This window comes from Synechococcus sp. MIT S9504, assembly GCF_047497135.1.
Lineage (GTDB): Bacteria > Cyanobacteriota > Cyanobacteriia > PCC-6307 > Cyanobiaceae > Synechococcus_C.
On record NZ_CP138942.1, the window covers coordinates 664871 to 715317 of the forward strand.

General features: G+C 54.5%; 76 protein-coding genes and 1 pseudogene (2 of these 77 running past the window's edge). 37 read left to right on the plus strand and 40 right to left on the minus strand.

Annotated elements, in window-relative coordinates; genetic code table 11:
* Positions 1 to 75, minus strand: partial view of a DUF1499 domain-containing protein gene (locus SIB58_RS03730; protein WP_066908191.1) — the beginning only. The gene continues 339 nt to the left of window position 1, outside the view; 75 of the gene's 414 nt are visible here — the first part of the coding sequence; its start codon is at positions 73 to 75; its stop codon lies off the left edge, out of view.
* Between the two features lie 113 nt (positions 76 to 188).
* On the opposite strand from SIB58_RS03730, the gene SIB58_RS03735 reads away from it, so the two are divergent.
* A complete protein-coding gene (locus SIB58_RS03735; RefSeq protein ID WP_156486640.1) occupies positions 189 to 539 on the plus strand; it encodes a hypothetical protein in 351 nt (116 codons plus the stop codon).
* A 29-nt stretch (positions 540 to 568) separates the two neighbouring features.
* On the opposite strand, the gene SIB58_RS03740 is transcribed toward SIB58_RS03735, so the two are convergent.
* Positions 569 to 1603 (minus strand): bestrophin family ion channel, encoded by a 1035-nt coding sequence (locus SIB58_RS03740; RefSeq protein WP_231857090.1) that lies wholly within the window; start codon positions 1601 to 1603, stop codon positions 569 to 571.
* A gap of 29 nt (positions 1604 to 1632) precedes the next feature.
* On the opposite strand from SIB58_RS03740, the gene SIB58_RS03745 reads away from it, so the two are divergent.
* Positions 1633 to 1902, plus strand: coding sequence for a cupin domain-containing protein (locus SIB58_RS03745; RefSeq protein WP_066908185.1), 270 nt, complete (start codon positions 1633 to 1635; stop codon positions 1900 to 1902).
* A gap of 32 nt (positions 1903 to 1934) precedes the next feature.
* On the opposite strand, the gene SIB58_RS03750 is transcribed toward SIB58_RS03745, so the two are convergent.
* Positions 1935 to 2183, minus strand: coding sequence for a DUF1651 domain-containing protein (locus SIB58_RS03750; protein ID WP_066908182.1), 249 nt, complete (start codon positions 2181 to 2183; stop codon positions 1935 to 1937).
* A 243-nt stretch (positions 2184 to 2426) separates the two neighbouring features.
* On the opposite strand from SIB58_RS03750, the gene SIB58_RS03755 reads away from it, so the two are divergent.
* Positions 2427 to 2597 (plus strand): hypothetical protein, encoded by a 171-nt coding sequence (locus SIB58_RS03755; protein ID WP_156486639.1) that lies wholly within the window; start codon positions 2427 to 2429, stop codon positions 2595 to 2597.
* 100 nt (positions 2598 to 2697) lie between these two features.
* On the opposite strand, the gene SIB58_RS03760 is transcribed toward SIB58_RS03755, so the two are convergent.
* Both SIB58_RS03760 and SIB58_RS03765 read right to left on the minus strand, forming a co-directional pair.
* Positions 2698 to 2865: a hypothetical protein gene (locus SIB58_RS03760; RefSeq protein WP_197461547.1), complete on the minus strand. Its 168-nt coding sequence runs from the start codon at positions 2863 to 2865 to the stop codon at positions 2698 to 2700.
* A gap of 719 nt (positions 2866 to 3584) precedes the next feature.
* Positions 3585 to 3920, minus strand: coding sequence for a hypothetical protein (locus SIB58_RS03765; protein ID WP_156486638.1), 336 nt, complete (start codon positions 3918 to 3920; stop codon positions 3585 to 3587).
* 103 nt (positions 3921 to 4023) lie between these two features.
* Here SIB58_RS03765 and SIB58_RS03770 point away from each other — a divergent pair, with 103 nt between their 5' ends.
* Both SIB58_RS03770 and SIB58_RS03775 read left to right on the plus strand, forming a co-directional pair.
* The gene (locus SIB58_RS03770) at positions 4024 to 4758 is read left to right on the plus strand and encodes a peroxiredoxin-like family protein (protein WP_066908448.1); all 735 of its coding nucleotides are present in this window, start codon (positions 4024 to 4026) and stop codon (positions 4756 to 4758) included.
* 13 nt (positions 4759 to 4771) lie between these two features.
* Entirely contained in the window at positions 4772 to 5332 is a 561-nt protein-coding gene (locus tag SIB58_RS03775; protein ID WP_231857089.1) for a pyridoxamine 5'-phosphate oxidase family protein, read from the plus strand.
* Here SIB58_RS03775 and SIB58_RS03780 read toward each other — a convergent pair.
* Both SIB58_RS03780 and SIB58_RS03785 read right to left on the minus strand, forming a co-directional pair.
* Positions 5259 to 5786: a hypothetical protein gene (locus SIB58_RS03780; protein WP_066908165.1), complete on the minus strand. Its 528-nt coding sequence runs from the start codon at positions 5784 to 5786 to the stop codon at positions 5259 to 5261. The two genes, SIB58_RS03775 and SIB58_RS03780, sit on opposite strands and share 74 nt — an antisense overlap.
* A gap of 204 nt (positions 5787 to 5990) precedes the next feature.
* Positions 5991 to 8465, minus strand: coding sequence for a S8 family serine peptidase (locus SIB58_RS03785; RefSeq protein ID WP_067326316.1), 2475 nt, complete (start codon positions 8463 to 8465; stop codon positions 5991 to 5993).
* Positions 8466 to 8653: 188 nt separating this feature from the next.
* On the opposite strand from SIB58_RS03785, the gene SIB58_RS03790 reads away from it, so the two are divergent.
* From SIB58_RS03790 to SIB58_RS03800, 3 genes are all read left to right on the plus strand, one after another.
* A complete protein-coding gene (locus tag SIB58_RS03790) occupies positions 8654 to 9913 on the plus strand; it encodes a glutathione S-transferase (protein ID WP_067326313.1) in 1260 nt (419 codons plus the stop codon).
* A gap of 443 nt (positions 9914 to 10356) precedes the next feature.
* Complete coding sequence (locus SIB58_RS03795) at positions 10357 to 10692, plus strand: hypothetical protein (protein ID WP_067326310.1); 336 nt, start codon at positions 10357 to 10359, stop codon at positions 10690 to 10692.
* A 757-nt stretch (positions 10693 to 11449) separates the two neighbouring features.
* Entirely contained in the window at positions 11450 to 11749 is a 300-nt protein-coding gene (locus SIB58_RS03800; protein WP_067326307.1) for a DUF2811 domain-containing protein, read from the plus strand.
* Between the two features lie 216 nt (positions 11750 to 11965).
* Here SIB58_RS03800 and SIB58_RS03805 read toward each other — a convergent pair whose 3' ends face one another.
* From SIB58_RS03805 to SIB58_RS03815, 3 genes and pseudogenes are all read right to left on the minus strand, one after another.
* Positions 11966 to 12580, minus strand: coding sequence for a hypothetical protein (locus SIB58_RS03805; RefSeq protein WP_414494699.1), 615 nt, complete (start codon positions 12578 to 12580; stop codon positions 11966 to 11968).
* Between the two features lie 18 nt (positions 12581 to 12598).
* Positions 12599 to 12718 (minus strand): annotated as a pseudogene (locus SIB58_RS03810) (lipase/acyltransferase domain-containing protein); the annotation flags it as partial.
* 50 nt (positions 12719 to 12768) lie between these two features.
* Positions 12769 to 13089 (minus strand): hypothetical protein, encoded by a 321-nt coding sequence (locus SIB58_RS03815; protein WP_156486637.1) that lies wholly within the window; start codon positions 13087 to 13089, stop codon positions 12769 to 12771.
* Between the two features lie 746 nt (positions 13090 to 13835).
* Here SIB58_RS03815 and SIB58_RS03820 point away from each other — a divergent pair.
* A complete protein-coding gene (locus tag SIB58_RS03820; RefSeq protein WP_067326358.1) occupies positions 13836 to 14690 on the plus strand; it encodes an NAD(P)-dependent oxidoreductase in 855 nt (284 codons plus the stop codon).
* A gap of 20 nt (positions 14691 to 14710) precedes the next feature.
* Here SIB58_RS03820 and SIB58_RS03825 read toward each other — a convergent pair whose 3' ends face one another.
* The gene (locus tag SIB58_RS03825) at positions 14711 to 14926 is read right to left on the minus strand and encodes a chlorophyll a/b-binding protein (RefSeq protein WP_067326296.1); all 216 of its coding nucleotides are present in this window, start codon (positions 14924 to 14926) and stop codon (positions 14711 to 14713) included.
* 72 nt (positions 14927 to 14998) lie between these two features.
* Between SIB58_RS03825 and SIB58_RS03830 the strand changes: the two genes are divergently transcribed.
* Together SIB58_RS03830 and SIB58_RS03835 are read left to right on the plus strand one after the other, a co-directional pair.
* Positions 14999 to 15433, plus strand: coding sequence for a nuclear transport factor 2 family protein (locus SIB58_RS03830; RefSeq protein ID WP_067326295.1), 435 nt, complete (start codon positions 14999 to 15001; stop codon positions 15431 to 15433).
* A 242-nt stretch (positions 15434 to 15675) separates the two neighbouring features.
* Positions 15676 to 16197 (plus strand): DoxX family protein, encoded by a 522-nt coding sequence (locus tag SIB58_RS03835; protein ID WP_066908139.1) that lies wholly within the window; start codon positions 15676 to 15678, stop codon positions 16195 to 16197.
* 17 nt (positions 16198 to 16214) lie between these two features.
* On the opposite strand, the gene SIB58_RS03840 is transcribed toward SIB58_RS03835, so the two are convergent.
* A complete protein-coding gene (locus SIB58_RS03840) occupies positions 16215 to 16370 on the minus strand; it encodes a hypothetical protein (RefSeq protein ID WP_197461129.1) in 156 nt (51 codons plus the stop codon).
* Positions 16371 to 16417: 47 nt separating this feature from the next.
* On the opposite strand from SIB58_RS03840, the gene SIB58_RS03845 reads away from it, so the two are divergent.
* Both SIB58_RS03845 and SIB58_RS03850 read left to right on the plus strand, forming a co-directional pair.
* Entirely contained in the window at positions 16418 to 16600 is a 183-nt protein-coding gene (locus tag SIB58_RS03845) for a hypothetical protein (protein ID WP_066908136.1), read from the plus strand.
* 15 nt (positions 16601 to 16615) lie between these two features.
* Complete coding sequence (locus SIB58_RS03850) at positions 16616 to 17257, plus strand: SOS response-associated peptidase (protein WP_067326292.1); 642 nt, start codon at positions 16616 to 16618, stop codon at positions 17255 to 17257.
* 268 nt (positions 17258 to 17525) lie between these two features.
* Here the strand turns inward: SIB58_RS03850 and SIB58_RS03855 are convergent, their stop codons facing one another.
* Positions 17526 to 17708 (minus strand): hypothetical protein, encoded by a 183-nt coding sequence (locus tag SIB58_RS03855; RefSeq protein WP_067326289.1) that lies wholly within the window; start codon positions 17706 to 17708, stop codon positions 17526 to 17528.
* A 15-nt stretch (positions 17709 to 17723) separates the two neighbouring features.
* Here SIB58_RS03855 and SIB58_RS03860 point away from each other — a divergent pair, with 15 nt between their 5' ends.
* From SIB58_RS03860 to SIB58_RS03870, 3 genes are all read left to right on the plus strand, one after another.
* Positions 17724 to 17960, plus strand: a complete 237-nt coding sequence (locus SIB58_RS03860; RefSeq protein WP_066908127.1) for a hypothetical protein — start codon at positions 17724 to 17726, stop codon at positions 17958 to 17960.
* Entirely contained in the window at positions 17957 to 18181 is a 225-nt protein-coding gene (locus SIB58_RS03865; protein ID WP_066908124.1) for a hypothetical protein, read from the plus strand. Before SIB58_RS03860 ends, SIB58_RS03865 begins: the two co-directional genes overlap by 4 nt.
* Positions 18182 to 19203: 1022 nt before the next feature.
* Complete coding sequence (locus SIB58_RS03870) at positions 19204 to 19986, plus strand: SagB family peptide dehydrogenase (protein WP_414494892.1); 783 nt, start codon at positions 19204 to 19206, stop codon at positions 19984 to 19986.
* An 81-nt stretch (positions 19987 to 20067) separates the two neighbouring features.
* Here SIB58_RS03870 and SIB58_RS03875 read toward each other — a convergent pair whose 3' ends face one another.
* Together SIB58_RS03875 and SIB58_RS03880 are read right to left on the minus strand one after the other, a co-directional pair.
* Entirely contained in the window at positions 20068 to 20238 is a 171-nt protein-coding gene (locus SIB58_RS03875; protein WP_156486636.1) for a hypothetical protein, read from the minus strand.
* Positions 20238 to 20747, minus strand: a complete 510-nt coding sequence (locus SIB58_RS03880) for a hypothetical protein (protein ID WP_066908118.1) — start codon at positions 20745 to 20747, stop codon at positions 20238 to 20240. Before SIB58_RS03880 ends, SIB58_RS03875 begins: the two co-directional genes overlap by 1 nt.
* 111 nt (positions 20748 to 20858) lie before the next feature.
* On the opposite strand from SIB58_RS03880, the gene SIB58_RS03885 reads away from it, so the two are divergent.
* The 4 genes from SIB58_RS03885 to SIB58_RS03900 all read left to right on the plus strand — a co-directional run bounded on the left by SIB58_RS03885 (position 20859) and on the right by SIB58_RS03900 (position 22482).
* Complete coding sequence (locus tag SIB58_RS03885; protein WP_186539904.1) at positions 20859 to 21665, plus strand: prohibitin family protein; 807 nt, start codon at positions 20859 to 20861, stop codon at positions 21663 to 21665.
* A gap of 91 nt (positions 21666 to 21756) precedes the next feature.
* Complete coding sequence (locus tag SIB58_RS03890) at positions 21757 to 21933, plus strand: hypothetical protein (protein ID WP_186539905.1); 177 nt, start codon at positions 21757 to 21759, stop codon at positions 21931 to 21933.
* A gap of 49 nt (positions 21934 to 21982) precedes the next feature.
* Complete coding sequence (locus SIB58_RS03895; RefSeq protein WP_414494700.1) at positions 21983 to 22207, plus strand: hypothetical protein; 225 nt, start codon at positions 21983 to 21985, stop codon at positions 22205 to 22207.
* 116 nt (positions 22208 to 22323) lie between these two features.
* Positions 22324 to 22482, plus strand: coding sequence for a hypothetical protein (locus SIB58_RS03900; RefSeq protein WP_197461128.1), 159 nt, complete (start codon positions 22324 to 22326; stop codon positions 22480 to 22482).
* Here SIB58_RS03900 and SIB58_RS03905 read toward each other — a convergent pair.
* The gene (locus SIB58_RS03905; RefSeq protein WP_066908112.1) at positions 22473 to 22850 is read right to left on the minus strand and encodes a DCC1-like thiol-disulfide oxidoreductase family protein; all 378 of its coding nucleotides are present in this window, start codon (positions 22848 to 22850) and stop codon (positions 22473 to 22475) included. The two genes, SIB58_RS03900 and SIB58_RS03905, sit on opposite strands and share 10 nt — an antisense overlap.
* Positions 22851 to 22991: 141 nt before the next feature.
* On the opposite strand from SIB58_RS03905, the gene SIB58_RS03910 reads away from it, so the two are divergent.
* Together SIB58_RS03910 and SIB58_RS03915 are read left to right on the plus strand one after the other, a co-directional pair.
* A complete protein-coding gene (locus tag SIB58_RS03910; RefSeq protein ID WP_066908109.1) occupies positions 22992 to 23294 on the plus strand; it encodes a TIGR03894 family protein in 303 nt (100 codons plus the stop codon).
* A gap of 189 nt (positions 23295 to 23483) precedes the next feature.
* Complete coding sequence (locus tag SIB58_RS03915) at positions 23484 to 23792, plus strand: hypothetical protein (RefSeq protein WP_186539907.1); 309 nt, start codon at positions 23484 to 23486, stop codon at positions 23790 to 23792.
* A gap of 424 nt (positions 23793 to 24216) precedes the next feature.
* Here SIB58_RS03915 and SIB58_RS03920 read toward each other — a convergent pair whose 3' ends face one another.
* The 6 genes from SIB58_RS03920 to SIB58_RS03945 all read right to left on the minus strand — a co-directional run bounded on the left by SIB58_RS03920 (position 24217) and on the right by SIB58_RS03945 (position 28316).
* A complete protein-coding gene (locus SIB58_RS03920) occupies positions 24217 to 24468 on the minus strand; it encodes a Nif11-like leader peptide family RiPP precursor (RefSeq protein WP_067326279.1) in 252 nt (83 codons plus the stop codon).
* 321 nt (positions 24469 to 24789) lie between these two features.
* Positions 24790 to 24969, minus strand: a complete 180-nt coding sequence (locus SIB58_RS03925; RefSeq protein WP_231857101.1) for a Nif11-like leader peptide family RiPP precursor — start codon at positions 24967 to 24969, stop codon at positions 24790 to 24792.
* Positions 24970 to 25192: 223 nt separating this feature from the next.
* Positions 25193 to 25441, minus strand: coding sequence for a Nif11-like leader peptide family natural product precursor (locus SIB58_RS03930; RefSeq protein WP_074162592.1), 249 nt, complete (start codon positions 25439 to 25441; stop codon positions 25193 to 25195).
* Between the two features lie 4 nt (positions 25442 to 25445).
* The gene (locus SIB58_RS03935) at positions 25446 to 25829 is read right to left on the minus strand and encodes a Nif11-like leader peptide family natural product precursor (RefSeq protein ID WP_082823349.1); all 384 of its coding nucleotides are present in this window, start codon (positions 25827 to 25829) and stop codon (positions 25446 to 25448) included.
* Positions 25830 to 25853: 24 nt separating this feature from the next.
* Entirely contained in the window at positions 25854 to 26039 is a 186-nt protein-coding gene (locus SIB58_RS03940) for a hypothetical protein (RefSeq protein WP_156486634.1), read from the minus strand.
* 825 nt (positions 26040 to 26864) lie between these two features.
* Entirely contained in the window at positions 26865 to 28316 is a 1452-nt protein-coding gene (locus tag SIB58_RS03945) for a glycosyl hydrolase family 57 (RefSeq protein ID WP_067326273.1), read from the minus strand.
* Between the two features lie 685 nt (positions 28317 to 29001).
* Between SIB58_RS03945 and SIB58_RS03950 the strand changes: the two genes are divergently transcribed.
* Both SIB58_RS03950 and SIB58_RS03955 read left to right on the plus strand, forming a co-directional pair.
* Positions 29002 to 29292 carry a hypothetical protein gene (locus tag SIB58_RS03950; RefSeq protein WP_156486633.1) on the plus strand — a complete coding sequence of 97 codons (291 nt, stop codon included), beginning with the start codon at positions 29002 to 29004 and terminating at the stop codon, positions 29290 to 29292.
* An 8-nt stretch (positions 29293 to 29300) separates the two neighbouring features.
* Positions 29301 to 29531 (plus strand): hypothetical protein, encoded by a 231-nt coding sequence (locus SIB58_RS03955; RefSeq protein ID WP_156486632.1) that lies wholly within the window; start codon positions 29301 to 29303, stop codon positions 29529 to 29531.
* 44 nt (positions 29532 to 29575) lie between these two features.
* Here SIB58_RS03955 and SIB58_RS03960 read toward each other — a convergent pair whose 3' ends face one another.
* The gene (locus tag SIB58_RS03960; RefSeq protein WP_066908090.1) at positions 29576 to 29776 is read right to left on the minus strand and encodes a hypothetical protein; all 201 of its coding nucleotides are present in this window, start codon (positions 29774 to 29776) and stop codon (positions 29576 to 29578) included.
* Between the two features lie 273 nt (positions 29777 to 30049).
* A complete protein-coding gene (locus SIB58_RS03965) occupies positions 30050 to 30208 on the minus strand; it encodes a hypothetical protein (protein ID WP_186539914.1) in 159 nt (52 codons plus the stop codon).
* 137 nt (positions 30209 to 30345) lie between these two features.
* Between SIB58_RS03965 and SIB58_RS03970 the strand changes: the two genes are divergently transcribed.
* The 4 genes from SIB58_RS03970 to SIB58_RS03985 all read left to right on the plus strand — a co-directional run bounded on the left by SIB58_RS03970 (position 30346) and on the right by SIB58_RS03985 (position 32866).
* A complete protein-coding gene (locus SIB58_RS03970; RefSeq protein ID WP_066908087.1) occupies positions 30346 to 30600 on the plus strand; it encodes a hypothetical protein in 255 nt (84 codons plus the stop codon).
* Between the two features lie 65 nt (positions 30601 to 30665).
* Positions 30666 to 31562 carry an N-acetylmuramoyl-L-alanine amidase-like domain-containing protein gene (locus tag SIB58_RS03975; RefSeq protein ID WP_067326264.1) on the plus strand — a complete coding sequence of 299 codons (897 nt, stop codon included), beginning with the start codon at positions 30666 to 30668 and terminating at the stop codon, positions 31560 to 31562.
* Between the two features lie 233 nt (positions 31563 to 31795).
* Positions 31796 to 32620, plus strand: a complete 825-nt coding sequence (locus tag SIB58_RS03980; RefSeq protein WP_067326355.1) for an N-acetylmuramoyl-L-alanine amidase — start codon at positions 31796 to 31798, stop codon at positions 32618 to 32620.
* A 69-nt stretch (positions 32621 to 32689) separates the two neighbouring features.
* Positions 32690 to 32866, plus strand: coding sequence for a hypothetical protein (locus SIB58_RS03985; RefSeq protein ID WP_186539917.1), 177 nt, complete (start codon positions 32690 to 32692; stop codon positions 32864 to 32866).
* Positions 32867 to 32889: 23 nt separating this feature from the next.
* On the opposite strand, the gene SIB58_RS03990 is transcribed toward SIB58_RS03985, so the two are convergent.
* Positions 32890 to 33726, minus strand: coding sequence for a PhzF family phenazine biosynthesis protein (locus SIB58_RS03990; protein WP_066908077.1), 837 nt, complete (start codon positions 33724 to 33726; stop codon positions 32890 to 32892).
* 7 nt (positions 33727 to 33733) lie between these two features.
* Positions 33734 to 34027 (minus strand): hypothetical protein, encoded by a 294-nt coding sequence (locus tag SIB58_RS03995; protein WP_369813431.1) that lies wholly within the window; start codon positions 34025 to 34027, stop codon positions 33734 to 33736.
* 92 nt (positions 34028 to 34119) lie between these two features.
* Here SIB58_RS03995 and SIB58_RS04000 point away from each other — a divergent pair, with 92 nt between their 5' ends.
* Both SIB58_RS04000 and SIB58_RS04005 read left to right on the plus strand, forming a co-directional pair.
* Positions 34120 to 34257: a high light inducible protein gene (locus SIB58_RS04000; protein WP_066908436.1), complete on the plus strand. Its 138-nt coding sequence runs from the start codon at positions 34120 to 34122 to the stop codon at positions 34255 to 34257.
* Positions 34254 to 34415, plus strand: coding sequence for a hypothetical protein (locus SIB58_RS04005; RefSeq protein WP_156486629.1), 162 nt, complete (start codon positions 34254 to 34256; stop codon positions 34413 to 34415). The genes SIB58_RS04000 and SIB58_RS04005 overlap by 4 nt, the downstream gene beginning before the upstream one ends.
* Before the next feature lie 84 nt (positions 34416 to 34499).
* Here the strand turns inward: SIB58_RS04005 and SIB58_RS04010 are convergent, their stop codons facing one another.
* Positions 34500 to 35165, minus strand: coding sequence for an SDR family oxidoreductase (locus SIB58_RS04010; protein ID WP_066908434.1), 666 nt, complete (start codon positions 35163 to 35165; stop codon positions 34500 to 34502).
* Between the two features lie 119 nt (positions 35166 to 35284).
* On the opposite strand from SIB58_RS04010, the gene SIB58_RS04015 reads away from it, so the two are divergent.
* From SIB58_RS04015 to SIB58_RS04025, 3 genes are all read left to right on the plus strand, one after another.
* A complete protein-coding gene (locus tag SIB58_RS04015; RefSeq protein WP_066908072.1) occupies positions 35285 to 36115 on the plus strand; it encodes a J domain-containing protein in 831 nt (276 codons plus the stop codon).
* Positions 36116 to 36227: 112 nt separating this feature from the next.
* Complete coding sequence (locus SIB58_RS04020) at positions 36228 to 36485, plus strand: Nif11-like leader peptide family RiPP precursor (RefSeq protein WP_074159323.1); 258 nt, start codon at positions 36228 to 36230, stop codon at positions 36483 to 36485.
* Between the two features lie 5 nt (positions 36486 to 36490).
* Entirely contained in the window at positions 36491 to 37552 is a 1062-nt protein-coding gene (locus SIB58_RS04025; protein ID WP_067326260.1) for an FAD-dependent oxidoreductase, read from the plus strand.
* A gap of 43 nt (positions 37553 to 37595) precedes the next feature.
* Here SIB58_RS04025 and SIB58_RS04030 read toward each other — a convergent pair whose 3' ends face one another.
* The 3 genes from SIB58_RS04030 to SIB58_RS04040 form a co-directional block, all read right to left on the minus strand.
* Positions 37596 to 37919, minus strand: coding sequence for a hypothetical protein (locus SIB58_RS04030; RefSeq protein ID WP_066908063.1), 324 nt, complete (start codon positions 37917 to 37919; stop codon positions 37596 to 37598).
* A 48-nt stretch (positions 37920 to 37967) separates the two neighbouring features.
* Positions 37968 to 38072, minus strand: a complete 105-nt coding sequence (locus tag SIB58_RS04035) for a DUF4278 domain-containing protein (RefSeq protein WP_156486628.1) — start codon at positions 38070 to 38072, stop codon at positions 37968 to 37970.
* Between the two features lie 151 nt (positions 38073 to 38223).
* Positions 38224 to 38412 (minus strand): hypothetical protein, encoded by a 189-nt coding sequence (locus SIB58_RS04040; RefSeq protein ID WP_066908060.1) that lies wholly within the window; start codon positions 38410 to 38412, stop codon positions 38224 to 38226.
* A 123-nt stretch (positions 38413 to 38535) separates the two neighbouring features.
* Here SIB58_RS04040 and SIB58_RS04045 point away from each other — a divergent pair, with 123 nt between their 5' ends.
* The gene (locus SIB58_RS04045) at positions 38536 to 38739 is read left to right on the plus strand and encodes a hypothetical protein (RefSeq protein ID WP_066908056.1); all 204 of its coding nucleotides are present in this window, start codon (positions 38536 to 38538) and stop codon (positions 38737 to 38739) included.
* A gap of 20 nt (positions 38740 to 38759) precedes the next feature.
* Here SIB58_RS04045 and SIB58_RS04050 read toward each other — a convergent pair whose 3' ends face one another.
* The 4 genes from SIB58_RS04050 to SIB58_RS04065 form a co-directional block, all read right to left on the minus strand.
* Positions 38760 to 40004 (minus strand): DUF4114 domain-containing protein, encoded by a 1245-nt coding sequence (locus SIB58_RS04050; RefSeq protein WP_231884161.1) that lies wholly within the window; start codon positions 40002 to 40004, stop codon positions 38760 to 38762.
* A 458-nt stretch (positions 40005 to 40462) separates the two neighbouring features.
* Complete coding sequence (locus tag SIB58_RS04055) at positions 40463 to 40684, minus strand: hypothetical protein (protein ID WP_231857085.1); 222 nt, start codon at positions 40682 to 40684, stop codon at positions 40463 to 40465.
* Between the two features lie 144 nt (positions 40685 to 40828).
* A complete protein-coding gene (locus SIB58_RS04060; protein ID WP_066908053.1) occupies positions 40829 to 41029 on the minus strand; it encodes a chlorophyll a/b-binding protein in 201 nt (66 codons plus the stop codon).
* An 89-nt stretch (positions 41030 to 41118) separates the two neighbouring features.
* Positions 41119 to 41307: a hypothetical protein gene (locus SIB58_RS04065; protein WP_067326257.1), complete on the minus strand. Its 189-nt coding sequence runs from the start codon at positions 41305 to 41307 to the stop codon at positions 41119 to 41121.
* 26 nt (positions 41308 to 41333) lie between these two features.
* Between SIB58_RS04065 and SIB58_RS04070 the strand changes: the two genes are divergently transcribed.
* Positions 41334 to 41525 carry a hypothetical protein gene (locus SIB58_RS04070; RefSeq protein WP_066908047.1) on the plus strand — a complete coding sequence of 64 codons (192 nt, stop codon included), beginning with the start codon at positions 41334 to 41336 and terminating at the stop codon, positions 41523 to 41525.
* Positions 41526 to 41536: 11 nt separating this feature from the next.
* Positions 41537 to 41917 carry a hypothetical protein gene (locus SIB58_RS04075; RefSeq protein ID WP_197461124.1) on the plus strand — a complete coding sequence of 127 codons (381 nt, stop codon included), beginning with the start codon at positions 41537 to 41539 and terminating at the stop codon, positions 41915 to 41917.
* A gap of 21 nt (positions 41918 to 41938) precedes the next feature.
* Here the strand turns inward: SIB58_RS04075 and SIB58_RS04080 are convergent, their stop codons facing one another.
* Positions 41939 to 42559 (minus strand): DUF3598 family protein, encoded by a 621-nt coding sequence (locus tag SIB58_RS04080; protein WP_067326252.1) that lies wholly within the window; start codon positions 42557 to 42559, stop codon positions 41939 to 41941.
* Between the two features lie 62 nt (positions 42560 to 42621).
* Positions 42622 to 43875, minus strand: a complete 1254-nt coding sequence (locus tag SIB58_RS04085; RefSeq protein WP_067326250.1) for an alpha-hydroxy acid oxidase — start codon at positions 43873 to 43875, stop codon at positions 42622 to 42624.
* Positions 43876 to 45877: 2002 nt separating this feature from the next.
* On the opposite strand from SIB58_RS04085, the gene SIB58_RS04090 reads away from it, so the two are divergent.
* Positions 45878 to 46102: a hypothetical protein gene (locus tag SIB58_RS04090; RefSeq protein ID WP_067326245.1), complete on the plus strand. Its 225-nt coding sequence runs from the start codon at positions 45878 to 45880 to the stop codon at positions 46100 to 46102.
* A 61-nt stretch (positions 46103 to 46163) separates the two neighbouring features.
* On the opposite strand, the gene SIB58_RS04095 is transcribed toward SIB58_RS04090, so the two are convergent.
* The 4 genes from SIB58_RS04095 to SIB58_RS04110 form a co-directional block, all read right to left on the minus strand.
* Positions 46164 to 47066 carry a ribokinase gene (locus SIB58_RS04095; RefSeq protein ID WP_067326242.1) on the minus strand — a complete coding sequence of 301 codons (903 nt, stop codon included), beginning with the start codon at positions 47064 to 47066 and terminating at the stop codon, positions 46164 to 46166.
* A 9-nt stretch (positions 47067 to 47075) separates the two neighbouring features.
* Entirely contained in the window at positions 47076 to 48062 is a 987-nt protein-coding gene (locus SIB58_RS04100; RefSeq protein ID WP_066908028.1) for a GRP family sugar transporter, read from the minus strand.
* A 382-nt stretch (positions 48063 to 48444) separates the two neighbouring features.
* A complete protein-coding gene (locus tag SIB58_RS04105) occupies positions 48445 to 49707 on the minus strand; it encodes a cytochrome P450 (RefSeq protein ID WP_066908025.1) in 1263 nt (420 codons plus the stop codon).
* Positions 49708 to 49733: 26 nt separating this feature from the next.
* Positions 49734 to 50447, minus strand: partial view of a metal ABC transporter permease gene (locus SIB58_RS04110; protein ID WP_066908022.1) — the 3' portion only. Its footprint extends 156 nt past the window's final position; the window shows 714 of its 870 coding nt (coding positions 157–870); its start codon lies beyond the right edge, outside the window — the gene reads right to left on this strand; its stop codon occupies positions 49734 to 49736.

Genomic DNA, 50447 nt, shown 5'->3' on the forward strand with positions numbered 1-50447 from the left:
GGAGGGCATGGGCCCAACAAAATGGAACAGGGCCAGAACGAACGGGATGGTGATCTGAACCACAATGGAAGGCATGCTGATCAATAGCCAAGGCTTTCATTCATCTTATGAGCCCTGAGTGACGAACATTCCCTGATCGAAGTCATGGGCAGTGATCAAGACAGGAGCAGAAACGTTCAGTCGTCGGCTTGTCTCATGCGCAATCCTTTCCTGATCAGAATGTGTCAAGTATCGGGTCACTGTTTCTCTGTGTGGCTATTGCTTGGAAAGCAGTCCTGTTGGTCATGAGAATCCTGAGTGCAATTCTGCTGAGTTTCATAATGTTTGCTTTTGGGTTTGGCGCGATTGCAAATGATTTATCCATCTCTGGCAGCGGAAGAAACAGAGAGGTGACCCTGAACAAGTTGCTGTCAAAAGTTCCGGAAGGGGCGGCAATCACAGATGCGTCCTGCAAAAGGATTGGCATCGCTGGCCTGAATTATCAGTATCGATGTTCCGTGGCCTGGGAATTCAGCAATCAATACCTGGGCGCACAATAACTGCGGTCTTCATCCCTGCACTTTTCTGATCAGGTCCAGCGCACGGGATCATCCGATTTGAGGTGTTGCACGTGATCGGTCGCATGATCGAGCAGGTCGTGGCTGATCGTGAGGCAGATGCTGTCCAGGGGCAGGGAAAAGCTGCTGCAATCTGCGTCAAACGGACCCTCAACATAGGCACCGATCCGTTCCGCCATCAGGAACATCACCACGATCACCACACTTCCAAAACGACTTTGTGAGTCGGGACCCAGGTCGTGGAAATACAACAGCAGCAACAGAACGAATAACCAGTTCAGAAGCCTGACGAAAACCGCGTAAGACGCTGGGAGTGGTGTGTTGCGGATTCGCTCTAGGCCACCAATGGCATCGGTGCAGGCGTTGCCTACTTGCATCAGCTGCAGACGTCCGAATCCATCGGTCAATCCTTGGCGATGCAGATCCCCGATCCATACCCCCCTGAGCTGTCCCAGCTGGCGCAGGTTGGTGGTACTGGGCAACTTCAGATCCTGAAGCAATTGATCCTGCAGCTCCCTCAGGTTTCGCTGCCAGAAGTTGCGCAACTGAAAGTTCAGCTGCCAGACGATGGCAACCTGCAGACGCAGCAACTTGCGTTCCTGGCGTCCGGGCGGCCTGCTGCTGTCGAGATGGGCCCGCAGTGAGTCTGCCCAGTTTCGGCTCACGTTCACAACGCTTCCCCAGAGTTTCCTGGCTTCCCACCAGCGTCCGATTGCCTGGGTGTTGCGAAAGCCCAGAAAAATCGATGCGGCGATGCCCATGATCCGCACCACGCTTTCATTGGCGGTCCAGTTGCGGGGGATCCAGTCCTGATGGACGAGAACAGTGATCAACAGCAGCACCAGCAGGTCGAAGCGCATGCGCCAGAGCAGCTGCAGCAAAACGAGTGCGTAGTCCTGTTTTCGGGTGCTTGGTGGATAGCCGTAGTCGCCAGAGTCGCTCATGGGCTGTTGTTGCAGTGACTCGATCACAGTTGCGATCATCGCTGGCCAATCACGCATTCCATTGCCCAGGCTCGAAGCGTGGGGCCGGCGCCGAGTAATCATGGTTTCCTGATGCCGCGACCGACCCCGCGATGATCTGTGTGACCTCCAACTGCCCGGAGAGTGTGATCCTGGCCCTGGGTGTTCGCGACTGGCCGGTCTGGGCCTGTGAAATCAGCTCTTTCCCCTGGCATTACGACCAGCGGGAAACCTGTCTGCTGCTTGAGGGTGATGTCACGGTGACACCCGAAGACGGAGAGTCGGTTCGATTCGGTGCTGGCGACCTTGTTGAATTTCCAGCAGGGCTGTCATGCACCTGGCAGGTTCATCAACCCGTTCGCAAGCATTACCAATTCGGCTGAGCAAAACGCTGGGTTGCGCGAAAGTTCAGCGCTCAGAATTCAGCGTCAGCGGCCCACTGAGGCCTGCATGGAATCCAACCGACGCGCAGGAGTTCACTCCAGAGCCGTTCAGCAGTGTCCTGGCTCAGATGAACGCGTGTGCTCAGCAATGGTGCTTGGTCTGGAAAAGGTCGCCCTGAATCCACGAACACCCTCGGATCGCGTTCCCAACTTTTTTCGTCGGCATGGAAGCGTTTCGTGTCCTGGGTGCTGGGGTCCTGGATCCAACCATTGCTTGGCATCGTTTCCGTGGGGTGATCAGGGACGCACGCATCCACTCCTCAGCTTTGAACGTTGCGTAGGGGGAGCTCGGAGCCATGGATCCTCTGCTGGTACACCTGTTCTAGTTGCGTGGTGCAGGCGTGTCAACGCATGGCTTGGTCAAGCTCCGTTCTCATCCAGGGGCGTCTCGTTTCGGCTCACGCGTACATTGATGAGCCAGTGAATGGGCTTCAGCCCATCGGGTCCGAGCTGTTGCGCCAACGATGATCTATCTCGCATTCCGTTACGGCAACCTTGAGATGAGCAATCTCACTGTCGTTGTGATTGTTGCCTCGGGGGTGCTGTCGCTGGTGTTCTTTGTTGTGGCTTCTTTGAACACCGACACCAAGGGATTGATTGATTCGGCGGTACAGAAGTTTGATGATGATGATTGAAGTCAGTCCCGTGGATCGCTGAAACTCTGGATCAGGTTTTGAGCCCCTTCCTTCTGAATGGCCTGTCTGAGGTCAGTGTCTTTGATCTATTTGCGGCTGTTCAGACGGGGATTTCAGCCTCAATCTCCCAGCCTTGATCGGTGAGTTCCTTGATCTGCATTGATGCCTCCAGGGAGGGAACCTCAACAAGAAGGAACTCTTGTCCCTGGTGGCAGTAAATCCTGGTCTGACTGATCACGGCGGGGGCTCCCGGGTGACACGTTGCCATCAAACCCGCTTTCGTGTCCTGAGACAAGGGAGATGAGATCCGGTTTCCCATTTGCTCGCATTGGCGAATGGGCTTAGCTTCGAAGGCCCTCGGGGATCTGACGGGGCAGTGATGCGCCGTAAGACGGTCGATCTTGTGATTTGACTGTTTTGCTCGGCGTGTTGATTGCCCTCTCGGTTGAGATTGGATCACTGTGTTTGGGTTGCTGATGCAATTTTTCGTTCTTCAGCCTCAGCTTTAAGGTTGTGGAAGAGGATGCCTTTGCTTGACGCATTGGTGTGTTCGTTGCTACTGCGCAGTCAGTGATGGATCCATCAATGTCACAGGCGCGGGAACTGATCAACGCACACCTTTACCCAGTACTGTTGATCTTTGCTGTGATCTATGGAGCAATTCAGATCTCTCCAATGGCGAACCAAGCGCGCTATTTCAATCACTGTGTTGACGAGGTGATTCGAGAAAGTAATGTGGAGAAAATGTCGTTCTCTGAAAAACGTGCTCTCGCAGTGAGGCTCTGTAATGGGACTTCCCTCTAGTGGATTGTTCCTGATATTGAGCTGAGTCCGCTACAGCATTTGTTTTCGTAAGGATTGGATTGCGAACAGTCTTTCTTTGATTTGACATTCTTGAAAATACGGCTCAATGAGCGACTCAGTGGTTCGTCTTGCTTGCTGGTCAAGCTGAACATTTTCATGGGAGGGTCACGAGTCAATCTCGTGTTATGAGTCAAATTCTCGTTTGAAATAGTTGACGGCGATCTCCTCTGGCTTGAATCCTTCTAGAACCAGTTCAGCCAGTTCGATCAGCCACGTTCGTCGCATCATTTTCTGATGTGGCTGTCCATCAATCGTGCAGGGGAAGACCACGTCATAACCCCGATGGCCGGCAGGGGTCTTCGTCTCCCTGCGTGTGATCCCGTAGCCGGCTTCCTGAAGAATGTTGCGCGACAGCTCGTAGGGCGTGACCTGCCGCTGAGCTGCCAACCTCTGGACCCGTCCCATGGTCAGCCTTGTCTGTGCTGTCTCCACGCTGCACTGACCAGGGCTCGTCGGCAAGCTTCATTCGTCAGAGTGTGGGAGTCATCTCTCACCTGTGGTCGAAACAGAGCATGCTGTCGTTCAGGTCGGACCCCTACAAGGCACTGTTGACAGCCCGTTCATGAAAGCACCAGAAGCACTGTTGGAACGTATTGCAGAGAGTCAAGTCCAGGATCAGGGCTACAAGCGTCTGATTCTGCTGCTGACACAGCTTGGTGACTTTGATTCGATGGAATATGCCCAGGCGTTAGTCCCTGCGCTGCCCAGGCTCGAACAGGCAGGGATTCGCCCCCTCGCCATTGCGATTGGTGATCAGGCAGGGGCAGAGCGCTTCTGCTCGTTTACGGGAATGCCGCCGGAGTTGCTTCAGGTGGAGCCTGATTCCCAGTTGCATCAGGCTCTTGGCCTATCTCCCGGTCTTCAGGCTCCAGGAGGGCCCTGGCCATCGCTTCTACTGATGTGTGCCGGCGTTGGTTCCCCAGGAACTCTGGCTGAGGTGTTGCGTGGCTACACCGGCGACCGTTCAGCGGCTCAACGCTTTGCTGCTGATGAAACCGTGTCGACAGGTGTTCTGCCACCGATTCCTGCCGCTCTGTTCCGGCGGGCAGGCGGCGAGGGTTTCCAGCGCCCATTCGAGCTGGCCACGGTTCGCCTGCGCAACATGAATGAGGTGCTCCGTCACTGGAGCACGTACGTGCCGGATGATCGCTTCATCACGCAGCGTGGCGGTACCTTCCTGCTGGATAGCGACGATTCCCTCCTCTACGTCTACCGCGATCGTGGCATCCTTGGATTTTCGGCAACAATGCAGCGCCCACTCGCATTTCTCGATCCCTGGCTGAATGATGCCGATTGATCAGGAGACTGTGATGAGTCTGCCTCCCTGGCGCGCAGTCGTGCGTGGAGCTCGTCAACGTGAGGGACGATCACCTGGAGCCACCTGGCTGCAGCTGGCCACTGCTGCCTCAGACGGCACGCCCCGCGTGCGCACCCTGGTGTTTCGAGGTTGGAGTGCTGCAGGAGAACTGGAGCTGCTCACCGACGTTCGCAGTGACAAGCCTTCTGAGCTGCTGAGTCAGCCTAGGGTTGAACTCTGCTGGCTGTTCCGCAAGGCCAGAGAGCAGTTTCGACTGCGTGGCACGGCGGTTCTGGTCAGTGCTGAGCAGGAACCGGAGACGTTGCTCGATCATTGGCAACGCCTGTCACCGTCCGGTCGCATGGTCTGGGCCTGGCCGTCTCCCGGTGAACCCTTTCATTCGCAAGGACCCTGGCCTCAAGAGGTTACCGATAACGAGCCGATCTCCGCTCATCTGCTGATCATGCGCATTGCCCTGGATCGTGTGGAGCAGCTCGACCTCAAGCCCCATCCCCACCTTCGCCGTTGCTGGACAGTTCAGGATGGCTGGTCCGAGCAGCGTCTGAATCCCTGAGGATCCACAAGGCCAACCCTCCGCCCCGGCCTCGTGCAACCAACCACCCCTCTGGGCGGCGGCTGATCAGGGCAAAAAACGGCTCCCGACCTTCTTCCGGTGATGGCAATTCACGCTTTAACAGCGTCAAGCGGCCGAGCAGCAGTTCCACCTGCTCAAAGCGGAATTTCAGCAGTGGTTGGCGGCCATTCAGTTCGCCTGGGCCTGTGAACTGGAGGGTGAGACCTGACAGGTTCACGGCGTTGCGCAGTTGAAGTCGATCGCCTGATTCATTTCTGATCTCAAGGCAGGCGCCGATGCGTCGCAGCAGCCAGCCGTTGAGGACACTGGCTTTGGTTTGTCCCTTGGGCCAGATGGTGTTCAGTTGCCAGCACCCCACCAGGTTGCTGGCGGTCAGTCCTGAACCGGCTCGCCGAGCCTGCTTCTCTAGATCTAGTAATGCGCTGTGATCCATGTTCACGGTTCAATCGAGCGGGAGTGATGGTGTTGCTTTGTTCCGAGGATGTCATGACAGACATGTGCTGATCGACTGTTCTTCAGTCGAAGACTGACTTTTGCTGGGCTGAGAGTTTTGATGCATTTCGATCTGCTGCATTTAAAAAAAGGACCACCCCATTGGGGTGGTCCTTGCTGCTGTGTGCGATGGGTTGTGGACCAATCAGGCCAGGAACTGGTCGTTGGTATAAAAACTTGCCAGTTCATAGTTCTCTGCAAGGGCATGAGAACGGCGGACCGCAGCTTCAGCATTGACCATGCCATGGCCAAAAGCATCATCGCGACCTGCAGCTCCTAGATCCATGGCGCTGTGGGTCAACAGATCACGCACGTCGCTGCCTGAGAGGCAAGTGTTTTCAGACCAAACCAAAGCAGCAACACCGGCCACATTTGGGTTGGCACAGGAAGTTCCAGGGAAGTCTGTGATATCGCCGTTTCCATTGACAGCTCTGCTGTCAGTGGGTGCGGAGAGGGTCAGGTCATCACCTTGATTGGAATATCCAGCGATTTGAGTGCCGGTAACATTGGTGATGTTGTCGATCTCATCAGTTGCTGTGAACTGAACAGCGCCGACGCTCGCAATGTTCCCAAAGTCGGTTTGGAAATGTGCAAGATTGTGAGTATTGACACCATCTCTGGACGATTCATTTCCTGCCGCGACTGAAAAGAATCCGTAATCTTCTGTTTCAGCCAGAGATTCCATCATTTGTTCTTCGGTAATCGAGTCTGTGTTTCCACTGGGTCCCCAAAGCCCTTCACCAATCCAATGCGCACCATTCTGAAACACAAGCCGTTCATGAGATTCTCTGTCAGCCTTTGCATCTTCAATTGCTCCGTGAAAGCCTGGATCCCAGACTTGATATGCCCACATTTGGCTCCCGGGAGCGATCCCCGCAATTCCCTGCGAATCGTGACGCGCTCCCATGATGCTCATTGAGTGATGGCCATGATCACGAAAGGCAGTATTGGCTTCAGTATTTTTGCTTGTTTTGTTGACGACATGATCAATTTCATCGTCAATGTCATCAGCATTACCAGCAATATCACCAATGCCAGAATCAAGGGAAACCATCACCACATCACTGGAGCCTCGATTGAATCGCCAGGCACCAGAGACATCCATGGCCTGAAGGTTCCACTGCTCTTTGGTGGAATCACTCATATTGGCGCGGACTCGGATGTCACCGTCTTCGCACGAGATTGTTTCAATGCCCTGCAGATAGAGCTCATCTCCGTTGTTGAGATTGAGAACGTCAAAGACAGTGCCGCCGTAGAATGCTTGTTCACCAAGCGCTGCGCCGCCCGCTGCCGATTGCCCCAGTTGGTTAACAGAGCTACCGTTGAATTCAAGGATGTCGTTTTTGTTGATGCCATCGAGCACTAGTGTGTCTGTGCCGCCACGACCGCGGTAAATTCTGCCGGTGTCGTAGGAATCGCCCCAGCTTATATTGTTGTAAGTGAATGTATTTGCTGTGACGTCACCTCGATAACCACTCCCTACATCAAGGGCATCAATCATCGTGATATTTTCATTAAAGTCTTCGAGATTGATGTTGAGTCCGTTAACGTAATTTGCATCAATGTCGACGTCAATATTCCATATGCTGCGTCGGTCAAGTAAGCTGTCAGATGCTTCCAATTGATCCTTGAGATTCACGTAGAAACTGCTTTGATCAAGGTTAAGAGTGGTGCTGCCAAGATCAACAACTTCGCCAGTGGATGATTTGGTGGCAGAAACTGTCGCCGATACCGAGCCAGGCAAGTTGAAGCTAATGCCCCCCCAGAGATTGATTTCAGGAGCCTGGTTGTTGATAAGGTTGTTGAGGTAGGTCTTGTTGTAGCTGATTTCCAGTGCACCATCTTCAAAGACTTCCTTTTTGGATGCATCGCCTGATGCGTCAAAGATGCGTTGTATGCCGAACACTGAATCCAGATTCAGATTGCGGTCAAAGTAATGCTCCCTCCTGATGAGATTTGTTTGGGGGTTGTTTCGACCGATGGCAGCTTGGGTGATCCCATTACTGGACTCTTGTCTCCAGGCAACACGATCATCAATGATTCCTCGGCTGAGCTCAGGGAAAACGCCTCCTTCTGTTTCGGTTTCTATTCCGTTGGATTTGCTGTGCATTAAGACATTGCTTTTGAACGGATCTCTCTGCTCCTGTCTATTTGCTTCCTCAAAGTCTTGACCCAAAGTTTTAGAGGCCTTGTCTGACTTCTTGAAGTCTGTATTGCCTGTGCTCTCGAATCCAATTGGATCCCTGTCAAGTCCAATGCTTTTCAATGACCTTGACCATGATTTTGCTGCACTTGGTTGTCTGCGACCAACCTTTGCCCACTGTGTTGAATCAGCCTCAAAGCGTGCTTCACCATTAAGTCGAGAGTTGAAACTGGTCTGTGCTCGTGACTCGAACTCGTTGGCTTCCTGGCCGTTTTGCTCGCCGCGGGTGTTGTCGAGGCGCTCCGCTTTGTTGAATCGGTTTGTTTGGAAGCGACGTCGTCTCGGGGCTTGAAAATAGGATTGAAATCGGTTCAGAAAAATCGAATTGGTGTTGAACATCGGAGGAGAGTGATGTGGAGATTGATCTCCGGCGAGTTCACCATCCTTCTGATTGCAGGTTGATGCGTTGATTGACATCAACGACAGCTGTGATCTTGCTCACAACGTGACTCGGTGCTGTGCTGAATAGTGCGCATTCCTCGGTTGTGCCTGCGCTGAAATCATGTCTCGTTTCTGGAGACTGTCCTTTGGACCCTCCCGGTGAACTTCAGTCACCCTCTGATTGCTGGCACGCCAGCATGAGATGACCGTTTGTTGCAACACCCATGGCTGATCCCGCAGTGTTTCAGCAGGCACTCAGCTGGTCTGCATTGGCTGCACTTGCTCCGCCTGCAGCTGAGCGCATCGAGGGTCCTGCCAATGCTCAGGCCACGTTGCGCCTGTTCGGTCAGCTGGAGGAATCGGTTCGGGTCACACTGTTCCGCGATCACCACGCCTGGTGTCCGTACTGCCAGAAAGTGTGGCTCTGGCTTGAGTTCCGCCGGATTCCGTATCGAATCCGCAAGGTCACCATGCGCTGCTATGGCCCGAAGGAGCACTGGTTCACGGAGCTCGTGCCTTCCGGGATGCTCCCGGCTTTGGAGCTTGATGGCCGGCTGATTACCGAAAGTGATCGCATCCTGGAGTCGCTGGAACGCAGCTTCGGTCCTGTCGGCGCTCCCATGGCCGACCACAGAGTGCGTCGGCTTCGCGATCTGGAGCGCCTGCTGTTCAGGGCCTGGTGCATCTGGTTGTGCACCCCCGGTCTCGGAGAGGGCCAGGAACGTCAGGCTCGTATTCAGTTCCAGGGTGTGGCCAAACAGATGGAGCAGGCGCTCGCCAGCGGGGGAGGTCGCTGGCTGGATCCCGATGCACCGGATGGTCCGATCCCAGGCACAGCCGACCTGGTGTTCATTCCCTACGTGGAACGGATGAATGCCTCACTCGCTTATTTCAAGGGCTTTGCCTTGCGCCAGGAGCATCCCGGAATTGATCATTGGCTCACTGCACTGGAGCAACTGGAGACCTATCGAGGTACCCAGAGCGACGTGCACACCCATGCCCATGACCTGCCGCCGCAGATGGGTGGCTGCTGGGCTGATGGCAGTCAGGACCAGCAGCGGATGGCTCATGCTGTGGATTGCGGTGCAGGACTTGATGAGCTCGAAAGTCGCTGGAGCTCGTCAGGCGCAGCGGTGTCGCCGCGGGGGCGTGCGTTGGAGAGAGTGCTGAGGCATCGCAGCACTCTCCTGGCCCGAAGTCCCCTGGGGGATCGCTTCGACCAACCACTGAGAGCCGCACTGAGTGCGATGGTTCTGGAACAACCTGTGGAACCGGAGAGTGGATCGGCTGCAGCTCTGCGCTATCTGCGCGATCGGATCTCCGTGCCCCGCGACATGCCGCTGGAGAGTGCCAGGGTGCTGAGGCAGAGTCTCGAGTCCACTGCCGCACTCGATGGTGATCAGCATGCTGATGCACTGCCGTTCGAGCATCGTTTCGATCAGGACCCCAGACCGTTCTTGGACCCATCACAGCTGATGCGTTGACGTAGTCACTGGAGCCAATGCCAGAACATTCCGGAGGCTCTTTCCGATCAAAAAGCATCGTCTTGGCAGCGGATCTCAACCACCGGTTCAAAGGCACTGGCTCAACTCTTGAACCCGATCCTTCCGATCACCCGACCCGGATCGGTCAACAAGCGACCGATCATTGCGAATGGGTATACAGGGATACCAGATCAGCAATTTCAGGGTCAATGCACCATATATGGCGTTGACGAGCCTCGTGAGTGATCCCAAGATGTGTTTCCCCATCACCCTGGCCCGGCTGCACTAGCAGTGGGGTCTTTTTATTGATCTGCTGGGTTTGGGCTGGGACGAAACTCTTTTCCTGATCAGAGTCAGAGGTGCGACCGTCCACGAAGGTTCGGTTTTAGGAACTTTGCCTGCATCCCCACCTGATCGACGCTGAATGCAGCTCAAGCAAAGCGATGACAACAAAATTGGCTGCTGCAAGCAACTTTCTTCAAAAGCAATGCAGCAATGTGCTGCTGTGTGCCGGTGTGATCGGCACCACGGCATTGGCAATGGCACCAGCAGCGGAGGCAAAAAATAACCACCACCACCGCCACCACCATCACCACAACCAGCATGAGCTGAGGCAGTTGCGCCGTGACATCCGTCATGACACGCGTGTCTACAGGCATGCACGCAGGGCTTATCAACGTGATGTCAATCGTTATCCCCGCGTGATGCCTGCCTATGGCTACGGCCCTGGTTACGTCTATGGAACACCTGCAGGCTTTGGGATTCAACTGCGCTTCTGACCGCTATTCGGGATGCCTGATGTTTCAAGCAGGGGTCGGTGAGCAGTGTGATTTCGCCATCCCGGCGAAATGACCAATCAACATCGCCACCAAGTTGACCGACAGCCCTCAAGGACTTCGAAGCTTGCGGCTATGAACCACGAGTCGCTGAACAGATTCAGACCTCTTTTCGACAGGCAAGTTCTGTCACTTCAGATCTCCAGCACTGGTGGGCTCTAGGCAGTGGGTTGAGCTGGAACCCTGAGTTTTGCAAGGAGACGGCTAACCGCCGCTCCGCAATCTGCCATTCAGGAGCAGGGCATGCGGTTGAGTTTCAGATGGATCGCGCCACTGGGAACCAATCAGTAGCGAGGGCTACCACTAGTCCCAACCTGCCTGTGCCCTGTTTGTTTCTCAAACGTCTTTGCTCTTTGCGGGTCCTGTGAGACTTCAAGGGATAAGCCTTGCTGATGACATGTTGTCCTGTGGAAAAGAAAGGTGGTTTTCCACCAATCTCCGGGGTTTTTCCACAGGAAATCTGCGCAACCCCTTTTAAAAAAGAAAGTCTGTGGTTTTTGACCCGGGTGCCATTCGCCGCTTGACAGAAGAGCGTGCTCGCTTGGAAGGGAAAGATTCGATTGCACCGCCAAGCCAAACACCCCTGCAAATAAATGAGTCTCACGTGAGACCAGGAATTCCTGGCAATTCTGCGAGCGCTTTGACGTCAGCCTGGATTCATGGCTTTGTGGTGGCGAAAAGACGGATGTCCAAAGACTGAATGGATCGCAACCAACTGGAAAGCTGCATCAATCCCTCGTTGGCAAGGGCCTCTGCAGATGAGACGCCCTATGTGAGCCTGGAATCTGAAATACCTGAAGTCCTGTTCGCTGCAATGAAGGGTTTCATTGGTGCCAACCCCAACTGGGATCAATATCAGGTGATGAGTTCAGCGTTGGCGCGATTTCTCTACCAGAATGGCTGTAGTGAGAGAGCTGTGACTGAGCGCTATCTCGATGACTTGTTCACGACAACAACCTCTCAGTCACAGACCAAAAAGGAAGACATCCGAACTGCTTGAAATTCAAATTTCTGGTCATGACCTCAGTCGATTCAATGGCTGATAGACCCGAGTGAAGTGGTGCCTTTCAATCAGAGAGCTCAGCCATTCAGTGGCCGGTGAAGGTTGACGTTCTGCTTCTTCATTGCCATGGCTGGTAACTTTGGATTCACTCGTTCCTTCGAGCAGCTCTGTCGATCAATGCCCGCTTGGATCAATTCGATTCTCGTATGACACTTATGGGGAGCAGGTGTCATTCCCAGTGGCGATTTCCTGCACTGTCTGTGTGAAGAAGTTCAGAACTTTCCTGTTGTCGAAAATCTCCATATGGCTGATCTTCGCAAACTCTTTTATTTCGCATTCTGGGTTTCTTAACCACACGCGGGGAGCCCGATTCATCCAATGGCTATCGCCTTGATCGCCCAAGGTTGTGATTAATTCCGGTCCATTCTGTGAGTAAAACCCACCACATTGAGGATTTGTGCAATTTGGATTAGGGGCATGCTCTCGAGCAAAAACAAACCCTGCCGTTGTCGGCAGACCCGTTCCGAAAACGACACGGGTCGGCACAGCTAGTGGCTCATGATCTCGTGCGCCCTGCAGGAACCAAGTCTGCTTGTCCAGTGCGTAACGATCAGCCGCCTTTGCAACCGCCAATGCACCTGCCTCTCGCAACAGAGCACTTGAATCTCTGGCCCGATAGGAGCTCTGACCCCAGCGATACAAAATTTTTTCTCCGTAAACGCTGCTTTGTAGACCGAGTGCGAGCTCCCCAACCCATGTCATGTCCGAAGGTGACGCCACATGGTTGTTGCTGTCCCAGCTCCATTGCTTCTGGAATGCCCAGCGCAAGCAATCGCTGCACCCGGAAAACTGGCCAGCGAATGAGAAGAACAGTCCCACATGCTGAGCAACCCAAACCGGATCCTGCGTACGCAGAAATTGATAGGCCAAAAGACACCCTTGGCTATGGCAAGCAAGCGTGACTTTCGTGCCATTGCTCTGTTAGACGTGGCCGATGATCAGGTTTTTGAGATCTGCTACAAATCTGGTTTCACCTGGTGGATATCGGTAATCAAAGGGGATGCAAGCCAGATTTTTTTGGTTTCCCAGCCCTCGGAGACAAGACTCTCCACCATGCCTCCGTAACGAGGACATTCACGTGCGAAATCCCGGCCGATTGAAACTGGCCTGACCCGAACCCCTCGACGGCTCCGTGCTGATCCATCCGCATCAATCCTGAGCTTGAGCCAGTCCTGTACAAAACCCACATCCGCCGCCTCCAATCCACTTCCTCGGGCATAGTCCAGAGCATTGGCCACCGGAGGGCTGAATCCGGCAAAAACTGCGTCTGGATTCATCGCAGGGAGCAGAAAATTGAAGTTCGCTTCGGGTCGCCCCTCTCTCAACCTCCACATGCAGTGCGTTCATCCCGTAGCCGGGTACGAAAATGATCGTCGGCAGAGGCTTCCGGTCTGAACTTGTGCTTCCGCAGGACACCAATCCAAGCAACAGCAGGGACAGTGATCGGAGTGCTGTGGATCGATGCTTGATCATTCCTGCGCATTGCCTGACCGGTGACACGTCAGATTCACGATTGGAGGTTTTGCTCGTGAAGGCAATCCTTGATTAGACCGATGCCAAGGCCTTGATTACCGCCTGGGGGTGAGACCCCGCCAACCGCCTGAGCAGAGGACGTCTCAAGCCTGAAGCTTCACCCCCCTGCCTGTCTCCATCAGTGATGGGGTGAACAATGCATCAGCTCCCTCGGTCAAAGGCTGGGATAGGCGTTTGCTAAAGCCCAAAGAGCCCAGGCTGCGACGTAAGTGAAGGTCAGCGTTGCCCAGGCCGCAGTGATTGAGCTGGAGCGCTTGGACATTGGTAGCTGGATTTTTCTCGCCATCAATGGAGGTCAGAGATTTCCCATTGCTCGCTAGATCCTGCCCAATCGCCCACCCATGTCTGTAAGTTCTGACTCAGCGGGTCTACTCGGCCATGGCGATTCAGGCCTCATCCCGTTCCCCAGCAGGCTCATCGAGTTGAACCGATCGATCGAGCGGGTAAGTCCGCAACCTGTTGCAAGGTGGAGGGGATTCCAGGCTGGCTGATGACCACGATTACTTTGCTGGGTACTGGTCTCCTGGGCGCTGCGATCGGCCAACGGCTGCTCCAGGTCGGTTTCACGCTGAACGTGTGGAATCGCAACCCCGCTCGCTGTGCTGTGCTTTTGGAGGCAGGGGCCCAGCAGCTGAATCATCCCGGCCAGGGGCTGGAGGCTTCATCGGTGGTGGTCACAGTGCTGCGCGATGGCCCCGTCACCGCGGAGATTGTCCGCAGCCTCGGTTCTCTGGGGGGGAGGTGCGTCGTGCCGATGGGCACCATGGGGATCAGTGAAAGTGTTGCCCTAGCTGAGCAGGTGCGCCTTCAGGGGGGCTCCTATCTGGAAGCTCCTGTGTTGGGTAGTCGTCCGGAGGCGTTGAAAGGCAGCTTATTGGTGATGGCCGGTGGCGATTCGAAGGTGTATGACGCTCAGTTGCCCCTGCTTCGGCAGCTGGCATCTGAGCCGCGTTTGATGGGTGCCGTGGGTACGGGTGCTGCCTCGAAGCTGGCTCTCAATCAGCTGATCGCCAGCCTCACCCATGGATATTCACTGGCGTTGCGTCTGGTTCAAGCCTCAGGTCTGGACGTCGATCGCTTCATGGAAGTGCTGCGCCCTTCAGCTCTTTATGCCCCCACCGTCGATAAGAAGCTGGTGAGGATGATGTCTCACCAATACGGCGATCCCAACTTCAGCACCAGTCTGCTGCGCAAGGATCTTCTGCTGTTTCTGCGTGAGGCGCGATTGGCGGGGGTGAATGCCACGGCTCTGGACGGACTCGCAAACTTGCTCGAAGGCGCTGTTGACACCGATCTGGACGCCGGCGATTATTCCGCCCTTCATGAACTGACGGATGGACGCTGAGTCGACGGTTGTGTTCAGGCTCAGCTGAGGTACCAGTGGATCAGGTCCATCACCTGACCGGCGGGACCATGTCCGGTGATGCATTCGCCGACGATCGCGGCTGCGAATCCCACCATGGCGGTACGCCCATTGATGCGCTCAACAATTTCCAGCGCCGAGGTGTTCCAGGGACGACTGGTGGTGAGACTTTCTCCGAAGGCTTCGATGGGTTCGTATTGATATTGCTGGTCGGGCATGGGACAAGGCGCTTGTGCGGGAAAGAAGCTTATGCAATGTCCGCAGGAATCTGAATAGTGTGATTTGCCTCCATGCCACCTGCTGCTGTGAACGTTGATCGTCTGCGTGAACTGTTCACGAAGCCCTACGGCATGCCTGCTCCAACTGAGGAGCAATGGCGAGAGCTGTACGACGAGAACGTGCGCTTCAAGGATCCAACTCAGGAGCGTCAGGGCATCAAGGCCTATGTCGAAGCGCAGGACGGATTGATGCGGCGTTGCGATGACGTGTACCTCACCCCTGGCGCCATCGCGGTGGAGGGGGACACTGCATTTGTGGAATGGGAGATGGGACTCAAGATCAAGGGGATCGAGTTCGTCTATCCAGGTACCACTCGCCTGCTCTTCAACGCTGAAGGCAAAGTTGAGGATCACAGAGACTATTTTGATTTCGTGGGCCCCACGTTTGAGCCTGTTCCCGTGGTTGGTGGTTTTGTGCGCTGGCTTTACAAGCGGTTTGTTGACTGAGATCGGCTCAGTTTCCAGAACAGGAGACTGATGGTCGCAGCCCCAAAACCGAGGAACAAAGTGATGAGAGCTTCGCTGTCCATGTCAAGCACTCGTAACGTTGCTTCATTATGTGGCATTTGGGCGGAGCTGTGTTGCTGGCCTTGAGTGAGTATATCTGCTCATTTTTGCCCTGATCCGTTCTTTCGGCACACGATGTCGGGGAGTGGTCTCTTACGTTTCGTAAACTATCTTTTATTTCTGTGATCAGGGCAATCCTCACTAAGCCGTTCCTTGCAGACGTCGGCCTCCTTGTGCTTCGGGTTTTCACCGGAGTGCTCCTGATTCATCATGGCTACGAGAAGCTCGCCAACATCGATAACTTCGCTGACGCGTTTGTCCGTCCTCTCGGACTTCCATTCCCGATCACGCTCTCTTACATCGCAGCTTTCTCGGAAGTTGGTGGCAGCTGGCTGCTGATCACTGGATTGCTGACACGCTTCGGGGCCCTGGCCATCCTCGGAACAATGAGCGTGGCCATCTACCACGCTGTCAGCACGTCGGGTTTCAACATTTATTTGCTTGAGCTGCTGGGTCTGTACTTCGCTTCTGTGGCAGCAATCCTCGCAGTTGGTCCCGGCCGATTGTCTGTTGACGAGTTGATCGCCCGACGTTTTGCTCCGGACACTCGTTCTCAGGCTGATCGTCTTGAAGCTGCCTTTGTCGCCAATAACGAGCAAGCTGAAGCAGTCAAACCTGATGTCGTTGCTGACGGAGTCAGCTGAATCTGTCTCGCCCTGCTTCAGTACACAGACTGAGGCAGGGTGAAACCACTGTTCATATGCTCAAAATCGAGCATCACCCAACTGACCCAGATCACCAGGGCAATTACGCCGGATACAGCAGCGAAGCGAGCGAAATTGCGGGCAATCAGCTCAAACATGCTGATCTCCTTCATGGGCTTAGGGCAGGGACCTTCATTTTGCTTGATTTGTCGCTTCGCTGATGCCCTTCCAGCTCGACACTCCCACACTCAGCCTGCTTCTGTTTGGATCGGTTTTCGCTGGTCTTCAGGTGTGGTGGATTGGATCGCTGGTGATTCGCAACAACCGCCGTCGCGGCGAGAGACCTCTCAGCACTCAGCAGTTCCGCCGCGATCTGGAACGTATCTTTCGAGAGGAATCCTGATCGAGCCGACCTGAGATGTGCGGTCGTTTTGCCCTCTCGACGCCCTTGCACAAGTTGCCTCCTGTTTTGTTTGACGGGATGGCTGAGGACCATCGCACTCGCTATGCACCAAGGGACATGATTGTTCCTGGTGAGCCCCTGCTGGCCTGTCGGTGTGATCAGTCCGGTCCTGAGGCATCGTTGATGCTCTGGGGACTGATCCCAGGCTGGTTGAAGGACCCCTCCACCGGCCCCAGGCCCTTCAATGCCCGTGCGGAAACGGTTGCTGACAAGCCCAGTTTTCGAGGGTCCTGGCGTCATCGACGCTGTCTGATCCCTGCCAGTTGTTTCTTCGAAAAAGGTTGCACCATCAGGCGCATTGATCGCCAACCTTTCTGGCTTGCTGGTCTCTGGGAGCGTTGGCTGGGGAGTGACGGCAGTGAGGTTGATACCTGCACTGTCCTCACCACGATTCCGAATGCGCTCGTCAAACCCCTGCACCACCGGATGCCCGTTCTGATTCCGGAGGGATTGGAGGAAGCCTGGATGGCTTCCCTTGACGGCCAGCAGCTGAAAGCTCTTGAACCGCTGCTCGCTCCATGGGACCCGAGTGGCTGGGAAGTGGTTTCAGATCGGGCCGATGGTCAGCTTTCGTTGCTGCCTGCCCTGCAAACCTGATCCATGTGTTGACGCAATGCTGATATCAGCAGCGTCCATTGAGTCTTGATGGCCTGTGAAGCCGCAATCTTGAAAGCATTGTCAGCAGTTGTGCAGGGAGTTGTTGCCAGGTTTTCCTCTCATACAACGATTGACTTCTCCCTTACTGGTTTTTCGATCATCTTCTTGATGCTGACCTGGGTAATGGCCAGTCGTTGAGTTGTTAACTTCAGCAGGCGATTCAGACTCTGATCGTTCTTGGGTGGCGTAAGACATCCATGATTCTTATTCATTCGGGTGCTGTCTGAATCCATCGATCAACAGCAGTTGCTGCTTTCAGCAGGCCGGTTAGGTCGTCAAGACCTGCGCCAGTACTCACTTCCGAATCAATTGATTCCCGCTCCTGGCCAAGGAGACCTTGCTGCTTGGAGCAATTGATACGACGCAGGAGTGCGTCGGTATCAAAATCCAATAGGGACTGATGATTATGGCCAACACGCAAGCTACAACTTTTCAGCGTCGCGTTGGAGAAGTGCTCATTGCTCAATTCTCCTCGAAGTTGCTGCTCAATCTGATTTTTCTCCTCACTTGGGTTTGGGGATTGTTCTGGATTGTCAGCGCAGGAGAATCGGATTCCAGTGTTTTCTTTGCGGGTCTGCCTGCCATGCTTCTTGTGGCCGGCGCATGGTTCACCTTTTTGAATAGAGGCTTTGACCGGAAATGAACAGCTCCAATCAGGCTACAACTGAATTGCCGAAGAATTTTCGTGCCTTTGGCTTTGCGTTCTTTATGGCTGGCGCTTTCTTCCATTGCATGGATTTCCTCGGTGTTGAAGACACTTTGATGTGGGGAATGGGGCTTGGCTTCCTGGGGGCATTGCTGTTGTCGTTGTATTTCTGGACGCGGATGGCAGTTAATAAAAAAATCTGGAAATATCTTGTCTAAGTACCGGCTGCTGATCCTGTAGTTGGTTCTGATTGATTCCGAGCTGTTTCTGGGCATTAGAAGTTACTCCTTGGTTAAATCACTCAAGCTTCTTTTGTTTGGAATTGTGGAGTATTTTTGTTGCTCAAATGTCGATTTGCTTATTCCGGAGGTCCTGATGGCCTTCATAGCGAATGTGGTTTGTTGTTCTTTGATTCGCAACTGTTCTGTGGTCCGCAAAGATATCTGTGTGAGTTGTAGCTGGTCGCAGTGATTGCCTGCTTGTGGTGAACCATGATTGACATGGTCTGATTTTGCCGTGGGCACTTGGGGCTTAGGTTAAGGCGATGCTTAGCTATAGATTCCGTGATGGTGTGCAGGTTGATTGGGGTGAGGACAATGTTGTCATCACGGCGCCCTATGCCACGCGACTGAACTCGATCCGACAAAGCCAGCGAATTGATCATCCAGGTGACTCGTTGAAGAGTCTTTTGAAAGATCTGGTGGGAACTGGAGTTGATCGAGAAAATCTTTTAATCTTGGATAATGCGTTCTCCAACAAGACAGAACATCGAGAGCTTCTGAGCGAGCTGGATAGGTTTTATACGAAGGGACTGCTTTTAACTGAAATCAGTGGTTTGGAGGGCGCTGCGATCTGTCTTGCTCCTGTGAAGCCGTTGCTTCATCGCAAGACCGCTCCAGAGGGTATTTATCGCATCAAGTTTTCAAAATTTGTCATTGTTCAACCCTGGGTTGATGGTCTGGAGATTGTCTCGCCTTTAGCAACGGGAGCTGTTCGTCTGAAGGATCAGAGATTGTTTTCGATTCTTTTGCAGCTTGTAGCAGCCTGCGATGAGGCAACAATCAGAGGGTGTCTTCCTGATGATCTTCAGTCGCATTATGCAGATGTGATTTCATTGCTGTTGAGCTCCGGCGTTGCAGGAGTTTGCGATGGACGGGGTGTTGCTGACATTGATCAAGATGCTGTTGAGGCGGGCTGGACGTTTGAAGATCTCGCTTTTCACTGTCACACACGTGAAAAGATGATTGACCTTTGCCGCAATCAAGCACGCCAGACGCCAATCGACAAAAAGCAGTTTCCTGCGAAGCATCAAAGAATCATTCGGGGCAGTACAGCTCTTCCATTGCCATCCAGCGTTAATCACAATCTCAGTTTTTTTCAAGTTGTTCGCGAGCGGAAAACAATACGTGCTTATCAAGAGCAGCCGATTAACGCTGGGCTGCTGAGTGATTTTCTCTGGCACTCCATGCACATCCGTGAGGAAATCTCCTGCGATCCGGGTCTGTCGAGAGCCTATGCAGGCTTGTTGAAACCTGTTGCCAGCGCTGGAGCTCTTCATTCGATAGAGCTGTACCTGTGCATCAACCGATGCATCGGTCTTCAGCCAGGTTTTTATCACTTCGACTCCTCTGATCACTCCCTGGGAAAGCTGTGTGATCTCATCGACCCTTGCTTGCAGATGCTCGAACTGGCTGCGGCCTCAACCTGTCGTGCACCTCAGGCAGCTTCTGTTTCGCCAAGTCAGGGGCAGTTACCTGATGTGCTTGTTGTGATGGCTGCCCGTTACGGCAGAAATGCAAGTCTTCATCAGCAAACAGGATTGTCCTATGCGCTGATCCTCAAAGATGTGGGATCGATTTATCAGCAGCTCTATCTTGTGGCGACGGCTCTGGGACTCGCTCCTTGTGGGCTGAGTTTTGGCAGCAGCGAGTTGTTTCACCAGGCATCAGGCCATCCCGGGTTGCTGGAATGTTCCGTTGGTGAATTCATGATCGGTAACCCACCGTCAAACGCATGGCTTTGAGCCAAAGGCTGGTGTTGTGGGGTGAACCAGCAAGGTAACTCAGTTTGGCCATTGTGAATCCGAATGGTTTGGGCTCTGGCGTTAAAGCCTCTCCTGCCGAAGACGCCTCATTGTGTTTCTGGGCATCATCCGATTGTCTTGCAGTGAATGGATGCGATTGCCCTGCTGTCGAGCGCGCGGGTGATAGTTGATCAGCACTGTGCCAATCAGCATCAGAACGATCACTGCTGCGGCTCGCAGCATTAGGAGCATCAGCTGAACTCATCTTCAAGCCCAGGTTGCACCACGCCCTGTTCGAGCGGCAGCAATTCCTCGTCGTCCCCAGCCCTGCTGCGCACTGGTGCGCTGAAACCGCGAGCACGTGGGTTTTTCACCTCAAAGGGTCCCGGTGTTCCAGCCGGTACCGCCAAGCGCAGCGCAAAAGGGTGGTCTCCCGGTAGAACATCGCCGATCGATCCCACCCGCGTCCGGTTCTGGAGCACCGGTTCGCCGCTGCGATCAAGAATCCGGGCATAAACATCGGTATCCACAATGGAGTTGCGGCCTGGGTTGCTGACGTTGCCGCTGAGCACATAGCAGCTCGCTCCTTCAGGGCTGGTGATGTTGCTGCGCTGTCTGTTGCTGTCCCTTGGTTGAGAGCCTGGGTCGGAAGCATCGCAGGGAGCAAGGGTTACGGAGGTGAGCTTCAGGTCTGCGGCCCATGCCGGTTGCGCTATCAGCAGAAGGGCAACAAACAGCAGTGAGAACAGACTTCTCAGCATGGGACCCAGACAGGATGGGCGGACGCTATCAGGGCTCGATCGCCCCCGCGAGCAGAGAGCGTCGCCTGTCGCTAGAAGAGGGCGAATTCGTGCGTCCGACGCATTCATTTCATGCAGAGCCCCTCGTCGATGCGATCGGCCACACCAGGAGGTCCCGAAGGCAGCTTGGTGGCGATCGTTGCCCTTGTGTTGGCCGGTTTACTGCTCCTGGGTCAGGCATTGTTCGTGGTCCCAGCCGGTGAGGTCGCGGTGATCACAACCCTTGGCAAGGTGAGCGGGGCTCCGCGCCAGCCGGGCCTCAATGTGAAAGCACCTTTGGTTCAGCAGGTGTGGCCATTCAGCATCAGGACTCAGGTGAGGCCGGAGAATTTCGCCACTCTCACCAAGGATCTTCAGGTGATCCAGGCCACAGCCACCATCAAATACGCCTTGCGCCCTGATGAAGCAGGCCGCGTTTACAGCACGATCGCGAGCAGTGATCGCGATGTTTATCCGCGCATCATTCAGCCTTCGCTGCTGAAAGCCTTGAAGTCTGTGTTCTCGCAGTACGAGCTGGTCACAATCGCTTCTGAGTGGAATGACATCTCCTCGCTTGTGGCCTCAACGGTTGCTGAGGAACTGGACCAGTTCGATTACGTGAAGGTTGTGGGTCTGGATCTCACCGGTCTGGAGATTGCTGAGGAATACAGAGCAGCCATTGAGCAGAAGCAGATAGCTGAGCAGCAGCTGCTGCGCGCTCAGACGGAGGTCAAAATCGCTGAACAGGAAGCGCTGCGTTACGACACGCTCAACAAGAGCCTCGATGATCAGGTTCTCTACAAGCTCTTTCTGGACAAGTGGGATGGCCAGACCCAGGTTGTGCCTGGACTGCCTGGGGGTGCAGGCGGAACCCCCCCAGTGATTGTCGGTCGCAAGTGATGCTGTCTCAGCTGCCGGCACTGATGAAGCCATCTGCTTTCGGGAGAGATGTTCTCCCGGCTCGTGGTTGGCTTCAGGGGCGGGTCTGTATATGAGTCAACGTGCAGCCACAGGCTTGCTGCTGGTGCTCCTGCTGGGTCTGATTACCCATTTCGCGGCCCGGATGCGCGTGAGGGTTCAGTACCGGGTTCTGCCGCAGCAGGGACCTTGGCCTGAGGCCCCAGGTCCTTCACAGCAACGGAATCAGCTGCCAGGAGTGCTGATGTGATGGCTGATGCCATATCGGCGCCCTGGAGAAGAAAAACCGATGGATTCCGATGAACCCGTCAGGTTGGGTTAGCGGTGAAGAATCCCTCTGGAGGCTCACCATGTCCATGAAACAGCTGGAGACTTTTCTCGCCAGGGCTAACGGCAACGACAACATCCGCCGCGAGGTTGAGCAGTGCGCTGGGGATACAACCTGCGTGGCCAAGGTCGGAATGCGCCATGGTCACAAGTTCTCTGCTGCCAACTTCAGCCGCTGGCAGCGCGAGCACCAGTGATCATTCGGGCCGCCGCTTGAATCGGCGCGCGGCCCTTATGTAACGGCACGTTGACGACATCCACGCCTTCTCGGTGGGAGCTTTTAGAAACTCTTCGACGGAAACTAGAGCGCTCCATGCAGATCAGCTTCAGCAGTGAACTGGCTCATTCCATGGCGGTGATGTTGCTGGAATTGCATGCTGAACTTGAGGAGTTCGCTTACCAGCACGATCACGCGTCTGATCATGCTGAGCAGCCGTCCCCCTATCTGCTGGAAAGCTCCGCTCAAGCCTGATCAGGATCCACAGGCAGTCCACGCAGTCCCAGCGCGATCTGTCGAGCCATCAGCAGACCCGGATAAAGACGATTGGCCCGACCGGAATCGCTGAAGACAACATTCAGCAGACGCAGCAGAGGGTCGCTTGGGGAGAGCTGTTGACAGAGCATTGCGATGGCTTCACTGCCATGCCAGATGTTGTCTTGATCCATCAGCACAGCGCCGTTGCTGAGATCGAACCCCTTGTTGCGCAATTCCGTCCTCAGTGCGTGGTCACTGCGCCCATCCCTGATCACCAGGTCGGGCAGGCCGCCCATCAGTTCACTGCGTTGGGCGAAATGCCTGCAGAAGGGGCAGCCGCCGTCATAAACAAGTGTTAGAGCCATGAAGACATCCTGGCGCGTTCAGATGCCGTTCAGAGGCAGTTCCCGACAACGGTCCGCAGCCAAGTGTCACTTCAGCTGAAGCGGGCTGCACTCTGAACGGTAGGTTGATGCCATCGATTAGATGGATCGCATCAGGCTCGAATGGCAGACAAGGAACTCCTCAGAGAGGTGGCGCTTGAGCTCTGGGGCTCAGTCAAGAAGCTGCGTCCAGGCCTGCCGAGGGAGTCTCGGCTTGAGCTCACGCTCAAAGCTCTGATGGTGATCGGTGATCTGCATGACCAGGTGCAGGCTGCTGTGGTGGTTGGCGTGATCGCTGAACAGGAACCCCCAGAGAACGAGCCTGAGGGGCAGGACGTGACCAAATCGGCAGACGCTGCTCCCGAGGTCGAACAGACACCTGACGGTCGCCGGGTGGTGCGTCGCCGCTCCCGCTCCGCCGGTTGAATCGAGCGATCGCGCCGGTCGTCTTTGAGGCAGCAGGGCTGGGTCCGGATCCTTTTGGGTGCCGTTGCTATCCGAATGAGTGAAGATAGTCAGCCCTTGAAACGATCGTCAGGACTGTGCAACTCCAATGATTCCTGCCCTTTCTGAACCAGGCGTGTGTGGCTCCATCTCAGCGATCAAGCTCCGCTGATGAGTGGTGGCCTCTCGCGTGAATCGCTCAAAGAGCGACAAAGGTATGCCGACTGGTATGAGGAAAAATCTGAGCAGGAACAACAGCTGATCGATGAGATTGCTGACTGTACTGATTATATTCTTGGAGAAGATCAGAATAATTCATTTATCTGTCTTTTGAGGCAAAATGGAATTGAAACAGCTGATCAGTTTGCTGATTCTTTTTGTGTTGAATATGAGGGTATCGTTGAGTCGGATGAATTTGTGGTTGTTGTTTTCGAGGGTAACTCATACTTTTTCAGGAGATTATGTGGCCGGTTTCGGTAATGCTTTTGCCTTGATCTCTTGGGCTGTTGTGTCTCTGCGATTTTCGCATAGCCCTTTCGATTCCTTGTGAACAGGCTTTTCGGTATAAGGCTTTAGTTGTAAAACAATCGTTGTGCGTAGGTGGCTGATTGGATCGGTCTCAATGATTGGGAGGGCTGCCGGAATTTGTGCAACAACCGGATCACATCCATGCAGGGCAAGGGCACCAAAAACGGAGAGTCTGAGCTGATCACTGTCGCTGAGCAAGTATTGGCCGGAGTTGCTGATCAATGCCCAGCTTTGTCAGTGATTTAGTTTGATCTCTTCCTGCGCAGTTCCGCTTGATGACGCCAGTCACAGCCTTCAAAGTCGCCTTTGATCCTGTGCCCAGCCTCCATGCGTCAGTAAGCCGTCCTTGCGTTTTGTCGTATAGGGCTCATCTGTATCACCCACATAAATAGTCGGTCACACATTGTTGCGGCAGATAAGAGAAACCGCGTCCACCAGCCCCGCCTTCCAGCTCTTCGTCTGAAAGCTCTGATTGAGCTTTGCTGAAGGGATCAGCAGGAAGATGAAATCCAGCGTCTTTGGCAATGGCGGCAACAGCATTGGTATCAGCTGCGGCTTTGAGCTGCTCCTGAAGGCTGATGTTGCCTTTGGCGTTAGCCAGGAAAGCTGTGAGTAGTTCTTGTGTCATGGTTCTAAGCAATGAATGTTTAGGGGTGTTGCCCCCCGTACTGCTTCAAGGTCACAGTCTTTCTGGTGAACCTCACTACATAGCTCAGGTGCAGATCGCGAGAGGTTCTGGTGAATATCTGGTGAATGGCTCAGAACTTTTTCATGATTTAGGTAGGTAATGCATCCGCCCGCCTGATCTCTGCACAACTGCACTCAAGCGTGCCAGGTATTGGAGGCTGATTTATGGGATTAGTCAGGCTATTGAAGCAATAAAAAGCACCTGCCAATGCAGAGGTTCTGAGTGTGTAAGCTGTTGAAGATTGATGGAGGCTTAGTATGTTCAAGTGCAGTGATGTTTGCCTCCAGCTACACCTTCAAATTCTTCTTCTGACAATTCTGGTTGAGCTTTCTTCAATTCGTCGGCAGAAATACTAAATCCAGCTTCTTTTGCGATCGCGGCAACAGCATCAACAACAGCAGCAGCTTTGATCTTCTGCTTAAGAATGGTGTCGCTTTGCAGTTTCTCAAGGAAAGAGTTGAGTTGTTCTTCCTACATGGCTATCAGGGGGTTAAGCGATCACAGCAACGATACTTTGAAGAGGGTATGATTAATCATTGCTGTCCTCAATCGCGGCAGCTGCAGAAAGCTGATTCGCGCATTTTTTGGGTGGCTGAAACAACAAAAACTCACCTCTTAATACCAGGAATTATTGGTGTATTAGAAAAGGGGTTGAAAATGTGTTTCATGATTTAAGTGTTCTTCTGCATACGCGTATGCTTTGTTTTGCTTGTCCGGCACCAATCAAACTATCCAGCTCTTCTGCAGAAATCTCTGATTGAGCGTTTCTCAAGTCGCCTGCAGAAATCGTAAAACCTGGCTCTGTCGCAATAGATACTACAGCATTAACATCGGCAGCCGCTTTAAGCCTTTCTTGCAGACTGGTGTCAGTTTTTACCTTTTTCAGGAATGCCTTAAGTTGTTCTTCTGACATTGAATCAGCTCATATCTTCCAGGCTAGTTAAAGCTCTAAAACGGCTTACGCTCTGTCTTTGCTGGCGCTTTGATCCTGTGACACCTAAATGAGATGCAAACGCTTTACAAAAGCAATAAGCTCTTCGATTCGGTGAAAAATCAGTTGTCATTGCTGCTCCCCTTGCACAGTCAAACGTCTGTGTTGACAAATGTGCATTCCACCCACCAGCCTCGCCTTCCAGCTCCTCTTCGCTGAGTAGATCAAGCTTGACAGAAGTGAGTTCATGATCATGTTCTTGAGCGATAGAAACAACTTCATCAGCTGACTTGGCCGCTTTTAGCTTGTTTTGAAGACTGGATTCGCTTTTAGCTTTGGCGAGGAATGCCTTGAGTTGTTTTAAAGATATGGGTGATTAGTCAGTACAGAAAACTCAGCCATGGCCAGTAGGAGCGCCAGCCGTATTGCGAACACCATCCTGGCTTGGTTCTGCCAAGTGGGTCTTCAGTGGTGGCAGCGCTTGATCGAGTGATCGCCGCGCTGAAGCTGCTGCAGCCTGAGAGGGCAGGCCTCCATTGATCTGTATCGACCATCCACGCCATGGTTGCAGTGCTGACATATCAGGAGGATTCAGGTTGCTTGTCAGTTCTGCAGCTACCGCTCATCCAAAACAATCCACTTCGATATCGCCCCTCACTGCTGTTGTAAAGCTGCACTAAGCCACGATGATGGGAGGGGCGAGTGGGTTCCGGACGCTTTCCGATGAGACTCGAGTGTTGAAGAAAATGAAACATCGGCGCGACAAGACTGCTCGCAAGACAAGGCGCAAGAGGCACATGGTGGTCATCGATTATCTACCGACAGAATTCACGAGCTTGTTTAAAACCAAAACAGGGTCTGGATCATCAAAATGACTACATTCACTTACAGCCTTTTGGCTGGCTTTTCACTCTTTGCAGTATCAGCCGCATTGTTTGCATTGCCTTATATGGGGCATTGGCCGCAAAGCTGATGAACCGATGATCAGTCCTCTTAGCGGTGGGGACGGCTTCGCCTTCTGAGTCATGCCGCTTCAACGCAACGCCTCGCTCTCATGAGTGGGGCTGTTTCAGCTGATGCGGAAGCCGGTGGCGTCGATGCTGATGGGAACAGGTCCTTCACAAGCGCAATGCAGCTTTTTACGAGTGCATTGCATTGGCAATGTTGTTGTGATCGTTCAAAAAAACATCGGAAATTTCTAACTCCTGATGATCTACCTCCACGCAGCTGGAAGCCCTCGTGTCGCTTCTCTCCAATCAGAAAGGAATTTGCGTTGTTCGCGATCTGTTCTCTTTCATTTCTAGTACTGCACATGCCAAGTCGACGGTGTGAGTCGACGCAGTGCTGTGGGAAAGGGTTGTAACCCTTGCTCCTCGTCAGTGACTGGACCTGTTAAAAGATCAAGCTATCGATCCAAAGCTTCCATCCCTTGGTCGTAGATATCAGTTGCATACTGAGTCCATTGGCCTTGTCCCCAGTACCTGAAGCAGCTTGTTTCCAGCAGCAGTAGATGCATCAATGCATCTCGGAAGGCTGGCGACTGCGAGAAGCGCGGCTGCTCAGAGAGTTGCTGATCGAACTGCTGATGAAAGCTTGCGCTGAAGCGCTGCATCGGTTGGAGCACGTTGTCGTATCCCTCAACCCAGCTGAGGTTGTTGGTCCATGAGGCGCCTTCCATTGAAAAACCATCGTTGGCTGAGCTGAGCTCATGGATGGCTGCAGCAACGTCTTCGATGTCACCCGACTCACCCGCCCTCTGCCACAGACGATGCTGGTGCACGGCCTGGATGCGGGGAAGGTCGCTCGTCTTCAGTCCCAGCTCTTCCAGTTGTTCCAGGTATTCCGATCCGTTGAGCGCGGCTGTGTCAGGGTTGCTGTTCCGAATGCGGCGATTGGCCTGACGGAAGGCTTCCGGAAATTCATTCATCATTACTCCGCCGTTCTCGCCGTCTGCGATCTGGCTGACGAGAGAGGGGATCTCGGTGGTGCCAAGCGTTTGGCGACTGAGCCCTAATGCCTCCTCGCATGGTTGCATTTGCCCGACGAGTTTGGTGTCAGATCCCTGGGTCTTGATCAAGGCTGTGATGCTGATCTCCTCGCCTGAGCAGGAACGGGCCACCAGCCTGTTGGGAGCAAAGCGTTGTTGGTTGCTGAGGGGCGAACCATCCAGCTGCTCCACGCTGTGCTCCTGCACAAGCAGCCAGTGATAACCGGCTTCGAGCAGGCTGTTCACCAGAGCGAAGAGCGTGTCCGGGTGATTGGGCAGGTGCATTTCCGGCAGTGAGAAACCCCGCACCCGCTGGAGTGCGCTGTCGCCGAACAGGTCTGCGAACTGGTGTTGCCAGGCGCTGATCTGCAGAGCCAGATCAGGAATGGGTGTTGAGGGTGCAACCGCATGGCTCCAGAACGTGCCGAGCCATTCCACGTGCCTGTTCATTTCTTCGTCACAGGCCAGGTAATGAAGAGCTTCGGTGATGTCCCGCCGTCCCATCTGCGTGACACCCCAGAGCAGATTTCCGGAGTAATCGAGCATGATCCGCGGATCGCACCCCTCTTGGATCAGTTCCGGGATCAGATCGGCCATGCGCCTGTAGCACTGAGCGAAAGGCTCAGCGTTGTGGTTATCACCTTCATCGGGGTGTTCCAGCATGTACTGCAGGTGTGAGATCAGAGCCCCATTGGGACCTGCGGGCACCGTTGGCTGGTGCATGTGCAGCGCGCAGGCGAAGCCGGATTTCAGATCCTGCAGATTGCACTCGGTTGATGATGGCCAGTTCCGGCTTGATTTCTGCATCAGAGTGCGCAGCTCCTGCTCTCTTCCACAGATCGCAGGCTGGTGTGCTGATTGGACCGCCATGAACGCTTCGCTTGTTGAGCAGGGTGTGATTGATGCTGGCCATGCTCAGCAGATGCCGTGCACGCTTTCCTCGCCGATGGTTGTGCAAACGATCTGACAAACAGTGCTGCAAATCGTGTGGCAAGCCGTTTCGCAATACGTTCTGGAATCTGAGCTGCCGATCCTGCTGAGCAATGTTGATTTTAGTATGAACGAATGAACCCCCGGAATTCAGAATTGGTGCTGAATTCCGGGGGTTTTTTCCAGCAATTCGCTGGTTTGTTGACCGCACCATCCGGACGAATGGAACGGCCTAAATCGCTCGTTTGTTCATTGGCTTCCTGTCTGAATCTGAACGTGAATCCTGGTTGAATTCGTTGCGAAGGACAGTTTTTGAAGCGAAGGAAAGTAGAAGCGAACAATCCTGCGGTAAGCCTCTGGGGCCAGGTTTCTCTGAGGTTTGGCTGATCGGTTCGTCTTGATGAACCGATCAATTGCACCTCATGTTGGTTGAGGGAAACGCTGGAGCAGTGAGTTACAGCCGAATCGCTGCTCAGATCTGCTCAGGTGGAGTGTCTGCCGTCATCCGGTGCCTCCGATTGGATAACTCCAGTCTTGATGTTCTGCGGGCTGTTCGGCAATCAGTGCAATCACGCATTGTTCTGCGTTGAGAACTGAGTAAGGCTGAATGCAGCGTGGCTTCTGCGTGGCTAAGCATTCAGTGAATCAATTCACTGAGGCTGCGCTGATGCTTTCCCCCAGAGTGATGAAACTGTTGGTGGGTGCCCTCTGCGCTCTCCAGCCGCTGGCTCTTCCTGTCGCCTGGGCTGGGCATCACCATGGCGGTGGACATCACCATCACTCAGAACACGCTGAGTTCCACTACCACCCCCGTTATGCAGGTGGTGCCTGGTATGGCCACCACGGTCAGTGGTATGGGCATCACCATCACAACCGCTGGGACTGGAACAGCTTCGGTGCGCGGGGGCTGCTGTGATCGGTGGATTGATCAGCTCGGCTTTTCATTCGAACAATCGAACGATTGCTGTGCCGAACAGTGCTTATCAACTTGATTACGACAGTATCCGGGTGAATGGATCCACCGTGATGTTCAACGTTGACGGAGCGCCAATGAGTGCGGACTGCACCAGCGGTTATCTCAACGGACATTCCGCTGAAAATCGTGGCCAGGCTCAGTTGGTCAACGCGGTTTGCACGGTGGCCTTTGGAAAGTGAACTGCCTCGATGAGGACTCGTTCAGCGTTTCGCTTGCAGCTGTTTCAATCCTTGGCCCAGCGCTGGTTGCACCTGCTGGAGCAGTTCATGTCCCCGTCCGGGTAGCTGTAACCAGCTTTGCGGGCATTTCTCTGAACTTCCGCCGGGCTTGAACCGCTGAAGCTTCTTGTTGTTTTGGCCTCGACCGCAATGGTGGCGGCCAGCAATCCAGTGGCTGTGACCAGAGCGATGCTGAATGGGCGCATGATCAGGGTGCTGAGTCGTTGATCCTCCGTTTTTCATGCGTTCAGGTCAAGAAATGGCAAGCAATTGCCTGAATGTGCCTGATTGATCCCAGGCTTGAACGATGGGATTGCTTCACTGTCCGCTGTGCATCGGCCTGGCTGTTTTGTCAGCTCTCCGTTTTTCTGCGTACGCCTTCATGGCCTTTCAACTCGAAAGACAACGGACCCAATGTTGCCCACGCGCCGATCAATCGATGGGGGTGCTGATTCGTCTGTAGTGCGGAGGAATTGTCATCACTGTTCCGACACCACCCAGGCGGTTGCAGCCCGTTGACGGATGTAGAGATCAGTCAATTCACGTGCCAATGACTGAAGCTCATGCACATCAGTGGTGGCATCGATCATCCGCTTAAGCGACTCGGCTTCGAATTGCTGAGAGAGGTTGACACGCATGAATTTGCCAATCAATGGGGAGACCTTAAAAAAATGTCATGTCTGGTCGCGAGCTTGCCCGTGGGGCCGATCTGTGGCTGCGCTCGCGATGGCCCAACACGAGCGTCATGATGTAACGACTTCGTTACAAAGCTCCGATGACTCTTGGCGAACTGTTTCTGGAAAGCCTTTCCACAGGCGTGATCACGGAAGATGAAGTCGATTGGCTTGCTTCTCATCAACACGTCTTTTCGCGGGCCGAAGAGGCTGCAGCAGTTCGTCTCGGTCGCCTGATGGACGATGGTGTAGTGAACCTCGGTTGCCGGGTGCCCCCTCAGTGGTTCCAGCATCGGGATGTGGTTGAACACTGGATTGAGCCGCTCGGCCGTCGGCGTCATGCGACGCAGGCTTGATTTGATGCTGAGCCCCCTCAGGACCATCCGGGTCGTGGGAGTGTGAATGCTGCGGTTCAGCCCATGTGGATCACAATGCGCCTCTGATTGCCGGACTCACGTCGATAGTTCTCGTTCTTGTTCAGCAGAACGCAGGAGGGATCCAGTCAGTCGACCCTGATTGGATTGTTGGCGGTGGTTCCACCTCCAGGGTCTCCAGATCCATTGAAGATGTTCATGTTGTTGAGGGCACCAGGTCGAGATTTAAACGGGCTCAAGCATTGATCCGAACATTGCCTCCAAGTGAGGCCATGGCCCGTCTTGCTGAGTTTTTTATCGGCAGTCCGTATCTGGCCATGTCTCTCGATCAACTCGGCCGAGAACAGTTGCGTCTGGACCTCACTCAATTCGATTGCATGTTGTTTGTTGAACAACTGCTCGCGATGGTGTCTGCGGATTCTTTTGTTGATTTCGCTGATCGGACCAGGAGTCTTCGCTATCGAAACGGCGAAATCGGATATTGCACACGGCAGCACTATTTTCACGACTGGGTGGGCTCGGCTCAGGCTCAGGGAGTGATCGAGTCGGCACCTGTCTGGTCCGCACAGGCCACGCGCAATCTGCCTCTCAATTTCATGTCGAGCCATCGTGATCGTTACCCCGCTTTGCAGGCGCCTGGTTTGTTTGATTGCATTCGTGCACGGGAGCAGGGAAGGCGTATCGAACAGCATTACCTGCCGCTTGCTTCGCTTGAGGCTGCACTTCCCAGTCTTCAGTCTGGCGATATTTTTGCGGTGGCCACGCGGGTCAATGGTCTTGATGTGAGCCACATGGGGGTTCTGGTCCGAGAGGGTTCCCGGCTGGATGCCATCCATGCTGCTCCAGGGCGAGGCGTGATGCGTTCGCGCTCGTTCGTTCGTTATCTCAGCTCAGTGCCTGATGCAATCGGTGCAGTGATCGTGAGGCCGCAAATGGTCCAATAACCTACATTGCTGCGTTGATTGAGGTCTCGTGTGTAATGCCGGAGCCTGTTGTTTTGATCGCCGAATTTACTTCGGTGAATTTGTGATTATTTTGACTGATCCGTTGACATATTGATCGACTTTGTGCAGATGCTATGCCTTGCTTTCTCGGCAACATTGTTGATGTCGTTTTTGTTGAGAATTCGTGGAAGCATGCGATGTTTCATCATGCGTTGAACGAGTCAGATGCTGTGATGAAATCGGTCCCCCATCAGCTGGCGTTTTCGCTGTTGATTGGTCTTTGCGGATGTTCGCTTTTGAACGGCAATTCCGGCGGAGAGGGTGGGTCTGATACTGCTGGTGGGGTTCTGCCGTCTGCGGATAGGCCCCCTCTCATGCGTCTTGGAGACAGCCGTGTCGGAGCATCGTCGTTGAAGGTGATTCAGGCCTGTGAACAGCGTCTGGGTCTTGCTGCGGAGGATGTTCAGTTGGCTCACCCAACCAATTTCGGAGAACGCAAGTCCAGGGATTCGTGGGGACGTGAGCTGCAGGTGAAGCCGATGGTGATCGTTCTGCACGAAACTGTGATCAACGAACCTCAGGCTCTTGGCCTGTTCAAGACCAATCACCCGGATGATGATCAACAGGTGAGTTATCACATGATCATTGGCAGGGATGGTCGTCGAGTGCGGATTGTTCCTGATCAGAAGCGTGCCTATGGCAGCGGCATGTCGGCCTTCGGTGACGTCACAATGCGGGATCGTCCCGGCAGCGTGGGATCGATCAACAACATTGCTCTGCACATCAGCCTGGTAACCCCATCGGATGGTCGCGGGGACGCCGACGGGCATTCCGGCTACACCAACGCGCAGTACAAATCGCTCGCACAACAGGTGCTGCTTTGGCAAGCGACATTCGGGATTCCGATCACGCGCCTGACCACGCATGCAGCCGTTGATCGCAGTCGTAGTCGATATGACCCGCGCAGCTTCCGTTGGGATCGTTTTGACGCCCACTACAACGACGCTGCAGAGCTCTGTGGTCTCAATCAGTTCAACAACGAACAGGCAGGGCCGTGAGTGAACAAAGCCTCGGATGAGTGGGCTGCGCCGGCATCTTCTAAATTCATTGCTGCTTTCCTTGATGCCGTGCCGCTGATCCCCCGCTGGCGGTACATGACCGATGACAGCAAGGCGCTGGTCAAGCGTGGTGCTGTGAGTCTGCTGGTCGTGTTCATCGCCGTGATTGTGCTGCGTGCACTGCTGCCCTGGGTGTTGCTCGGCGTGATTGCCTGGTTTATCTGGTCTTGGTTTGCGCGCCGTTGATTAGCGGTGCCAGTCGACATCTCTTAAGTCAATGTCGATGGAAGTTCGTCGTTGCTTCGTGGATCAACGCATGATTTATCGATATGAATCACTCCACTGAGATAAGGGATCACGCGGCCGCTGATCAACACTCTTTCATCCGTCAATGCGCAGTGCAGAAGCCCCCCTCGAGCCGAAAGCTGACGGGCAACCAGGCTTGAGCGGCTGAGTCGACCAGCCCAGTAAGGGGCCAGGGTGCAGTGTGCTGACCCGGTGACTGGATCTTCCTCGATTCCGCATGACGGTGCGAAGAACCTGCTGACAAAATCGACATCTGACCCTGGTGCTGTGACGATCAGCCCCCGTCCTGGAAGGGCGGCGACAGCTTTCGAATCAGGCTTGATCGCTTCAACCTCACGCTCATCTGCAACCACCACCATCAGATCAACCGCCTGCAGACAGGCAATGGCGCTGATGCCGAGGATCCGGTTGAGTCCGGTTGGGGCGGCGCAGGCTTTCCCCGGCTGCAGCGGGAAGTCGAGAGTGAGCTGCGATCCATTGCGGCGAACCGTCAGTGGTCCGCTGTTGGAGCTGAACTGCACAATCTCGAGGTTGGGTTCACGCTGGAACACGACGTGCCCCGCCGCCAGAGTGGCGTGTCCGCACAGATCCACCTCACAGGTGGGGGTGAACCAGCGGAGGTCATAGTGCCCTTCACTGCCCACATAAAAGGCGGTCTCGGAGAGATTGTTCTCAGAGGCGATCGCCTGCATCAGCCGATCCGGTAGCCAGGTCTGCAGAGGACAGACCGCAGCAGGGTTGCCCTGAAACGGACCTTCAGCAAAGGCGGCGACCTGCTCGATCGGGATCGACCCTGTCATGAAACGCTCAGCGGGTTCCGTTTGGGCTGTCTTCATCTGCAGAGCCGTGCAATCTCTCGACCTGCGTGAACAGAAGCCAGGCCATGGCAGCGAGGGCTGCTCCTGTCCAGTTATTGCGCAGCAGTTCCACGACCGCAACCGTGCTTGCCGCAATCCGCAGAGCTCTCAGCAGAAGGTCCTGAAGCGATGGTTTCGCAGGCGTTGGCTGGTCCATCGAGGGCCTGGCTGGATTGGCATATTGCCTGCCCTGGGCCCATGCTGCATCAGGCTGCGACGGCCATGTCAGCGGGGCGTCTGACACCGCTCAGGCCGCTGAGCGACTATTCATTTGCACGCCGACTCACACAAGGACGACACAATCTGTTACAAAGGGTGCACTCGTGATTCTTCCCGATGGACAACGCAAAATTTGGCTTCTCCGCCTTCGCTGAGCAATGGAACGGCCGTCTGGCCATGATGGGCTTCGTGATCGGCCTGGGTACTGAGCTTCTTACCGGTCAGGGAATTCTTTCCCAGGTTGGTCTGGGTTGAAATCCATCCAGGAGCATGATGTCTGGGCACCGGAAGATCGGGTTGGTTACGTCCAACTGATTCTCTTCGGTGCATTCATCGCGACCCTCGGAGTAGGTGCCAACATCGTTGTGAAGTACCTCTGGTCATCGCTGGACGCTCTCAGCAATTACTTCTGATTCACTGATTCAGCGGATTCCTTGAGCCGCTGATTCAGTCAACCTCTGCTTGTGGCAGGGGTTTTTTGTTGCCGCCCTGGTTCTTCACCAGGGCAGCACTGAACCATTGGCATGCCAGAAACCGCCGCTGTTCTTGAGATTCAGTTCGTCAATTCGGGCCAGCAGTCCTTTGACAGATTCAGCTGGGCTGATGCCGTTGGGGTTGTATCTGACCATGCGAGTCTTCACCAGTCCAGGATGAAGAATCGCCACGGCAATGCCTCGGCTCTGCAGGTCAACCGCAAGCGATTTTCCAGCGATGTTCAGTGCCACTTTTGACATCCTGTAGCCGTAGGAGCCCCCAGAGCTGTTGTCTTCGATCGAACCCATCCGGCTGGTCATCAGCACCAGTTTCGAACCCTCAGGCATCAACGGAATCAGATCCCTGGCAAGTAAGAGAGGAGCAAGAGCATTCACTTCAAACTGCTGGCGGATGCCAGCCGCGTCCAGGTCGCTCAGTCCCATCGACTGAAGCATCCCTGCATTGAGAATCACGGTGTCCAGCTGTTGGCCTGCCAATCCATTGACCAGTGCGGCGATGGAGTCTGGGCTTGTGAGTTCGATCCCTGATTCCACACGCACACCAAGGGCATCCAGTTCATCGCTGGACTGACGACAGACCGCGATCACCCTGTCTCCACGGGCCTGGAGCTGTTGGCAATAGGCAAGACCAATGCCCCTGTTGGCACCGGTCACGAGATGAGTCACCAATCGCCAGGCTGCTGCAGAGCACCATCCTGCCTTCAGCACTGACGGATGGTGTCCTCGCCCATTGCCTTGGCTCGTAGTCTCTTGGCGTTCGCTGAATCTCTCGCCGTCGCGCGGTTCTCATGGGCTTTGATCCGCGCCAGTGGTCGTCCTCATCGTCAACCCGTGACGATCGGAACCGTCAGAACCATGCTGAACGGGTCACCAGCAATGTGGAAGCTTTGCTGCGGGAAAACGATGCCTTGCGCAGGGAGGTGCAGCGCTTGCATCAGCAGCTCGATCGCTTGCGCCGGCAGCACTGGCAGCGACCCCAGCACGATGACAATCCTGATTGGAACCGGCAGCAACCATCGGCCCTCGTGAGTTCAGAGCAGGTTCAGCGCTGGGGAGATTCCCTGGCGATGCAGCCGGGTTGGAGCGTGCTGCGTCAGCATGGCCTTGAACTGCTGATTGATCAGCTCAATCGCAGCAGCTTTCACTCTCAGCTCAGCCTGAGCCAGAGACTCGACCGCGTGGTCAGTGGTCTTGGCACGGATCTGCTGGCTGCCGTTGGGTCAAAGCCCACCAAGAAAACAGCGGCGGTGCTGGCGTCATTCGCGCTGTATGGGGTGCGGGCCAGTGAATGGCTTGATGAAGATCCACGCCGTGTGGTGGAGGAACTGCGCCAACGCCATCGGCAGCGCCAGGATCATCAGCGGGCAGGCGGCAGTCATGATCGGCGGACCCGAAGCGATCAACGGGCGACGGATCGAGAGCCAACGGAACAGGCTCAGAGAGGATCGGACGATGCGCGTTCCGCAGCCCTGTCAACCCTGGGGTTGCAGACGAACGCATCACAGGAGGAAATCAAGCAGGCATTCCGGATGCTGGTCAAACAGCATCATCCCGATCTGGGTGGATCGGCGGATGCCTTTCACCGTGTCAATGACGCCTATCAGTTGTTGATGGCCTAAAGCAGTGCCCAACGCTGTAGGCCACGAAGATTTCCTGTGTTGTCTAACGAGTTGAAGCTTTCAGGTGATTGAGCTGCTAAGCAGGGTTTCCGTTGTTTTCGTTGCGATCCAGATGTCTGCAGAAAATTTCAGGAGTTTTGTGTCTGCGCTGAAGAGTGACATCAAGCTGCAGCAGACACTCAAGGATCGTCTCGGTCAAGAGAAAACCCAGGAGGCAATGCTTTCTGTTGCCGATGAGGCTGGATTCAGCTTCGAGATGTCTCATGTCTTCGAAGCAGGCCCTCAGTTGAGCGAGAAGGAACTGGAGGGCATCAGTGGAGGTGGAGATCTCCAGGGTGGCGCCGGGCTTCCTCAAAAGTTCGGTGTCTGAAAGCGGTGCCCATTGCTGTTGTTGGAGGCGGAGTAACAGGACTTTTCACGGCGCTTGTTCTTCAGCAGCGTGGTTATCAGGTCACGGTGTTTGACACCACCACCAGGCCTCATTCGGCTGACTACGGACTCTGTCTCTCGCCTGCTGCGCAGCTCACACCTCTTCTGTGTGGGTTGGTCGACTTCACCCAGGCACTGTTGACGGCTGGGCTGAGCCAGTCAGAAACCCTGTTTTTTGATGCTGATTCGATTGATGGCAACACAGAAGAGTCAAGCAGCGGGTTGATTACTCCGCTGCAGATTCGCAGCAGCATGTTGCTGGGGTTGTTGAGATCCAGTCTCCAGCCGCAGACGATCATTCCCGATGTTGTTCTTCAAGGGGTCCATCAGCAACGCGGGCGGATTGAACTGGAGTTTGCAGGTCGTCGCGGCTGGCAAGGTGAGCTTCTGATTGCTGCCGATGGACTGCATTCCAGAACGTTGGATCTCCTCGAGGTCGAGCGGCCTCTGATCGATCTGGGGCAACGCTTCTGGCGAGCTCTGGCGGACGACGGTTCAGTGCTGCGTGGTGGTGTGTTTCATCGCTACGGCAGTCATGACACCCTTCGACTCACTGCCTTTGATGTCGGACCGGATCCCTGTGGCTGCGAGCAGACCCATTGGTGCCTGTTCGTTGCATCTCCAGCCGTTCGGAGATCGGAGAGGTTGGAATCAGTCACTCAGCGATCGTTTCCGCCTGGTGCCTTGCAAGGATTGCCTGAGTCCATCGTGCAGATGATCCAGTTGACAGATCCCAGCAGCATCACGACAGGCAGGATTATGGATGCTGAACCGCTGGACCAGCTGGTGTACGGGAACGTTGCACTGTTTGGTGATGCGGCTCATCCAATGGCCCCCACTCAGGCGCGTGGTGTCAGCAGTGGATTCGAGGATGCGGTTGTGTTGGCTGACAGTCTTGATCGGCACAGGCATGATCTTGAAGCGGCTCTGGGTGATTTTCAGCAGCGACGCCTCCCGGTTGTGAAGCAGCAGCAAAGACTCAGTCGACAAGAGCAGGAGGTGGCCTGATCTGGAATCGCTGGATCAGATCAGGCCCATCCTTGTTATCGCCTCATCGCCACAGCACTTCAATCGTGGATTCGTCGGACATGTCGAAGCGGATGCCTGATTTGCTGTTGCTGCGCTGATACCGCAATCCCGCTTCTCTGTAAGGGAAGTTGAAAGTCCGCTCGCGGAACATGATGGTTACGTTGCCCTGGCGCTGGCTGAACCGGCACGGACCTGATTCGACCGGAACCCGGGGATTGTGATGGCTCAGCTGGCAATGGGCGATCGTGCTGTCGGCATGCACCCTCATGTCCGGGTCAGGGATTGCCAAGCCAAGGCTCAGCAGCAGAAGCCTGCAGGTGAGTTTCAGAGGATGGTGCAGAGGCATGAAAAAAGCCCTGATCCAGCAGGGCGTTGTGCCGGAAGTCGGCGGAACTCATCTGGTCACTTTCTGGCCCCGGTACACGAGTTCAGGACGCACGGTGCTTTTGGCAACAGCGGTGTTCTGCGCGTATTTCCGGCCGCGATAGGTCAGTGTCATGATGGTTCCTTGAAGCAAGCTCAGGTTCCCGTTCCATGGCCTGAGTCGAACTGCGCCTCGTCAGAGACGAGGTGAACGATGTTGAAAGAATCAACTTTTTTCATAGCAGGCTTGGCAACAATGATGTCGTTCGTGCCATTGAATGGCACGTTCAACGGTCTTGCGGAAGCGGGCAGGCCATCACCGGCAGGCAATACCCGGAGGGGGTCAGCCATTCCTCGAATTCACGGCGAACGGCATCGGCGTCGAAGCGACGGTCGCTGCTGTGCAGAACTCTGCAGCGCTGCCGGCTGTAATCCACCGCGGCTCCAATCAGTGCAATCGCTTGTTCTCTGGTCATGGGATCCGATCAGTTGGGTGCATGGTTGACGTCCAGACCGGCTTTGGACGTGGCAATCGCGACAGTCTGGGAGTTCTGTGGCGTGACTCAGCTCCCTAGGATGAGCTCATCGCGGAGGGTGACATGAATCCCAAGCAGGTGGGCGCCCTTCGACGGGCTTTGATCTATTTCCTGGTGGGATATGGCGGACTGACTGTGATCAACAACAGTGGTCTGGCTCCTGAACGGATGTGGCTGGCTTACACGCCTTTGTTTGTAGGGGTGTATTTCTTTGCCCGTTGGGCGGACGCCAGGATTGCTGCATCAGGCCAGACCAAGGACGATTGACTGGCAGATGACGGTGTTGTTCAGACTCCCAGGCTGAAACGCACAACCAGATCGTCGTAGTCGCGATCACCGCCTCCGTAGCCATCCTCCATGCCCCATCCATTGGCGCCGAATCCGGTGTAGTGCGCAAACCCGTCGGCATTGGCCGCGTCAAAGGCAAAGTATTGATCATCACTTGTCTGGTTGGTGATCAGCGGTGCATAAATTGAGCCGCTCTCCAGGGTGATGCTGAAGGGAGCGATCTTGGAGTTGGTTAACGCCAGGGTGTTATCGCTGATCAGATCGGCGCGGCGGCTTGCTGCTTCGGCATATCCAGGCTCGCCGGGTTTGAGAATTGATCCACTCAGTGGATCCACCACCGTGCCCTCGTCGTCGCTGACGGAATACCACTGAAGAATGGAGTCGTCTGCAGCTGATCGACTCAATGATCCTGAGACAGTTACACCATTCGGCGCATCGACCTTCCTGATATCGATTAGATCAATGGCTGACAGCTGGGTTCTTCGGCCTGGAAGATCCGTTGATGTTGAGGATGACGCCTCGAAACTGCTGTAGAAGCGCCGGTCCTGCGGATCGATGTAAGCCAGAATTGTCTGTCCTGTGAGTGTGTCTTCGACAGCCGTTCCCAAAAGCCGCCCCACCGGTTGAAGATTCCAGGGATTGCGCAGCACAGCACCATCGGTCTCCACAAAGGTGACCTGTCTGGCACCGTCCAGATCGAAGCTGATCGGAATGCTGTGGTCCTGGCTGGGCACGGTGAAGGGTCCCGGAGCGGCACCGGGCGCATCGGGACTGTTGCCGGGCCCACCCGTGTTGTACACAGCGCTGTAGCCATTCCCGGATGGCATGCGCACGGCACTGAGTGCCTTGATGGCATTCAGATCACCTTCAAGAATGACGTCGTAGTAGTTGTCATGGTCCTCGACATAAGCCGCATTCACAGGAGTGCCTGCCGGTGCCAGATCAGCAAGGCCAACCACGCTGATCGTGCCCCGACCACCGATGGCGTAGGTCACTCCCGTTTCAGTGATCGTGATGTTCTCACCGCTTTGCGTGGTTGCCTTCAGCTGGAAAAACCGGCTGAAGTCATCCGGCATCAGGCTCGCGATGCCGTCGGGTGAAAAACCCGCGCTGGTGTACAGCCTCAACCGATACTGAGCCTGATCGCCGTAGGAATCCGAGCCACTGTTGTGTTGTGATGAAGCACCGACACCGACGGGTCCGCCCTCTCCCAGATCGCTGTACCGATTGAGCTTCGCGGACACCAGTCGAGGCCGTTGCCTCCCATGTAGGAGTTGCTGCTGTCGATCGACAGCCCAACGGCGTTCACCGGCCCTGATCTGCCAATCATCTGCAGCGGTGTGCCGTCGTTGACGATCGTCACCGATGTCGGGTACCGGGCACCGGGACAGCCAGGGGTGGTTCGATTGCCGAAATCACCTTCGATTACGACAGTCTGGCGCTCGTTGTGCTCGAGGTTCGGCAACAGGCCTGCGATCTGGGGAGTCACCGTTGTGCCGTCACTGAGGGTCACCTCAAAGTCACTGCCGTCGGCATTCAGGGACGAGGGCAGAACGGGAAAGCTGAACACCAGTGGCATGGTGTCAGCGAGCAGCAGTTTGGTGGAGAAGGTGCCGCTTGCACCCACCAGGCTCGCGGCGGATGTGAGTGCCCTGAGTGATGGGTTCAGAGCCGGATCAACGCATTGCCAGGCCACGTTGAATTACGCAGCCGCCTGTTCTGCATTGGCACCCATCAGCCCTGGAACGCCCATGTATCCGTCGAAGCCGAAGTTGCCGGTCAGAAACTTTGCTTCGTCCCCGAACAGATCAGCTCCATAGACGATTGCTGTGAGCAGGCTCGACGCCAGTGTCGATGTGTTGGAGATGTCGGCGTTGATGGTGTCGAGCAGCGGAACGGCCCACTCGCTGTAAACAAGCGCCATTGTTTCCGCAGCCGTTCCCTTGAAATTTAGGGAAGCTCACGAATCTTTTCAAAGCTCAGATCTGAGGAATTTCATCAAAAAAGCACCCCGTTGGCAACTGCCATCAAGGTGCTTTTCGTTGATTGAGGAATGAGCTGTCAGGGCTCAGCTGAGGCCCAGCACACCGAAGGTGATCTGACTGACGATGCCGTGACCGGTCAGTGCTTCGGTAAGTACACCAACAACGAAGCCGAGCATGGCAATGCGACCATTCAACAGTTCTGCACGAACCAGACGCTCTCCCTTGATCTGGCTAGCGGCTGCTTCCTGATACCACTGATCCTGGGCGGAGGTTGAGGAGCTCATGAAATTTCTGCTTATGAAGCAATGTTACGCCAATTTGTAACGGAGTGCAAAGCGTTTGGGCTTGTTGGGGCGAGCGGCTGGAGGTGAGGTCAGGCATCAATGATGCGTGGCTCGCTGAGATCAGCTGCAGGGCAATGCATCTGTTCCTTGCAGCCTGAGCTCTGGATCGTCTGCTGACCAGGGCTGTTCAGCCTGCAGCGATGATCAACTGCGACTTGAGATGAACCAATCCCGAGATCTTTTAGTTGCTTCTCAAGAACTTTGTTTGAAGTGTACATCTTGATAACAGATTGATCAGGATGTTGTGTTTCAGATTGAAGAACTAACCGACGCTGGCTGGCATCAGACCGACCTGCATGACACCAAGGATCATGCTCTGTGGCATGCACGATCCAAAAGTGACGCAGATGGTCATACCTATCGGGTGATCAGCAGGGAATCGGGGCTTGTTTGTCTGATGACCAGGAATGGCAGTGAATGCTGGGAACTGGATTGAGCTCATCAAACATGCGCTCTCTATTGATTGCCTTTGCTTTACCTGTGATGGTTCTTGGCTCGCTCGGGCCGGCCAGGGGCAATCAGTGGGCGAACTGCCTCTACAACAATCGAAGTGTTGACTGCAGGCGGACTTTTCTTTGTCCTGGAGCTCCCTGCGGCGTGTTCCGATTGGAGTGGAAAGACGGCGCTAGTGATGTTTTCACACGCTTCAAGGACGGGGTTGCTCGCAATGTGGGTTTCTACAAGGACACTCGCGGTGGAGAGTGGATGCTGCGGGGATTTGCAGGTTCATTCGGTCTGCGCAATCCAGCCAACGGAAACTCCATCGTTTACGGCATGACGCTTTCCGAGTGCAAACAATCCATGCTTGATGATTTCTGCAGCAAATAGCAGCAGATAGCCTCTATACCGTCATCCCCAGAGCTCTGCTTCCGAGAGGTTCTCGAGGTATCCGCTGGCGTCGTAGCGCCGCACGATCTGATGGGTCTGACCCTGAGGACTGGTCCAGCGCAGGCCACAGGCCGTGGCATCTCCCATCTGCCGATCTCTTGCATCGAGCAACAGCTCAACATTCGGCTCTGGTTGCCAGATCATCCAGTTGCCGCTGGTCCTTGTTGTGCACTGCAGTGGCTGTGATGGTGTTGTGGGTTCGCCACCTGCTTTCGTTTCAACGATGTAGACCACCTGATCGAGACCATGGAAACCATGGCGAGCAACAACTCTTCGCCGTTCTTCGCCATGGACGACGCTCAGTTCTCCCACCCAGGCGAGTGGAGTGATCGCACTCGGGCCGAGTGACCAACTTCCATCTGAATCCACCTGCATGGTGAAGGGCACGTCTTCGAAATTCATCGATCGCTGCTGACCGGTGGAGCGGTAGGTGAGGCAGTTTTCAATCACACCACCGCGTTCCTGCACCTGCAGCGATGTCGGGAAACGATCTTCCTCTGTGCCGCTGCCTCCCAGCCGTATGAAGCAACCCTGCCAGTGTCCGCTGTTGTGCTGCAGCAGAGCGGCGCGTGGGTCGTGCATGGTTTCGGACAACTGGATCAGTGATCAATCGTGGCGGTCTTGCGCCAGGGTCGCGACCAGGTTCAGTACACGAAGGGAGGTAAATGGCTGTCTCCCTGGAGCAGGCATTCACAACGAAGATCTGCGCCCATGGAGCGAATCTCATCGACTGAGCCCACCCCGGTCAGACGCATCCCTCTCTCAAGCCCTTCCCGCAGGATCTCGAAACTGCGTGTGAGACCTGCCTCTCCGCCTGCTCCGAGACCGGCAACCATGGCCCGACCGATGCCCACAGCCTGAATCCCATGGCTCAGGGCAATGAGGATGTCGGTGCCGCAACGGATCCCTCCATCCATCAGAAACGTGAGCCTGGAGCCGCTCAGCTTGGGCATTTCGCTCTGAACCATGTGCAGTGTCGGTGGAACCCGGTCCATCTGCCGGCCCCCGTGGTTGGACCAGACCACGGCATTGGCTCCGACGTCCTCGGCACGTTTGGCATCGTCGGCGCAGTGAACGCCTTTGATGATGATCGGACGATCCCTCCCCCAGGCCTCGCGAATCCACTCGAAATCTGCCCAGGTCACGGCGGATGAGGCCAGCTGAGACCCAATGTCCGTGAAGGGCATCGGTTCGCCTTTGTCATCGATGATGTTCACGAACCGCATCACACCCTCATCGCCGAGAAGGTCCGTGAGCCATGGCAGCCGCGTGGACATCTGAGGCGCCAGCTGCAGCCGTCGCAGGATCCATTGCAGTCGTTCATTGCCGCTGAGCCCTTCCCAGGGATGCAGGGCCTGCAGTGGTTTCATCCGTTCATGGACCCGCCTCTGGCCGGAGACACCCGTGTCGATGGTGAGGAACAGTGCGGTGAAACCCGCCTTTTTGGCGCGGTTGATCGCACGCAGGGCAGTGTCCCGTCCTCCGCAGAGATAGAGCTGAAACCAGCACTGTTTCGAGGATGCTGCGGCCACCTCCTCCATGCGTGTTCCGGAGAGGGTTGAAAGGCCCATCACGGTGCCGAAATTGCCGGCGACGCGGGCCGCCACCGCATCACCTTTGGGATAGATGGTTCGCAGGCTTCCAACGGGAGAGATGTACCAGGGAACCGCCAGCTCATGGCCCAGAACGGTCGTGCTGGTGTCGAGGGTCTCGAAGCGTGTGGCGCCGCGAACGTTGAGAACCGTTTGCTGAAAGGCCTTCACATTGCCTTTGAGGGTGATCTCCTCATCGGCGCCACCCACGAAATATTCAGAAACGATCGGAGGCACCCGTTTGCGCATCCGTCTCCAGAGGTCCTCAGTACACAGCGCATCCCGCAATTCAGAGCTGACTGTCATGACCTTGATGCGGTAGCCCCAGCTGTTGTTCGATCAGCGAACAGTACAAGCGTTGTTGCATGCAGATCGGAGCATCCGGTCAGTCGTTTGGAATCCTTATCGACAGGATGCTGCCGTGATCCCGGTCGAAGCAGGCTTCATGCAGACACTTCGATCTGATCAGACACTCTGATAGGCAGCCTGATCCAGGCGGAAGGATGCCCCATGCGCATGGAAGACACGCTTTAGGCCTTCAATCGCTTGGTGTAACTCAGTCTCACTTCTACATTTCCGACTGGTGAGTGGGTAAAAGGCGTCAAGGTCCTGTCAAAGCATCCAGTCGTTCTGACACTGGATTGCCCTTTTGACTGTTCAACCTGCTTGATGTGAACAGGTTGGTAAGAGACGTTTGGTCCGCTCTCTGGGCACCTCTCACCACGCTGTTGCCCTGACCCGTTACTCCAGGGTTGATGCAGAGATGGAGAAGGGGTTAAAGGAACCACGAAAGCCCAAGAAACTCAGGAAACAAGTTCAAACGGTCAGTTGCTGGGAAGAGAGCACTGTCTTGGGTCTTAACCAAAAAGTATGGGTTGAACCTCTTGGAGAAGAGTTTCCATCTCTGAAGGTTTTAAGTTGACTAACCCAAGGCTGCAGGCTTCTCCATCACCACAGAAGACTTGAAAGAGCATCATCAAGCCCAGCCAGACCCATCTAATAGGGAGCTAGAGAGTGCGGCTGGCGGCAATCACCCCAACACCTACCCACTGACTGGGCCCTGCGATTGTGGGTGTGGTGGATATCCCAGTTACTAATTCTCTGGTTGTTGTAAAGTTGGTACTAATCTCATTGAAGAGCAGGCTACACACTCAAAGCCTTTAAATTGGCAGGTTTTTTGCCTTGATCACTCAAAAAAGAGCATAAATCAACCTCCAACAATCAGCACGATTGAGCACCACAATCATCAGATAAAACCACTTTGGGACATGATTGCTATAACCGTTAAAGACACCCAATACCCATTTCAGAAGAGCAACTCAAAGCTCCCTGGAGAAGGTCAAACCCGAACGCTCACTCCGGTTATGAAATCAAGGGAGGTTTAATTATGACAAGTCAGCACAAGGCACTTTGACTGAATGCTGATCCTGCGGACTTCAGTCGACCCTTATATTAACAGTGTCCGCACTTTTCTATAAAGGCCAACTTTCATGACCGAAAAGATGGGATGGTCTACCTATATGCGCAGAATGTGGATCTGTATAAGATCACATCCACGCCTGAGGTAATTACATATGCTACCGAATTGCTTGACATCAATTTTTTCAAATTATGCGTAACCATAACTCGTGAGTAGATCATGACTTGTTCCCTGAGTGAATCGGAATCGCGCCTGTTTTTCGTACGGTGGGGACTTTGGATCTGACTTAATTTGCTGACCTTGGAGCTTATGTCCAAACAAGACTTATTAGCACTGATGTCGTTTCCATGAAAGGAGGCCGCCCCTCCGGTTGGAAGAGACGGCCTAGCTCGTTCGTTCGCGCATGGTTTCACTCCATCACGTCGGGATGAAAGAAGCAAGCGAAGCAACTGGCTGCGGCGTCCCTGGGGCCATGACGTCCAGAGGTGGGGCTGATGCGGTTCCTGGGCACCTTTGGCGATGCAATGGAGTGTCGATCGACGTGGCGCACCTGATGTCTGCCTGTCGAAGGACCAGCCTCACGGATGGGTGGAAACTGTTGGAGCAGGGGGCCGTAAAGTCAGAAGACTTCTGTGATCTGGTTTGGTGGAGTGTCGGCTGTCATCAGCGCCTCCGATCTCGATATATACAGTTTTGTCGCCGGCAACCGCCAAGGCAATGAGCATGAAGGCGCATTGCCTTTGCGATGGTTGAGACCGAGATTTGGAACGGCGTGGACATGATCCGACGTTACCTATTGATGAGTGCCTACAAGCTTCTCTTGTCTGAGCTGGTCCATGCGGGCTTTTAATCACCGGATCAGTACCTTGCCTTCACGGGGCTGAGGGCATGGGTTTGCAACTCCAATCTGCCGACTTCCTGCATGACGACGGCCTCACTTACTGCATCAGGCGTGAGTCGTTGGATCAGGACTTCACGATCTACGAGAAACGAGATGGTGCATGGGTCGATTGTGGCCTCGATCAAGCTGTGAAGGATCTCAATTTCGCTGAATTCAAGCGACTTGGATTGCTGATCAAAACGATTATGGACGCCGATCGTTGGATCGCATGAAGCCATGCTCTGCTCTCTTTTGAGTTTCTACTGATCAAGAGTGGAATTGATCTCCAGAGCATCAGTCAAGTTGCTTTCGATGCGGAATGGATGACTGTGCACCTTGCACTGTGACGCAATGTTCAGCTGCACGGCAAGCGGTATTGATCGCTTCGCTGATCCCGCTGCCGTTACTGAGACCTGCAACGAGATATCCTAAAAACGTATCTCCAGCTGCAGTGGTGTCAACAGCAACTACATCCCTGGCTTGGTAGGTGATGATTTCTTCGCTGTCGGGAAGCGATACGACTCCTCCTTGGGAGCCCTGAGTTTTGACGATGATGGCGCTTGGACATTTATTTTTCAAATTCTGCATCTGATCGCCAGAGTCGCCGCCAAGTGCTTGAGCTTCGATTTCATTGACCACCAGCAGACCGATGCGACTGATGTCTAGTGTCTGGATTGTATTGGAAATGGGTGATGGATTCAGGCAAACAAACATCCCCCGTTCAATTGCTGTGTTCAGGATATGTGTGATTTCACTGGTTTCGTTCTGAATCATCAGAATCGAGTCTTGATCAAATTTTGAGAGGGTCTTTTCAATTTCTTGTTTGGTGATGTTCTGATTGGCGCCACCAAACAGAACGATGGTGTTTTCTCCGGAGCTGTCCACCTGGATCACGGCATGACCTGTGACGCCGTCTGAGATCACGACATTGCTGGTGTCAATCTGATCGTTTTGCAGGCCAGACAACATCCATTCTCCGTCATGACCTATTTTTCCTGCATGGTGTACATGTCCGCCGGCACGAGCTGCAGCTAATGCTTGATTGGCGCCTTTGCCTCCAGGAAAAATTTCTAGCGACTTGCTGTTGATTGTTTCTCCGGGAGAAGCGATTTCTTCGACCTGATAAACATAATCAATATTTAAAGAGCCGTAGCAAATGATTTGCGAATTTCTCAGCCTATGGATTTGACTATTCATTTTTTGATTTTATCCCTGAGATGCTGCGTTGGCAAGCAGAGTCAGTCCAGCAATGTAAAAGGCGAAAAGAGCAATTAAGTATTTGCCGGATCCTGTCGCGCCCTTGAATTCCTTCCAGGCAAATAGGCCCCATGCGGTTGCCATCAGGGGAGCTCCCTGGCCGAAGGTGTATGCAACGGCTGCCCCTGCGCGAGTCGACGCAAGGTAAAAACTCATTGTGCCTACAGCCCATATTATTCCTCCTAATACACCTCCGGTATGCTGAGCAGCTGGTTGCTTTGTGAATCGAGTTCGATCATCAGTTCTTGTGGGGATGATGGGGTATTTGATGGCATATGGGAAAAGAAGTATGGATGAAGCAATGATGCCCACTCCCATTATTGCGAAGGCTCCAAACACATCAAGAGATGCTTCTCCAGGCAAATCAGAGAAGGTTACAAGCGGAGACCACAGTGACATCAGCAACCCGCAGATCAGAGCAATGACAAGGCCTTTGGGTTTTTGATCTGTGCTGGTGGTTTTGATGCGTCCGTAGGCCAGAGATGCTGAGATCACCGCCAGAGCCATCATGATCATTCCAGCGGAGAACAGCGGAAGGTAACCCTGAGGATCAATCAGATAGTTCAGAATTCCACCAAGAATTGTTGCAATGCCAATCGAGATGGGGAATGCAACTGACATGCCGGCGATTTCAATTACTGCTACAAGCAGAAAGTTCGCTACATTGAATATAATGCCTCCTGTAAATGCGTAGGCGATGTGCTTAGGATCTGCATTGGCTATGTTTTCAAGGAAATTATTGCCTGTTGATGTATTGTTTCCGGCCAGAAAACCAAACAAAAAGGCTGATAACGTGACGCCTATTGAGTAGTCGAGATAGAAATATTCAAATCTGATGCCATTCGTCAATTTTTGAGTGTTTGCCCATGAGCCCCAGCAAACCAAATTGAGGATCATCACTGCGATAATTACTGAATAGCTTTGATTGGCGAGCATTGTTCATATTCTTTTTCATCCTTTACTGTATTGTCGGTTTCCGGCTCTGTCCAGTCTTCATAACTGCTGAAGTGCTCTATGTCACTTGAAGGGGTATTCGCTGCAGTGGCTGCTGTTGTCTGTCATCTTTCCTTGTTCAAAAGTTTATTGATCGGATGTGTGGTCCTGTCTGATTAGACCTTGCAGAGAGGTGCATTGAGCAAATTAAAACAGTCAGATGTGTTCGAGTTATTGATCGTTTTCGTCAGAGTGATTGAAGATTGCTTTGTTCTGTTGCTGTCGATGCATCGATTGGTTGAGACGATGTCAATCCGGTTCAGTTCAAGCACACTGTTTGTGATTAGTCTTGCTGACTGCTGGAGATCCTGCGCCGGATCCGTTTTCAGCGAGGCTCCACGCTCACGAGCAGTCCATCACGCGGTGTCGGACTGGGGATCTGCTTCAACGAGAGATCCTGATCTGGCACCAGCCGCAGCTGCAGTTGTTGGATCAGCCCCACGGTCATCAGCCTGATCTCCAGTTCGGCCAGGGCCTTGCCGAGGCAGACCCGCTCACCGCCTCCAAAAGGCAGCAGGGTCTGATTGAACGATCCATCCAGATGGCGCTGTGGTCGGAATGCGCTGATGTCACTGACTTCCTCTGCGTTGACTGACCCCAGCACCACCTGAATCACCCGATCCTTCGGTACCTCCACATCGGCTAACCGAATCGGCTGCAGATTGCGACGAAAGAAGCCTCCCACGGGCGGTGTGAGCCGCATCACCTCCAGAACCGTTGCATCCAGACGGGGTGATCGATGTGAGGCCTGGAAAGGCCAGGGTGATGCCAGCAGTTCCGGCAGCAACCAGCGCTCCACATCCGGGTTGAGCAGTAGAGCACGGAACAGACAGCTCAACGATGATGCTGTTGTCTCATAGCCTGCGAACAACAGGAGTAACAACTGCTCCACCAGGTCGTCGTCATCCAGTGGCATGTCGACCTCATCCAGACCACCGCTGAGCAGATCCAGACCACCCTGGCTGGAGTCGCTGCGTTTCAGCACCATTTTCAGACGAGCGAGCAACCGCTCCCGCGCAGCCAGTGCTCGGGCAAATGGGGTTCCAGGAACAGCCAGAGGAATGGAGAACAGGGCCTGGGTCCAGATCTCAAAGTCAGTGAACAGAGCATCGCGATCGCTGGCATCGAGCCCCAGCACGGTGGTGGCGATCACGGCAAAGGCAAAGCGTCGCATCTGGGCTGCCAGAGGCTGGGGAGCAGCGCTTTCCTGCAGCTCAAAGATCAGCTGCTCGATCAGAGCCTGGATCGATGGTGTGTAGCGGCAGAGTGCGCCGCTGGAGAACAGTTGCCCCACCACGCGACGGCGTGCTTTATGAGCCGACCCGCTGCGGTTGGCCAGCGACCTGCTGCCGAGCAGCTGCCGCACACTCTCCGGCCACCAGCCCTCGAGGGCTGCTCCCTGCTTCAGCAGATCGGAAATTGCCCGCTCACCCTGGATGAACACAATGCGCTGGGTCAGCAGACGGGTCTCAAAGACATCGCCATGGGCGGCAAAGCGTTTGCTGGCGAAGCCAGGGTCACTGAAAAATTCGAGCGTCTCCCTGAGGCCCGTGACAGCACCGGTGCTCGGACATGTCGCGACGCTCATCAAGACTGTTCTGCTGCTCCGAGAACCTATCGGCCCATGTCAGGGCTGGGGGCAGGTTCTGTCGTTGATGGCCGTCTGAAGACGCGTGAACTGAGAATCAGGGCGATCAGGAATCCGAGGAACTGCACCATCACCACGGAGGGCCCTGACGGCAGGTTGGTGAGTCCGGATGCCAGCAAGCCAAGCAGGGCACAGGTGCCTCCCAGGATCGAAGAAACAAACACATAGAGCGGGAAACGACGACAGAGCAGACGGCCCGCACAGGATGGAATCACGACAAAGGCGCTGATCAGCAGCACGCCAACCGCCTTGATCGACACCGCCACAACCACGGCGAGCAGAACGATGAAGGCCAGCCGGTGCCATCGGGTCTGGACACCGACAGCACCAGCAAGATCCTGATTCAGGGTCAGCAACACCTGTGCTCGCAGGCTCAGGCTCAGATAGATCAGTGCTGCCGCCAGCAGCATGCCGATCACGATCAGGTCCAGACCGCTGACCCCGAGAATGTCTCCAAACAGCAGCTGGCGAATTCCGCCCCGATAGCTCTCCACCAGGCTGAGAAACAGAATCGCTGCTGCCAGTGAGGTGGAATAGACAATGTTGAGCAGTGCATCCGTGGGGAGAGAGCTTCTCTCCACCAGCTGATTCACCAGGATGGCGAACAGCACCGCAAAGGGGATCAGAACCAGTGTGGGATTCACTCCGATCAGGATTCCAATCGTGATGCCAAGCAAGGC

What these genes read in the sequence shown, in the direction of transcription:
- SIB58_RS04060 (WP_066908053.1), bottom strand. Translation starts at nt 41,029, where the DNA reads ATGAGCTCCTCAACCTCCGCCCAGGATCAGTGGTATCAGGAAGCAGCC.
- SIB58_RS03930 (WP_074162592.1), bottom strand. Translation starts at nt 25,441, where the DNA reads ATGTCAGAAGAACAACTTAAGGCATTCCTGAAAAAGGTAAAAACTGAC.
- SIB58_RS03980 (WP_067326355.1), top strand. Translation starts at nt 31,796, where the DNA reads ATGAAATCGGTCCCCCATCAGCTGGCGTTTTCGCTGTTGATTGGTCTT.
- SIB58_RS03755 (WP_156486639.1), top strand. Translation starts at nt 2,427, where the DNA reads ATGATCTATCTCGCATTCCGTTACGGCAACCTTGAGATGAGCAATCTC.
- SIB58_RS04045 (WP_066908056.1), top strand. Translation starts at nt 38,536, where the DNA reads ATGAATCCCAAGCAGGTGGGCGCCCTTCGACGGGCTTTGATCTATTTC.
- SIB58_RS04095 (WP_067326242.1), bottom strand. Translation starts at nt 47,066, where the DNA reads ATGAATAGTCAAATCCATAGGCTGAGAAATTCGCAAATCATTTGCTAC.
- SIB58_RS03965 (WP_186539914.1), bottom strand. Translation starts at nt 30,208, where the DNA reads ATGCGTGTCAACCTCTCTCAGCAATTCGAAGCCGAGTCGCTTAAGCGG.
- SIB58_RS04085 (WP_067326250.1), bottom strand. Translation starts at nt 43,875, where the DNA reads ATGACAGTCAGCTCTGAATTGCGGGATGCGCTGTGTACTGAGGACCTC.
- SIB58_RS03860 (WP_066908127.1), top strand. Translation starts at nt 17,724, where the DNA reads ATGGCCAACACGCAAGCTACAACTTTTCAGCGTCGCGTTGGAGAAGTG.
- SIB58_RS04000 (WP_066908436.1), top strand. Translation starts at nt 34,120, where the DNA reads ATGGACAACGCAAAATTTGGCTTCTCCGCCTTCGCTGAGCAATGGAAC.
- SIB58_RS03760 (WP_197461547.1), bottom strand. Translation starts at nt 2,865, where the DNA reads ATGGCAACGTGTCACCCGGGAGCCCCCGCCGTGATCAGTCAGACCAGG.
- SIB58_RS03815 (WP_156486637.1), bottom strand. Translation starts at nt 13,089, where the DNA reads ATGAATCCAGACGCAGTTTTTGCCGGATTCAGCCCTCCGGTGGCCAAT.
- SIB58_RS03820 (WP_067326358.1), top strand. Translation starts at nt 13,836, where the DNA reads ATGACCACGATTACTTTGCTGGGTACTGGTCTCCTGGGCGCTGCGATC.
- SIB58_RS04035 (WP_156486628.1), bottom strand. Translation starts at nt 38,072, where the DNA reads ATGACACTGACCTATCGCGGCCGGAAATACGCGCAGAACACCGCTGTT.
- SIB58_RS03870 (WP_414494892.1), top strand. Translation starts at nt 19,204, where the DNA reads ATGATTGACCTTTGCCGCAATCAAGCACGCCAGACGCCAATCGACAAA.
- SIB58_RS04100 (WP_066908028.1), bottom strand. Translation starts at nt 48,062, where the DNA reads ATGCTCGCCAATCAAAGCTATTCAGTAATTATCGCAGTGATGATCCTC.
- SIB58_RS03880 (WP_066908118.1), bottom strand. Translation starts at nt 20,747, where the DNA reads ATGCTGAGAAGTCTGTTCTCACTGCTGTTTGTTGCCCTTCTGCTGATA.
- SIB58_RS03775 (WP_231857089.1), top strand. Translation starts at nt 4,772, where the DNA reads ATGAGTCTGCCTCCCTGGCGCGCAGTCGTGCGTGGAGCTCGTCAACGT.
- SIB58_RS03945 (WP_067326273.1), bottom strand. Translation starts at nt 28,316, where the DNA reads ATGGCGGTCCAATCAGCACACCAGCCTGCGATCTGTGGAAGAGAGCAG.
- SIB58_RS04065 (WP_067326257.1), bottom strand. Translation starts at nt 41,307, where the DNA reads ATGTACACTTCAAACAAAGTTCTTGAGAAGCAACTAAAAGATCTCGGG.
- SIB58_RS03875 (WP_156486636.1), bottom strand. Translation starts at nt 20,238, where the DNA reads ATGCTCCTAATGCTGCGAGCCGCAGCAGTGATCGTTCTGATGCTGATT.
- SIB58_RS03830 (WP_067326295.1), top strand. Translation starts at nt 14,999, where the DNA reads ATGCCACCTGCTGCTGTGAACGTTGATCGTCTGCGTGAACTGTTCACG.
- SIB58_RS04090 (WP_067326245.1), top strand. Translation starts at nt 45,878, where the DNA reads ATGGGTTTGCAACTCCAATCTGCCGACTTCCTGCATGACGACGGCCTC.
- SIB58_RS04105 (WP_066908025.1), bottom strand. Translation starts at nt 49,707, where the DNA reads ATGAGCGTCGCGACATGTCCGAGCACCGGTGCTGTCACGGGCCTCAGG.
- SIB58_RS03790 (WP_067326313.1), top strand. Translation starts at nt 8,654, where the DNA reads ATGGCTGATCCCGCAGTGTTTCAGCAGGCACTCAGCTGGTCTGCATTG.
- SIB58_RS04030 (WP_066908063.1), bottom strand. Translation starts at nt 37,919, where the DNA reads ATGCCTCTGCACCATCCTCTGAAACTCACCTGCAGGCTTCTGCTGCTG.
- SIB58_RS03915 (WP_186539907.1), top strand. Translation starts at nt 23,484, where the DNA reads ATGAGTGGTGGCCTCTCGCGTGAATCGCTCAAAGAGCGACAAAGGTAT.
- SIB58_RS03970 (WP_066908087.1), top strand. Translation starts at nt 30,346, where the DNA reads ATGACTCTTGGCGAACTGTTTCTGGAAAGCCTTTCCACAGGCGTGATC.
- SIB58_RS03865 (WP_066908124.1), top strand. Translation starts at nt 17,957, where the DNA reads ATGAACAGCTCCAATCAGGCTACAACTGAATTGCCGAAGAATTTTCGT.
- SIB58_RS03780 (WP_066908165.1), bottom strand. Translation starts at nt 5,786, where the DNA reads ATGGATCACAGCGCATTACTAGATCTAGAGAAGCAGGCTCGGCGAGCC.
- SIB58_RS04080 (WP_067326252.1), bottom strand. Translation starts at nt 42,559, where the DNA reads ATGCACGACCCACGCGCCGCTCTGCTGCAGCACAACAGCGGACACTGG.
- SIB58_RS03960 (WP_066908090.1), bottom strand. Translation starts at nt 29,776, where the DNA reads ATGCGCCCATTCAGCATCGCTCTGGTCACAGCCACTGGATTGCTGGCC.
- SIB58_RS03895 (WP_414494700.1), top strand. Translation starts at nt 21,983, where the DNA reads ATGAACCCGTCAGGTTGGGTTAGCGGTGAAGAATCCCTCTGGAGGCTC.
- SIB58_RS04055 (WP_231857085.1), bottom strand. Translation starts at nt 40,684, where the DNA reads ATGGCGCTTGTTTACAGCGAGTGGGCCGTTCCGCTGCTCGACACCATC.
- SIB58_RS03990 (WP_066908077.1), bottom strand. Translation starts at nt 33,726, where the DNA reads ATGACAGGGTCGATCCCGATCGAGCAGGTCGCCGCCTTTGCTGAAGGT.
- SIB58_RS03885 (WP_186539904.1), top strand. Translation starts at nt 20,859, where the DNA reads ATGCAGAGCCCCTCGTCGATGCGATCGGCCACACCAGGAGGTCCCGAA.
- SIB58_RS03795 (WP_067326310.1), top strand. Translation starts at nt 10,357, where the DNA reads ATGACAACAAAATTGGCTGCTGCAAGCAACTTTCTTCAAAAGCAATGC.
- SIB58_RS03850 (WP_067326292.1), top strand. Translation starts at nt 16,616, where the DNA reads ATGTGCGGTCGTTTTGCCCTCTCGACGCCCTTGCACAAGTTGCCTCCT.
- SIB58_RS03900 (WP_197461128.1), top strand. Translation starts at nt 22,324, where the DNA reads ATGCAGATCAGCTTCAGCAGTGAACTGGCTCATTCCATGGCGGTGATG.
- SIB58_RS04015 (WP_066908072.1), top strand. Translation starts at nt 35,285, where the DNA reads ATGGGCTTTGATCCGCGCCAGTGGTCGTCCTCATCGTCAACCCGTGAC.
- SIB58_RS03920 (WP_067326279.1), bottom strand. Translation starts at nt 24,468, where the DNA reads ATGACACAAGAACTACTCACAGCTTTCCTGGCTAACGCCAAAGGCAAC.
- SIB58_RS03845 (WP_066908136.1), top strand. Translation starts at nt 16,418, where the DNA reads ATGCCCTTCCAGCTCGACACTCCCACACTCAGCCTGCTTCTGTTTGGA.
- SIB58_RS03740 (WP_231857090.1), bottom strand. Translation starts at nt 1,603, where the DNA reads ATGATTACTCGGCGCCGGCCCCACGCTTCGAGCCTGGGCAATGGAATG.
- SIB58_RS03770 (WP_066908448.1), top strand. Translation starts at nt 4,024, where the DNA reads ATGAAAGCACCAGAAGCACTGTTGGAACGTATTGCAGAGAGTCAAGTC.
- SIB58_RS03745 (WP_066908185.1), top strand. Translation starts at nt 1,633, where the DNA reads ATGATCTGTGTGACCTCCAACTGCCCGGAGAGTGTGATCCTGGCCCTG.
- SIB58_RS04075 (WP_197461124.1), top strand. Translation starts at nt 41,537, where the DNA reads ATGCGCTCTCTATTGATTGCCTTTGCTTTACCTGTGATGGTTCTTGGC.
- SIB58_RS03910 (WP_066908109.1), top strand. Translation starts at nt 22,992, where the DNA reads ATGGCAGACAAGGAACTCCTCAGAGAGGTGGCGCTTGAGCTCTGGGGC.
- SIB58_RS04040 (WP_066908060.1), bottom strand. Translation starts at nt 38,412, where the DNA reads ATGACCAGAGAACAAGCGATTGCACTGATTGGAGCCGCGGTGGATTAC.
- SIB58_RS03940 (WP_156486634.1), bottom strand. Translation starts at nt 26,039, where the DNA reads ATGTCAGCACTGCAACCATGGCGTGGATGGTCGATACAGATCAATGGA.
- SIB58_RS03905 (WP_066908112.1), bottom strand. Translation starts at nt 22,850, where the DNA reads ATGGCTCTAACACTTGTTTATGACGGCGGCTGCCCCTTCTGCAGGCAT.
- SIB58_RS03825 (WP_067326296.1), bottom strand. Translation starts at nt 14,926, where the DNA reads ATGCCCGACCAGCAATATCAATACGAACCCATCGAAGCCTTCGGAGAA.
- SIB58_RS03750 (WP_066908182.1), bottom strand. Translation starts at nt 2,183, where the DNA reads ATGCCAAGCAATGGTTGGATCCAGGACCCCAGCACCCAGGACACGAAA.
- SIB58_RS03785 (WP_067326316.1), bottom strand. Translation starts at nt 8,465, where the DNA reads ATGTCAATCAACGCATCAACCTGCAATCAGAAGGATGGTGAACTCGCC.
- SIB58_RS03890 (WP_186539905.1), top strand. Translation starts at nt 21,757, where the DNA reads ATGAGTCAACGTGCAGCCACAGGCTTGCTGCTGGTGCTCCTGCTGGGT.
- SIB58_RS03800 (WP_067326307.1), top strand. Translation starts at nt 11,450, where the DNA reads ATGGATCGCAACCAACTGGAAAGCTGCATCAATCCCTCGTTGGCAAGG.
- SIB58_RS03840 (WP_197461129.1), bottom strand. Translation starts at nt 16,370, where the DNA reads ATGAAGGAGATCAGCATGTTTGAGCTGATTGCCCGCAATTTCGCTCGC.
- SIB58_RS04020 (WP_074159323.1), top strand. Translation starts at nt 36,228, where the DNA reads ATGTCTGCAGAAAATTTCAGGAGTTTTGTGTCTGCGCTGAAGAGTGAC.